This is a genomic window from Polymorphobacter multimanifer (genome assembly GCF_014205635.1).
Lineage (GTDB): Bacteria > Pseudomonadota > Alphaproteobacteria > Sphingomonadales > Sphingomonadaceae > Sandarakinorhabdus > Sandarakinorhabdus multimanifer.
In genome coordinates, this window is record NZ_JACIIV010000022.1 from 1 (window position 1) to 55,408 (window position 55,408).

The window sequence follows — 55,408 nt, forward strand, 5'->3', positions numbered from 1 at the left end:
TCGCTCACCCATCATGAGACCGTCTCCGCTCGCCTCAAGCAGAGTGAATCACGCCATCAACCATCGATCAAGCAGGGTTTTTCAACAGAATCGGGTGGTTAGCGGACTTTCCGTTTTGGCTCTTTCCCTGCTGGTTTCCAGAGCAATGCCACGAACATTGTCATCATGGCCACGGCAGCACCGCTGAGCCAAAGCAGGTGTTCTGGCGTGTCTAATCGAAGCGAGGCGAACATTAGCATGCCGCTCAAGACCGACAGCATGCCAGACAATCTATGCCGATAGGTCGTCAAGAACGGTGAGGTGAAGGCCAAATTAAACCAAAGGAAAGATGGCGCAAGAAAGGCGATCCATTCCAAGTCAATATACTCCGATCAGTGAAGAGCGTAGCACCTCGACCACGGTCCGCAAGCGGGCGAAAGCGGTCGTCGCCATTTTATGGGCTCACGACCGAAGATCGGGAAGTAACCTTCAACCAAGCTTGCGGACGTGCTCCCACACCTTGGAAATCACCACTGACCCTTCGCCCACGGCCGAGGCCACGCGCTTCACCGATCCGGCGCGCACATCGCCCACGGCAAAGATGCCGGGGCAGGAGGTGGCATAGGGGGAGGCGTCCTGTCCGCACTGCGCGCCCGTCAGCACAAAGCCATTGGCATCAAGGTCCACCAGCCCGGCAAGCCAGCCGGTGTTGGGAGCCGCCCCCACCATCACGAACAGCGCGCGCGAGTCGATGTCGGTCGTCCTGCCGGTGCTGCGGTCTATGAGCGACACGCCCTCAAGCCGCTCTCCCCCCCGCAGCGCGCCGACTTCGCTGGTATAATGAATGGTGATCGCCGGATCGGCCTCGAGCCGGCTCAGCAGATAGTCGGACATGCTTGCCGCCAGCGATGGCCCGCGCACGACCACGTGCACACAGGCCGCCGAACGGCAGAGATACATCGCCGCCTGGCCCGCACTGTTGCCGCCGCCGATGATCACCGCCTGCGTCCCCCGGCAGCGCCGCGCCTCGATCTCAGTGGCAGCATAATAGACACCCAGCCCCTCGAAATCCTCCAGCCGGTCGATCGGCAGCCGCCGATATTGCACCCCCGTCGCCACCACCACCGCACAGGCTGAAACCTTCTGGCCATTGTCGAAGGTGGCGCAAAAGCTGCCGTCCTCCTGTCGCAGCAGCGATGCCACACGGTGGGGCATCGAAAAGCGCGTGCCGAACTTCATCGCCTGGATTTCGCCGCGCCACACCAGGTCCGCACCCGAAATGCCGGTGGGAAAGCCCATGTAATTCTCGATCCGGCTCGATGTGCCCGCCTGGCCGCCGATGGCGATATCCTCGACCACCAGCGCCCGCAGCCCTTCCGCACCGGCATAGACCGCGGCGGCCACGCCCGCCGGCCCGCCACCGACAATCAGCACGTCCACCCGCTCCTGCGCGTCGAAATCGAGGTTCAGCCCGAGCAGCCGCGCCACGGCATGGGGGGAGGGGTCCGTCACCACCATGTCGCGCCCGAAAATCACCGCCGGCGCATGCGCATCGATGTTGCACGAAATCGCCGTGGCATGGGCTTCCGGGCTGCCGGGCTCGAGGCTGCGATAGGGAATGCGGTTGCGGCTGGCGAAGGCCGCCACCCGCGCCACCGCCGGGCTGATGTCCTCGCCGATCAGCCGCAGGCTGCCATCCCCGGCTTCGAGCTGCCGGCGGCGACGTGCCGCGAACACCCCGATGATGATGTCCGACATCTCCGGAATTTGCGCCATCAGCGTCAGCATCGCCGTCCGCTCGACTTCGATGACCCGGCAATCGACCGCGGCGCGCATCGGCAGCGTCCAGGCGCCACCACTCAGGAACGCGATTTCGCCCATATATTGCCCCGGCCCCAGCGTGCTCGGCAGCGCCCGCTCGCCGGTAAAGGCATCGACGACTTCGATCTCGCCTTCTTCCAGATAGACAAAGCGGTCCATCGCCTCGCCCTGCCGCGCGATCACCGTGCCCTGTGGGTAAAGCCGGCTCTGTCCGGCGCTGCGCAGCGCCTCGATATGGGAAGCTGCCAGCGGTGTCCGCTGCATCTGGCGAAGGTCGAAGCCGATGGTTTCCATCGCGTCAGATTATGGCATATCCTGATACCGCTGCCAGCCCCGCTTTCGCCAGCTCAGGCACCGATCTTGCGCGCTTGTGCCAGCGCCAGGTCGGCCAGGTTTTCCACACCCTCGGCCATCTTCCGCGCATGCGCCGAGGTGGCCGTCCCGCGCACCACGCGGCCGCGGATGCCGTGCACGATCCCCGCCAACCGGAACAGATTATAGGCGACATAGAAATCGAGATTGTCGATTCCGGCCCGCCCGGTGCGCGCGCAATAGGCCGCCACATATTCGGCCTCCGTCGGCACCCCCAGCGCATCGAGGTCGCGCCCGAGCAGCCCGGTCGTCGTCTCGGGCGGCATCCGGTAGATCATCAGATGATAGGCGAAATCGGCGAGCGGATGGCCCAGCGTGGAAAGCTCCCAGTCGAGCACCGCCAGCACTTTCGGCTCGGTCTTGTGGAAGATCATGTTGTCACAGCGATAATCGCCGTGCACCACGCTCACCTCCTCGCCCGGCGGAATATTCGCCGGCAGCCATTCGACCAGCCGGTCCATCGCCGCCACCCGGCCCGCATCGGCGTCCTCCATATATTGCCGGCTCCAGCGCCCGATCTGGCGGCTGAAATAATTGCCCGGCTTGCCATAGTCGGCGAGCCCGGCCTTCTCGACATCGATCATGTGGAGCTGCGCCAGCGTCGCGTTCATCGCGTCGAAATAGGCCGCCCGCTGCTCGCGCGGCACATCGGGAAAGCTCGTATCCCAGAAGATGCGCCCGTCGACACAGTCCATCACATAGAACCAGGTGCCGATCACGCTCTCGTCGGTGCAAAGCCCGAACGTCCGCGCCACCGGAAAACCTTGCGCATGAAGTGCTGTGATCACCCGATATTCGCGGTCCACGGCATGCGCCGAGGCGAGCAGCTGCCCCGGCGGCTTGCGGCGCAGAACATAATTCTGTCCCGGCGTCAGCAGCTTGTAGGTGGGGTTGGACTGGCCGCCCTTGAACTGCTCCACCGTCAGCGGCCCGGCAAAACCTTCCACATTGGCCGTCATCCAGCCATGCAACCGGGCAAGGTCGATCTCCTGTCCCGCGCGCACTGCAGAGGTGCCGGAAAATTGCGTCTGGCGGTCAACGGTCTCGGTCATGCCGCAACCCTAGAGCGCAGATCCCGCGCTGTCGCCTATGCTATTTGCCGATATCGGTGCGGAAGAAGCCGCCCGGCCAGTCGATCTTCGCCACTGCGGCATAGGCGCGCTCGCGCGCGGTGTTGGCGTCGCCGCCCTTGGCGCTTACGGCCAGCACCCGGCCGCCGGTGGCGATCAGAGTGCCATCGGCGCCCAGCCGCGTGCCGGCATGGAACACCACCGCCCCGGTTGCTTCCGCCGCCTCCACGCCCTCGATCGGTGTGCCGGTGCGCGGCGCCTCGGGATAGCCCTTGCTCGCCAGCACCACCGTTACCGCCGTATCGGCAGACCAGCGCGCCGGCACCTCGGCCAGCCGCCCTTGCGCGCACGCCAGCAGCAGCTCGCCCAGGTCGCAATCGAGCCGCAGCATCATCGCCTGCGTTTCAGGATCGCCGAAGCGGACATTGTATTCGATGAGCATCGGCCCGGCGCGCGTCAGCATCAGCCCGGCATAAAGCATCCCCTCGAACGGCGTGCCCGCCTCGCGCATCGCCGCCAGCGTCGGCTCGATGATCGCCTTCACCGCCCGGTCGCGCAGCGCATCGGGCAGGTCAGGGGCAGGGGTGATCGCGCCCATGCCGCCGGTATTGCCGCCCTCGTCGCCATCGAACGCCCGCTTGTGGTCGCGCGCCGTGGCCCAAACCTGCATCGATTTGCCATCGGAAAGCACGAACAGGCTCGCCTCGGTGCCCTCCATGAACTGCTCGACAACCACCGGCCCCTGGATCAGCGCCAGCGCCGCCAGCCCCTCCTCGTTCGAATCGGCAACGGTCACCCCCTTGCCCATCGCCAGCCCATCGGCCTTCACGACCACCGGAAGCGGATGCACCGCCACATAATGATGCGCCTCGGTCGCCGACGCGAACCGCCGATACGCCGCCGTCGGTATCCCGGCGCGCGTGCACAGATCCTTGGTGAAGCCCTTCGAGCCCTCCAGCCGCGCTGCCGCCTGGCTCGGCCCCACCACCGGAATTCCGGCGGCGCGCAGCGCATCGGAAACGCCGTGCACCAGCGGCCCCTCAGGCCCGATCACCACCAGCCCGAAGCCGCCCTCACGCGCGAACGCCACCACATCGGCCGGCTCCTCGATCGCCAGCTCCTCGGCACGCTCGGCCACCTGTCCGATCCCTGCATTGCCCGGCGCACACACGAGGCGCCGCACCCGCGCACTCTGCTTCAGCTTCCAGCACAGCGCATGCTCGCGCCCACCACTGCCCAACACCAGAACATCAAGATCACCAGCCATGCCCGACCCTACCGCGCCGTGTTGCAACACGAAAGGGTGCAAAGCCCCCGCCCCGGCATACCCGGGCCTTTTTCTTGCGCGCAAACTCCCCTATTCAGACGCAAATGGAGAACACCCCCGAATATTCGGTCAGCGAGCTTGCCGGCGCCCTCAAGCGCACCGTGGAGACGACCTTCGGCCTCGTCCGCGTCCGCGGCGAGCTCTCGGGCTTCAAGCGCGTCGGCTCCGGCCATTGCTACGGCGCCCTCAAGGATGCCGATGCGCTGGTCGATCTCGTCATGTTCCGCGGTGCCGCCGCCACGCTGAGTTTCCGCCCCGAAGACGGGCTGGAAGTCATCGTCACCGGCAAGCTCACCACCTATCCCGGCCGCTCCAAATACCAGATCATCGTCGATCGCATGGCCCCCGCCGGCGTCGGCGCGCTGCTCGCGCAGATCGAGGCCCGCCGCGTGAAGCTGGCGGCCGAAGGGCTTTTCGATCCAGCGCGCAAGCGCCCGCTCCCCCACATCCCGCGCGTCATCGGCATCATCACCTCGCCCACCGGTGCGGTCATCCGCGATATCCTCCACCGCCTTGCCGATCGCTTCCCCCGCCACGTCCTCGTCTGGCCCGTCGCCGTGCAGGGTGAAGCCGCCGCGTCCCAGGTCGCCGCCGCCATCCGCGGCTTCAACGCGCTCGCCCCCGGCGGTCTCATTCCCCGCCCCGATCTCATCATCGTCGCCCGCGGCGGCGGCTCGATCGAAGATCTCGGCGCGTTCAACGAAGAGATCGTCGTCCGCGCCGCAGCCGCCAGCGCCATCCCGCTCATCAGCGCCGTCGGCCACGAAACCGACACCACCCTCATCGATTACGCCTCCGATTGGCGCGCCCCCACCCCCACCGCTGCCGCCGAGCGCGCCGTCCCCGTCCGCGCCGATCTCGTCGCCCAGGTCGCCACCCTCGCCGCCCGGCTGGAGCAGGCCATGGCACGCGGCCTCGCCCAGCGCAGCGAACGCGCCCGCGCCATCGCCGCACGCCTCCCCGTCCCCCGCCGCCTCATGGAACTCCCCGCCCAGCGCCTCGACGATCTCGCCGGCCGCCTGCCGCGCGGCCTCGCCATCGCCCGCAGCCGCGCCGCCGCCCGCCTCGCCACCAGTGCCGGCGCGCTCCGCCCCGCCCTGCTCGCCAGCCGCACCCGCCGCAGCGCCGACGCGCTCGCCCGCACCAATCTCCGGCCCCGCCTCCTCACCGCGCGCGCCGAAACCGCCGCCCAGCGTCTCGCCGCCGCCGGCCGCCTCCTCGTTTCGCTCGGCCCCGAGTCGGTCCTGTCGCGCGGCTATGCGCTGGTCCTCGACAACAACGGCCAGCTCATCGGCCGGGTCGCCGCTGCCCGCAGCCAGCCCGCCCTCACCCTCCGCTTCGCCGACGGGGACCTGCCCGTACAACCCGCCTCATCACAACCAAGGCTCCTGTAGATGCTCTTCTCCTCCGGCCGCCTCGCCAAACTCAAATATCTCTCCGGCTCCTACGAAGTCGTCACCCGCGGTGATCATGTCGTCTGCGCCGTCACCGGCCAGCCCATCCCGCTCGACCGGCTCCGCTACTGGAGTTCCGAGCTGCAGGAGGCCTATCTGAGCGCCGACATCGCCTCCAACCGCTACGCCGCCGTCCGCGCCGAAGGCCGCATCTAGGTGACCCGCACGCTCTTCGCGCTCAACCCCGGCCTCGATCGCCCCGCCATCGCCGCCGCACTCCGCGCCCACGGTCGCGTCCAGGTCCGCCAGTTCCTCCACCCCGATGCCGCCGAATCGATCCACGAGGTCCTCTCGCGCGGCACCGATTGGGGCCTCGCCTGGGCCGCGACCGGCAAGAGCGGCGCCCACATCCGCGGCCCGGAGCTCCGCGCCATGACGCCCGACGCCCGCGCCCGCTTCGGCCTCGAAGCCGGCCAGTCGGCATCGAAGGGCGATTTCGGCTTTCTCTACGCGCAATATCCCATGGTCGAAGCCTATGTGCAGGGCTGGAACCCCGGCCACCCGCTCGATCTGCTCCTCGAGCACCTCAACGCCGAACCCATGCTCGGCTTCGCCCGCGACGTGTCCGGCATCGCCGAAATCATCAAGGCCGATGCCCAGGCCACCCTCTATGCCCCCGGCCATTTCCTCACCGTCCACGACGATACCGTCGTCGAGGAGGGCCGCCGCCTCGCCTATGTCCTCAGCCTCGCCAGGGATTGGCGGCCCGATTGGGGCGGCCACCTCAACTTCATCGATGACGATGGGGACACGATCGAAGGCTTCATCCCCCGCTTCAACGCGCTCAACCTGTTCACCGTGCCGATGCGCCACAATGTCGGCGCTGTGCCCCCCTTCGCCCCCGTCGGCCGCTTCAGCATCACCGGCTGGTTCCGCGACAAGTGAGTCCCCTTGCCTTCCATCCCGGCCTCGATGTCGAGGCCGCCGCACGCATGTTCGCCGCCACCGGCCATGTCCGGCTGCGCCCCGTCCTCACCGAAGCCGCCGCCCAGTCGCTCCACCTCGAAGCCCGTGGCCGGCATGATTGGAAGCAGGTTCTCAACAGCGGCAGCAAGGTCTTCGAACTCGATCGCCCCACCCGCGCATCGATGACCCCCGAGCAGGTGGCCGCCCTCGATACCGCCGTCATCGCCGGGGCCCGCGCCGGCTTCCAGTATCGCTACGAGACGCTGCGCCTCCCCGATGGCAACGCGCCCTCACCCGCCACCGACAGCCTGCTCGCCCGCCTGCCGCACTGGCTCAGCGCCCCCGAACAGCGCGCCATCCTGCAAACCATCACCGGCCACCCCGATATCGCCTTCGCCGATGGCCAGGCCACCGCCTATTCGCCGGGAGATTTCCTCACCGGCCATGATGATGCTGTCGCCGGCAAAAACCGCCGCGCGGCGTATGTCCTCGGCCTCACCCCCGTCTGGCGCGTCGAATGGGGCGGCCTGCTGCTCTTCCACGATGGTGCAGCGTTGCGCGGTGTGTCACCCGAATACAACAGTCTCGACCTGTTCGCCGTGCCCCAGCTCCACAGCGTCAGCCAGGTCACCGCCGCCGCCGCCTATCGCCGCTATGCCATCACCGGGTGGTTGCGCGCCGGAGGCGGCTGAGAGCAAGCACAGCTTGCGATCAGACTCGCCACATGCACGGCCGGGCGGGCAGCGCGTGCCCTGGCGCCCCCAAACCGCTTCGACGACAAGGACGCTGCTTTGCCGCGGCCCACTATCATCAGCCTGGCTTCAGCCCCTCAATTCACCCGCCGCACGCGCACCGCCACCTGCCCGTCCACATTGCCGAAATAGCTCCCTCCGGCGGCCTTGCGAATGGCGATCGCCATCCCCGGCTTCGGCTCGCGCACGATCATCCGCGCGTCGGTCTGCGTCCAGCGGCTGCCATCCTCCAACGAAAACCGCCAGTTGCGGTCCGGTCCCTTGCGCGCTTCGGTGATCTTCGCCTCGATCGCGTCCACCCGCACCTTCTCGTCATCGTCGCGCCCGAACAGGCTCAGGCTCGGCAGCGTCAGCCCGAAAAGCCCGCGCCGCGCCTCCTTCACCGCCTCGCGGTCCGCCACCACCACATTGCGTTCGCGCACCGCCACATCGAAGGCCGCCGCCTCGCGGTCGAAGCACGCCAGCCGCGCCGCAGCCTCGGTCAGGCTGCGGCATTGCAGCAGGCCGCGGATCGCCCGCGGCGGCGCTTCGGTGCTGCTTTCGGTGGCAGTCTGCTGGCCGGCCTGCACCGGCGCCGCCGCCAGCACGCCCAGCAGCACAAGGCTCGAAAGGCTCCACAAGCTCTTCGAATGACGCATGACTCAGTCCTTTTTCAACAGTCTTGCAACGCCAATACACTGTGGCATTTCGGTTACAACTCCGATTTAAAGCCACGCTGTGCTCTTTCAGTTGCTTTACAGCAGCCATGGCTTTCCTGCATTCCGCATTCACGCTGGAGAAAGGTAGCTGTCAGGGCTGCTGAAGATCCGGGGGAAACCTTGCCAGGCGATGTCCTATCGCCTCTTCAGATTGGGGAACAATAGTGACCAGGACCAACATCCTCGCGCAGACCGGCCGGGCTTCGCTCGCGCTCGCGCTCATCATGTCCGCCGCTCCGGCGTTCTCGCAGACCACCACTGCCGGCGGCGCCGCCGCCGACGACGAGGCCATCGTCGTCACCGGCTCGCGCATCGCGCGCCGTGATCTCGAGTCCGCTGCGCCCTTCGCCGTCATCGGCCAGGAAGAATTCCGCCTCACCGGCACCATCAACGTGGAAAATGTCATCAACGCCCTCCCGCAGGTCGTTCCCGGCATCACCGCCTTCTCCAACAACCCCGGCGGCGGCGTCGCCACCCTCAACCTGCGCGGCCTCGGCGCGGCGCGCACCATGGTGCTCGTCAACGGCCGCCGCTGGATGTTCTACTCGACCAACCAGGTCGTCGATCTGAACACCATCCCGACCTTCCTCATCGAATCGACCGACGTCGTCACTGGCGGCGCCTCGGCCGTTTACGGTTCGGATGCCATCTCGGGCGTCGTCAACTTCCGCCTCAAGAACGTCGAAGGCTTCGAGGGCAACGTCACCAACGCGATCACCGAAGCCGGTGACGGCAACCGTTTCGATGCCAACCTGGCCTTCGGTGGTTCGTTCGGCGATGGCCGCGGCAAGGCGACCGTGTTCGCCAGCTTCTCGCGCCGCAACGCCATCTTCGCCGGTGACCGTGCCTTCTCGGAGACCGCGCTCGCCGACAGCAACCCCCCGGGCGGCTTCGTGTCGGGCGGTTCCGGCGCCACCCCGCAGGGCGGTATCACCGTGCCCGGCACCAACGTCTTCCGCGATCCGAGCTTCCCCGCGCTTCCGACCGGCACGACCTGCACCACAGTGCCGACCCCGGCCGGTTGCAACGTCCTGCCGCTCGGCGTCGGCTCGTTCGGCACTGCCCTCGGTGGCACATTCCCCAATGCTGCGGGCTCGTCGCGCCCCTTCACCGCGGCCGACCTCTACAACTACGCGCCGGTCAACTATCTGATGGTGCCGCAGGAGCGTTATCTGTTCGGTGGCTATGCCGAATATGAGATCACCCCCGGCGTGACCGCCTACACCGAGCTGTCCTACGTCAACAACCGCGTCAAGGCGCAGCTCGCCGCCACCCCCGTCACCGGCACCTTCAACATTCGCCTCGCCACCGTGGCGCCGTTCCTCTCCGCGCAGGACAATGCCCTGCTCGCGCAGATCGACGCCAACGAGACGGCGATCAATGCGCGCCGTCAGGAAATCAACGCCGCCAACGCCGCGGCCGGCAGCACCGCAACCCCGCTGCCGCTCCTCTATGGCCCGACCGGCATTGCCAACGGTGCTGGCGTCATCTCGACCACGCTGCAGCGCCGCGTGACCGACATCAACGCGCGTATCAACAACGATGATTCGCAGTCCTTCCGCACCCTGTTCGGTCTGCGTGGCGACATCGGCGAGACCGGCCTCAACTACGACGCCTATTACAGCTACTCGCGCAACCGCAACTCCAACATCCAGCTCGGCAACGTCTCGCGCAGCGCCTTCCAGCGCGGCCTCGACGGTTCCGGCACCGCCATCGACATCTTCGGTGAAAACACCCTCACCCCCGCGATGGCCTCCGCGATCAGCATCACCGCGCAGAACACCACCATTTCCACCCTCGAAGTGGCTTCGGGCTCGGTTTCGGGCACGCTGTTCAACCTCGGCTTCGGTGGTGATGACATCGGCTTCGCCGTCGGCACCGAATGGCGCCGCATGGGTTCGGAGTTCATCCCCGATACGGCCCTGTCCTCGGGTGACGTCATCGGCTTCAACGCCACCAACCCCACCTCGGGCCAGTACAGCGTCAAGGAAGTCTTCGGCGAAGTTCGTCTGCCCATCGCGGCCGATCGTCCCTTCTTCTACAACCTCGAGCTGACCGGCGCCGGCCGTTACTCCGACTATTCGCTGCCGACCGTCGGTGGCGTCTGGACCTTCGCAGTCGGCGGCCAGTGGGCACCGATCCAGGACCTGATGTTCCGCGGCCAGTTCTCGCGCGCCATCCGGGCTCCCAACGTCGGTGAGCTCTTCGGCGGCGGCGGCATCGGCTTCCCTGCAGCAACCGATCCCTGCTCCACCCCGGCGGCTGCGGCTGCTGGTGCGCTCCGCAACACCTGCATCGCCACGGGCGCTCCGGCCGGCAACCTCGGCCTCGGCATCCCGTCGCAGCTGCAGCTCAACCAGCAGATCCAGAACCAGACCGGTGGCAACCCCAACCTGAACGCGGAAGAAGCCGACACCTACACCTTCGGTGCAGTGATCCGTCCCAGCTTCGTGCCGCGCTTCTCGGTCACCGTCGACTATTTCAACGTCAAGATCGGCAATGCCATCGCCACTGCCGGTGGTGGTGCCGCCAACATCCTCAACCTCTGCTACAACGTGTTCCAGGATGCCAACAACGGCTTCTGCCAGCTGGTTAGCCGCAATCCCTCGACCGGTGCACTCGATGGCAGCACCAACCCCGATGGTTCGCGCAACGTCGTGTTCGCCGGTGTGGCCAACCTGTCGTCGCTCAACACCTCGGGCATCGATCTCGGCGTCAACTATGACTTCCCGCTCAGCTTCGGCCTGGTGGGTGCGGAATCGAACATCGCCTTCTCGTTCCTCGGGACCTGGACCGAAACCAACAGCTTCACCCCGGTCATCGGACGTCCTGAGCTCGTGGAATGCGCCGGCCGCTTCGGCACCCGTTGCACCCCGCAGAGCAAGTGGAAGCACAACGCTCGCCTGAGCTGGAACGATGGTGGCCTCACCACCTCGCTGCGCTGGCGCTACCTCGGCCCGGTGGTCGAAGACAACGACACCCTGCTGCGGACTGTCGAGCGGATCGGTGCCTACAACCTGTTCGATCTGTCCTTCTCCTACCAGATGACCGACAACGTCGGCTTCAACCTCGGCGTCAACAACCTGCTCAACCGCCAGCCGCCGATCGTCGGCACCGGCCAGGAGCAGTCGAACACCTTCCCGGGTGTGTATGACGTGCTAGGTCGCGACTTCTTCATCTCGGCCAACTTCCGCTTCTAAGCGAAAGCGCCAAAGGAAAAGGGCGGTCAGCGCAAGCTGGCCGCCCTCTTCTTTTGTCCGCCGTTCAGCCCTTGCTGCCGGCAATGTCCCAGGCAAACGGCGCCCCATCCGGCCCCGCAATCACCGCCGCCTCGGCCGTCACCCCGGCCGCCGCCAGCCAGCCCAGCCGCTCCGCCAGAGCCTCGGCATCGAGCGCTGCCGCATCCATCGCCGCCAGCCGCGCCATCTCGCCCCGCGCCTGCCGCTCGATCGCTGCCACCAGCACCCCCCGATCCGGCCGGCCCAGCGCCTGCCCGATCGCCGCCGGCAGTTCCATCACGATCGATTGCTGGGCATGCGCCTGCCGCGCTGCCAGCACCGCCGCGCCCCGCACCGGGTCGTCGGCACCCCCCGCCGCCATCTCCCGCGCCAGCCCGAACATGCCTGCGGCATCCATCGCCACCATCGCCGCCAACCGCGCCCGGTTGTGCACCAGCGCCGCACTCAAAGCATGATGGCACACCAGCCGCAACACGCCGCCGCCGCGCAAAATCCGCGCCGCCTCCCGCCAGGCCGCGGCCGCGCAATATTCCAGCCCGAATTGTGCCGTCACCGCTCCGAAATGCGCTTGAGCAAACGGCAGCGCCTCCGCCGGCACCCCTCCCTGCACCCGAAATGCCCCTTCGGTGTCCCGAACCTGCGCCGAATCCACCCCCGTCAGGTCCAGGTCACTCCGCACCCGCGCCATCACCCGCAGCACCGCGCCATTGCCTGTCGCAATATCGAGCACCCGCGCCCCCGCCGGCAATCCGGCGGCAAATGCTGTCCAGCCCCCCTCGATCCGCCCCGCCAGCACCGCCGGCATCCCCGGCAGGCACGCCTGGCCATCCGCCTGTGCCCAATAAAGGCTCCAGGCCCCCTCACTCATGCGCGAGCATCGAAAGCGATCGTCATTCGCTCGCCGGACGCGAACGGCCGGGTGCCATGGAACATCGTCGAAGGGAACAGCGCCAGCTGCCCCGGCCTCGGCTCGATCAGGTGCAGCGGTGGCAATCCCAGCCCAAGTTCGGGCGGCGGCGCCCCCACCTCGAGCCACCCCTCGGTCCCGCGCGCCTCGGGCACCACCACATAAAAGGCCGAGCTCAGCACGCCTTCCGGATGCACATGCGCCACATGAAAGCCGCCATCCGCCAGCCGCACCGACCAGCTCCCTGAAAACTCCAGCGGCGCATCCCGAAACCGAAGCAGGGGATGCCGCGCATCCACCCCCGGCATACCCCTTTGATGCCCCTCGATGCCCCTGCGAATACCCTTTTCGACCTCTTTCAGGATCGGAATGTCCCTTCCGAACAGCCGCGTCCGCGTCTGCGTCCCCCCGCGCAGCGATTGCCCCACCGGATGCGCCCGGCTTCGGTGCAGCCCCCGCAGCACCTCCGCCAGCGCTGCCAGATCGATTTCGATCGCCTGCGTCCCCACCAGCCCCGGCTGCAGCGCCAGCCATTCATGCCGTGGACCATCCAACATCCGCCAGGCAATAGCCAAATAAGCCCAATGGTTTACAGCCCCAAGGTCGGCCAGCGCCAGCGGCTCCAGCAGCGCCGCCGCCGCCATCGGATCGCGCTTGCGCAGCAGATGCCGGGCATGCGCAGGCGCCAGCGCCGGATCATCCCCGACCCGCCCAAAAGCCGCATCCGCCCGCTGCAAGTCCCCCACTTCGCTCGCCAGCATCGCCTCGAAACGATCCGCCTCCGGACTTCGTCCTGCACGCGCAACCCATTGATCCAGCGTTATAATCGCATCGGCATACCGCTCCGCCCGCATCAGGCACGCCACATGCCCCGATGCCAATGGCGCATCATCCGGCATCTTCGTCCTCGCCCTCCGATACCCCGCATCGAAGTCCGCCAATTCCCCCGCTTCCGAGCGCATCCGCGCTAGCGCATCCTGCCCCGCCAACCAGCCGGGATGCGCCTCCACCGCTGCCGCCAGCAGCGGCAGCCCGCTATCTTCTCCCATCGCTTCAAGGGCTTCCGCCAATCCCAGCATCACCTCGGGGTCCGTCGGCGACACCGAAAATGCCTTGCGATAAAGCCGGAGCGCCAAGGCATCGTCCCCCGCCTGCGCCGACACCCGCGCCCGACCCTGCAACGCCTTGGCGTCCTCGGGCCGCTGCGCCAGCACCGCATCGAAGTCCGCCGCCGCCGCATCGAGCTGCCCCAGCGCGAGCATTGCCGCCCCCCCCGTCAACCGCAGCCCGGGATCGTCAGGGGACACCCGCCGCAGAGCATCGATATCCGGCAGTGCTTCGGCTGCGCGTCCTTGCTGCACCAGCAGCCCGGCCCTGTTGAGCCGGGCTGCATGAAGCGCCGGATTTGCCGCCAGTGCAGCCGTGTAATGCGCCAGTGCTCCCTCGGAATCACCGACATTTTTCAGCAGGTTGGCGAAATTATTGTTGATCTGCGCATCCCGCGGCGCAGCATTCAATGCCCGTCGAAACGCCGCCTCTGCCGCCTGCCGCTGCCCCAGTCGCGCTTCCGAAAGCGCCAGCAAATGGAGCACTGCCACATGCTCGCCCACCATCGGCAGCAGCTGCAGCAAGTCGGCGCGAGCAGCCGCATGGGCGCCGGCGCGAAACTGCGCTTCAGCCCGCGAAAACAAGGCGTTCACATCGGCCACGCCGCTTTCTACAGGCTCCGCTGCAGATAGGCCACATCAAGTGACTTGCCGAACTTGGTCCCCACATCCCGAAGCCGACCCACATCCTTGAAGCCCGCCCGGCGGTGCAGTGCCTGGCTGGCAATATTGCCTTCGGCATCACCCACCACGGCGATCATCTGCCTGAACCCCGCCTCGCGTGCTGCAGCGATCAGCGCTTGCAGAAGCATCAGCCCCAACCCGCGACCGCGCGCCGAGGCCGCCATGTATATGCTGTTCTCGCAGGTGACGGCATATGCGGGTCGGTCCCGAAACTGGCTGGCATAGGCGTAGCCCAGGATCTGCTCGTCGAGTTCCATCACCAGCCATGGCCAACCGCGCGCCTGCACACGCGCGAGCCGTGCTGCCATCTCGATATCGTCGGGAGGCTCGGTCTCGAAACTTGCTGTGCCATGAAGCACTTCAGGCGCGTAGATGGCGGAAATCGATTCCACATCCTCGCGCCGGGCGGGGCGAATGCGCATTGCTCAACCTGCGACCGCAGCGCCGTCTTCCTTCCGGAAGTCCGACGGCGGCCGCGCCTCGAGCACTTCGAGAACCCTCTCCGAAGGACGTGCAAGCACGATGCCCCTCGGTGTGATCACCACAGGCCGATTGATCAGGATCGGGTGCTCCACCATCGCGGCAAGAATGGTGGCATCATCGGCATTGTCGAGCCCCATCTCGTCCGCCGGCGTGCCCTTGGTGCGCAGGAGCGCACGGGCGCCACCCACGGCTTGAGCTGCGGCGGCCAGCGCCGCGGAGTCCGGCGGTGTGTCGAGATAATGCAGGACCTCGGGCTCGACGCCAGTTGCGCGGATCATCGCCAGCGCGTTGCGCGACGTGCCGCATTTAGGGTTGTGCCAGATCACCACACTCATCGTTTCGGCCCCGCTCATTCCGTTGCCGGCAATCTATCGGAAGGTGCGATGGCGGCAAGCGGCCTGACGTTGACTGGGCTGGCAAAAGCGCAGGATTGCGCCGCTGGACCTGGCAGCGCACAAGCGCTTCGTCAGAAGGAGACGCACATGGCCGGGCCACTTTCCGGGATCAGGATCATCGAGCTGGCGGGCATCGGACCAGCTCCCTTTGCCGGAATGATGCTTGCGGACCATGGTGCCGAGGTGATCCGCATCGAGCGGCCTGGGGCGCGGCTGGACGCGAAGGATCCGTTGCTGCGCTCGCGGCGGGTTGTTGCGCTGGATCTGAAGTCGGCCGAAGGCAAGGCGGCGGTGCTCGACCTTGCAAAGACCGCGCATGGGCTGATCGAAGGATTTCGCCCCGGCGTGATCGAGCGAATGGGGCTGGGGCCCGACGTGCTTCACGCGGCCAATCCGGCGCTGGTGGTTGGCCGGATGACCGGTTGGGGGCAGTTCGGCCCCTATTCCCAGGCGGCCGGGCACGACATCAACTATATCGCGCTTGCCGGCGCGCTTCATGGCTATGGCCGGGCGGGCGAGAAGCCGACCCCTCCGATCAACATGGTGGGGGACTTCGGCGGCGGCGGCATGATGCTGGCGTTCGGCATGGTGTCCGCGCTGCTGCATGCGCAGAAGACCGGTGAAGGTCAGGTGATCGATTGCGCAATGACCGATGGTGCCGCGACGCTGATGAGCATGATCTGGGGCTTTCGCGCCAATGGCATCTGGCGCAACGAACGCGGAGTCAATTTGCTCGATACCGGCGCGCACATGTACGACACCTATGAGACCAGCGACGGCAAATGGATCAGCATCGGCAGCCTCGAGCCCCAATTCTATGCCGAACTGCGGGTGCGGGCCGGGCTGAAGGATGATCCCGATTTCGATGCGCAGATGGACAGTCGGCAGTGGCCGGTGTTGAAGGCGAAGCTGACGGCGCTGTTCCTCACGAAGACCCGCGATGAATGGTGCGCGCTGATGGAGATGACCGATGTGTGCTTTGCCCCGGTGCTGAGCATGGCGGAGGCGCCCCGGCATCCGCACAATGCAGCGCGGCAGACCTTCATCGAGGTTGATGGCGTGATGCAACCGGCGCCCGCCCCCCGCTATTCCAGAACCGTCACCGATTTGCCGTTCATGACGACGAAGTGGGACGATCAACTCAAGGGGTCGGGGGGCTGAGCCCCCAGCCGCCGGAGGCCTGCTTGCTCGCACCCTACGCCACCCGCCCCGAACGCGGCCGTCGCCATGACGAGCCCGGCAGTGCCACGCGTGGACCGTTCCAGCGCGACCGGGACCGGATCATCCACAGCACGGCGTTCCGGCGGTTGCGCTACAAGACGCAGGTGTTCGTGGCGCCCGATGGCGACCATTTCCGAGTGCGGCTGACGCACAGCCTTGAAGTGGCACAGATCGCGCGGACGCTGGCGCGGGCGCTTAGGCTCGACGAGGATCTGACCGAGGCACTGGCGCTGGCGCATGACCTGGGGCATCCGCCTTTCGGACACAGCGGCGAGGACGCGCTTGAGGCGGTGATGGCTCCCTGGGGCGGGTTCGACCACAATGCGCAGACAGTCAGAATCGTGACCCGGCTCGAGTGCCGTTACCCCGGCTGGGATGGCCTCAACCTGTGCTGGGAAACGCTGGAGGGGCTGGCGAAGCACAATGGCCCGATTTATCTGCCCGGCTGGGCGATGGCGGCGGCGGATGCGGATTGGCCGCTCGATCTTTCGAGCCATGCCGGGCTGGAAGCGCAAGTGGCGGCGATCGCCGACGACATTGCCTATGACAATCACGATCTCGACGATGGTATCCGCGCCGGGTTGTTCAGTGTCGACGAGGTGGCCGAGGCGGTTCCGTTCACGGCGGACACGCTGGCGGCGGTGCGGACGCGCTGGCCGGGGGTGGCGGCGCGGCGGCGGCTGGTGCCCGAAGTGGTGCGCGCGCAGATCGGCCGGATGACCGACGATCTGCTGGAGGAGACACGGCGGCGGCTCACGGATCTGGCGCCGGCAAATGCCTCGGATGTGCGCGCTGCTGGGCGCACGCTGGTGGGTCTGACGCCGAACATGGCAGCGCAGACACGGGTGTTGAAGGATTTTCTGCGGTCGCGAATGTACCGGCACCCGCGGGTGGTGGCACTGCGTGATCCGTCGCAGGAAGTGGTGGCCGATGTCTTCCGGGCGCTGCACGCCAACCCCGAAGCACTTCCGCAGGACTGGCAGGCAGCGATGCCTGCCGATGAGCCGGCACGGGCGCGGCATGTCGGCGATTTCGTGGCGGGGATGACCGACCGTTTCGCCCTGCGCGTCTATGAGCGACTGGTGGGACCATCGCCGTTGCCCGAGGATGTGTTATTGTAGCGCCATGGAAAACTGGATCATCCCGCAAGACTGGGCGCATTTCACCCCGCAAGATCATATTGTGTGGGACACGCTCTACGCCCGGCAATCGGCGCTTCTGCCCGGCCGTGCGGCAGCGGCCTTCATCGACGGTTTGGAGCGGCTGGAACTGAGCCGCGGCGGCATTCCCGAATTCGGCGCCCTTTCGGAGCGGCTGCATGCGCAGACCGGATGGCGGGTGGTGGCGGTGCCTGGGCTGGTGCCCGACGATGTTTTCTTCCGGATGCTGGCGGCCCGGATATTTCCGGCGGGCAACTTCATCCGCCGGCCCGACCAGCTCGATTATCTCGAAGCGCCCGATGTGTTCCATGATGTGTTCGGCCATGTGCCGCTGCTGTCGGACCCGGTCTTTGCCGATTACATGCAGGCGTATGGCGAGGGCGGGCTAAGGGCGCTGGAACTCGGTGCGCTGCCCGCATTGGCGCGGCTCTACTGGTATACGGTGGAGTTCGGTCTGGTCCGCGAGGCCGGTGGCCTGCGCATCTATGGTGCCGGCATCGTCTCTTCGGCAGGCGAAAGCCGGTTCGCGCTTGAGAGCGAGAGCCCCAACCGGATCGGCTTCGATCTCGAGCGTCTGCTGCGCACACGCTACAAGATCGATGAGTTCCAGGCCGTATATTTCGTCATCGAAAGCTTCGAGCAGCTCCTGCGTGCGACGCTCGATACCGACTTTGCGCCGCTCTATGCTCGGGTCGGCACGCTGGCTGAACTTGCGCCGGCCGATGTGCTGGCGAGTGACCGGCTTTTCACCCGCGGCGCTCAGGCGAGTGCCAGCAAGTCCCTGGCGGAAAGCCCGAGCTGATCGATCCGCGCCTGCACCCGCGGCCATTCCTGCTGCAGGAAGTGCTCGCGTTCGCTGGCGAGAAGCTTGTCGGCCGCACCTGCGGCGGCAAACAGGCCGACCCCCTTTTTGGCGACGACAAGCCCGGCGGACTGAAGCTCCTGATAGGCCTTGGCGACGGTGAGCGGATTGACCTTGGCGCTGGCCGCCAACGCGCGCACCGATGGCAGCAGCGCGCCGTCGCCGTCGGCAAGAATCCGGCCGACGATCCGGTCCCTTATCTGGAGATAGATGGGTTTGTCACCGGTCAGCATCGCTGTTGTATCCGCCTCCCACACTCGTCCGTCAACTCTGCAATGTCGCCGCATGGCTTGTGCGCTTCATGCAGCAGCGTTAACCGACGAGGATGAGCGAAGCGGCGATCGAGATCAGCGGGCTGGAAAAGACCTATGCCGGCGGCAAGGTGGCGCTGCATGGCATCGACCTGACTATTCCGCGCGGCAGCATCTTCGGGCTGCTCGGGCCGAACGGTGCCGGCAAATCGACGACGATCAACATCCTGGCCGGGCTGGTGAACAAGACCGGGGGCAAGGCGCGCATCTGGGGCTTCGACATCGATGAGCACGGTCGCAATGCCAAGCGGTCGATCGGGGTGGTGCCGCAGGAGATCATCTTCGACGCCTTCTTCACGCCTTTCGAGACGCTCGAACTGCAGGCCGGCCTGTTCGGCATCGCCAAGGCACAGCGGCGCACAATGGAGCTGCTTCGCGCGGTGCGGCTGGAGGACAAGGCGCACGCTTATTCGCGCACGCTTTCCGGCGGCATGAAGCGGCGGCTGCTGGTGGCCAAGGCGCTGGTGCACAATCCGCCAGTGCTGGTGCTCGATGAGCCGACGGCCGGGGTTGATATCGAGCTGCGTGCGCTGCTGTGGGAGTATGTTCGCGAGTTGAACGCCGGCGGCACCACGGTGGTGCTGACCACCCATTATCTCGAAGAGGCCGAGGCGTTGTGTGATCGCATCGCCATCATCAACCATGGCCGGGTGGTCGCCAATGCCGACACACGGTCGTTGCTGGCCGATGCCGGGGACAAGGTGCTTGTCGTCACACTGGCAGACGAGCTTGCGGCCGTGCCGGTGGGGGTGCCGTGCAAGGCCGCGATCGACAGCAGTGGGCGCGTTCTCACCCTCACCTACGACAAGCGCAGCCAGAACGCCGGGCAGATACTGGCGCACATCACCGCCGCCGGTCTGCAGGTGGTCGATGTGTCGACGCAGGATGCCGACCTCGAGGATGTATTCCTCAAGCTGACAGCGAGTGCCTGAGACATGACCCGCCGGGCGCCGCATGATCCCCATGCCCATGATGTCATCGTCATCGGTTCGGGTGCGGCCGGGCTGACGGCGGCGCTTAACCTGGCGCAGCACTTGAAGGTAGCGGTGCTGGCCAAGGGCGATCTCGATGCCGGCAGCACGGCATGGGCGCAGGGCGGCATTGCCGCGGTGCTCGAAGCCGGGGACACGTATGAAAGCCATATCGAGGATACGATGGTGGCCGGCGCCGGGCTCAACCACCGTGCCACGGTGGAATATGTGGTGGAGAAGGCGGCCGCCGCCATCGATCGGCTGGCGGACCTTGGCGTGCCCTTCAACGAAGGCGGCGATGGCACCAACCGCTGGCACCTGACCCGCGAGGGCGGGCACAGCCACCGGCGGATCGTGCATGTCGATGATGCCACCGGCTGGGCAGTGCAGCAGGCGCTGCACCATGCAGCGGCCCATCACCCCAACATCACGCTGGTGCCGGGCATGGTGGCACTCGACCTGATCACCGAGCGGCATGTCGAGGGGGAGCGCTTCGCCGCGCGCCGCTGCCACGGCGTTTATGCCTTCGACACCGAAGCCCGGCAGGTGCGGCGCTTTGTTGCGCGTGCGGTGGTGATGGCGACGGGGGGGGCAAGCCGGGTCTACCAGTACAGCACCAACCCCGATGGCTCGACGGGCGATGGCATCGCCATGGCTTGGCGCGCCGGTTGCCGGGTTTCGAACATGGAATTCAACCAGTTCCACCCGACGTGCCTTTACCATCCGCAGGTCAAGAACTTCCTGGTGTCCGAAGCATTGCGCGGCGAGGGCGGCCGGCTGATGCTTCCGAGCGGCGAGCGCTTCATGGAGCGGCATGACAAGCGGCTCGAGCTCGCACCCCGCGATGTGGTGGCGCGTGCCATCGATGCCGAGATGAAACGGCTGGGGCTGAGCCATGTGCTTCTCGACATGAGCCACCTCGATCCGGATTTCGTGCGCGGCCATTTTCCGATGATTCATGGTCGGCTGCTCGACCTGGGAATCGATTGCACCATCCAGCCGATCCCGGTGGTGCCGGCGGCGCATTACAGTTGTGGCGGCGTGCTCGTCGATCTTGCGGGGCGCACCGACCTGCCGGGGCTTTGGGCCGCTGGTGAGGTGACGCAATCGGGGTTGCACGGCGCCAACCGGTTGGCGTCTAACTCGTTGCTCGAATGCCTGGTGTTCGGCCAGGCGGCCGCGGACGACATCATTGCCGGCTGGCAAGACCGTGCGCCGCAGCCGGAGATCAGGCCTTGGGATGAGAGCCGGGTTACCTCGTCGGACGAGGAAGTGGTGGTGGCGCACAACTGGGCCGAGCTTCGGCGCTTCATGTGGGATTATGTCGGCATCGTGCGCACCGACAAGCGGCTCGAGCGGGCCAGCCACCGGGTAAAGCTGCTTCGCAAGGAAGTGCAGGATTATTATGGACATTTCCGGGTGACGCCCGACCTTATCGAGCTGCGCAACCTGGTGACGGTGGCGGATCTCATCGTCCGCTCGGCGCGGCAGCGGCGGGAAAGCCGCGGGCTGCACTTCACCACTGATTATCCGGCAACGCTGAACGAAGCGCGGGATACAGTGCTCGACCCGGTGCTGGTGCGCAGCTGAGGCCGGGGATGACCCGCCGGCTTGCCATCCGCATCCTGGCCGGGTTCGGCGGCGTGGCGCTGCTGCTGCTTGTCATTCTGGCAGCGTTTCCCTGGGATCGATTGCGCGGTCCATTGGAACGGCAGCTGTCCGAAGATTTTGCGCGGCCGGTTCGTATCGGCAGCATGGAGCGGGTGGACAGCTTCTCCCTTTCGCCGAGGTTGCTGGTGCGGGATGTTCGCGTACCGCAGGCGGATTGGGCCGGCCCGGGCGATCTCGCCCGCATTCGCGAGCTCGAGATCGGATTTCGGTTGCTGCCGATGCTTCTTGGTCGCTTGCAGGCCACGAGTGTGAGCATAGCCGGGGCCCGGCTCGACTTTGTCCGCGATGCCGAGGGGCGCGAGAGCTGGTCGACTGGCGAGGGTGGCGATGGCACCGACCTGTCGTTCATCGAGCGGCTGGAAGTTTCCGACTCCTTGATCCGCTACCGCGACGCCAAGCAGGACCGGGCATTCACGGCCACATTGACCGCAACCAGCGAGCGCGGGATCGACCTTGCCGGCAGCGGCACTATCCGCGGTGCCCCCGTCCGGATCGTGGCGCATGGTGATCCGCTGCCGATGGGTGGCGCTGTCGCTCCCTGGCCGTTCCACGCCGAGATCGAGGGCGAGGCGATCGACATGCGGCTGGTCGGCACCATGGACCGACCGCTCGATGTCGACCATTTCTCCGCCACCATGACGGGCCGCGGGGACGACCTGAAGCGGCTCGACGCGATCATCGAGGCCGGGCTGCCCGGCACCCAGGAGGTCAGGATGAAAGCCGATGTGCGACGTGACTTTCCGGACTGGACGATCATGGGGCTGGTCGGCAGCATCGGGAGATCGGAACTGGCCGGCGAGGCGGTGATCCGCAAGCGGGGCGAGCGCTCGATCATCGAGGGGCGGATCGAGGCGGCGCAGCTCGATTTCGATGACCTGGCGTCGGATGAGGGACTGCGGCGGGCAGCGGAAAAGCGCGAGCGCGTCGGCCCGCGGTTGATCCCCGACACTGCCATAGACCTCAAACGGTTGGCGCGAACCGACATCATGCTGGATTTCTCGGTGAAGCGCCTGCTTTGGCCCGGGCCGTCGCCGCTGCAGACGATGCAGGGGCGGTTCGTGCTCGACCGCAGCCGAATCGTGGTGAAGCCGCTGACGATCGGGCTTGCGGAGGGTCGCATGAACGGTGAAGCGGTGATCGACCAGCGGGGGCCAAGTGGGCTGGCGCCGGAGCCGATGCTCACGCTTGCCATCGATCTCGATCGTGCCAGCCTTTTCGAGTTCGCGCCCGATGCGGGGGTGGATGGCCGGTTGGCGGCGCGGCTTCGTCTCGCCGGGCCGGGCGGGACGGTGCGCGAGGCCATTGGCCGCTCGACGGGGACGGTGACCATCTTCGCCCGGGATGGCGAGCTGCCCGACCGGACGGCGTCGTTGCTCGGGCAGGACATCGGACGTGGGATCACCGGAAGCAGGGAGAAGCAGGCAGTGCTCAACTGCATGATTTTGCACATGGATGTGACCGATGGCGACGGGAGGATGCGCCCGATGGTGATCGACACCTCGCGGGCGGTCAGCCGCTTCAGCGGACGTGTGGGCCTTGCGGATGAGCGGCTTGGCCTGACGATGATGGGGGCGCCCAAGCAGAACAGCGTGCTTCGGCTCGATGCGCCGGTCCGCATATCCGGAACGATCAAGGATCCGGATGTGCAGCTTCCCGAGAAAGCACGGTCGGCGGGCAATGTGCTGCGGATGCTCGGCAGGGCGATCACCGGGGACCAGGCGCCGCTGGCCACCTCGATCGATTGCGCGAACGAGATGGCCAGTCGGGGCTTCGATTTCTAGGAGCGGACAGCGACCATCGTCGGGCGGCGGCGGCGCATCGCGGCCCCCACCAGGCCGAAACCGCCGATCAGCATGGCCCAACTGGCGGGCTCGGGCACGGCGCCGGCGGTGATGCCGGTAAGGCCGGTTATGCCGACATTGCCGATGAAGCTGCCGGTGCCGGTCGTCTGGCTCACCTGGTAAAAGCCGTCGTTGACCGAGAAGAAGCCGTTGCCGCTCACCCCCGAGATGTCGAAGGCGACCCGGTCCTGCACCCCGAAGCTGACGCCGAGCGGGCCGAAGGCTTCGCCGGCGAGATTGGTATTGGTGTAAGTGCCGGCATTGGCGTTGGTCGAGCGCACCAGGCCGCCGCTGAAGGCGTCGAGGCCGTAGAGCGTGGTGGTCGTGGCGCCGACGACGTTGTTGGTATAGGCGGCGGCGACGAGATCGAAGGCGGAACTGCCGTTGAGGGTGAGCGCGCCATCCACGATCGTGCCGGCCGGCGGGCCGACGAGGGTCGGATCATTGGGGTTGATGCGCAGGTTCTGGTTGGCGTCGCTGACGAAGCGCAGCCGATCGACGGTCGGGTTGAAATCGGTTCCGAAGTTGGTGCCCGAAAGCGGCACGGTGAGGGTGCCGACCGAAGTTGCGGTGTAGTTGCCGCCGCTTGGATCACGAGTGATGGCGTAGAGGCTGCCGCTGGTGCCAACGCTGTAGAGGGTGCGGTTGGTTGCGCGCAGATCCAGGCCGGTCAGCCTGTCACCATCGGTAACGCCGGAAATCGAGCCGGACGAGAGAATGGTGTCGGGCGCTGCAGAATTGAAGGTGACGATGTTGTTGTCGGTCGTCAGGCCGAAAAAGCGTTCTGCCTGGGCCTGTGATGTCGCGAAGGTCGCCGCGAGCACAAAAGCTCCCATTTTCAAGTGATTACGCATGTCCATCTCCCATTATGGTTAACATGCCCCCACTCAGGAACGGTTCAGAGACCAATAGGGATGCACCCCTCCTGAAATTAATCAGGTATTTACCGCACAGCTCCCAGTTCGCGCACATCGGTGAGCCGGCCGGTGATGGCAGCTGCGGCGGCCATGGCAGGGGAGACGAGATGGGTGCGGGCGCCCACACCCTGGCGTCCGACGAAATTGCGGTTGCTGGTGGAGGCGCAGCGCTCGCCGGCTGGAACCTGGTCGGGGTTCATGCCGAGGCACATCGAGCAGCCGGGCTCGCGCCATTCGAAGCCGGCTTCGATGAAAACCCGGTCGAGCCCCTCGGCCTCGGCCTGGCGCTTGACCAGCCCCGAGCCGGGCACCACCAGCGCCTGGCGGACGCCTGCGGCGACCTTGCGGCCGCGCGCCACTTCGGCCGCCACGCGCAGATCCTCGATGCGGCTGTTGGTGCAGCTGCCGATGAAGATGTTCTCCACCGCGACATCTTCCATGCGGGTGCCGGCGGTGAGCCCCATGTAATCGAGCGCCTTCGCGGCGGCGGCGCGCTTGCCGGGGTCGGCGAAGCTGTCGGGGGCGGGAACGCTGCCGGTGATCGGCACCACATCCTCGGGGCTGGTGCCCCAGGTGACGAGCGGGGCGATGGCGCTGCCGTCGATCTCTATGACGCGGTCGTAGGTGGCGCCTTCGTCGGTGCGCAGCGTCTGCCAATAGGCGATGGCGGCTTCGAGTTCCGCTCCTTCGGGAGCGCGGGGGCGGCCGCGGACATAGTCGAAGGTCTTGGCGTCGGGTGCCACCAGCCCGGCGCGGGCACCGGCTTCGATCGCCATGTTGCAGACGGTCATCCTGCCTTCCATGCTCAGGGCTTCGATGACGGGACCCGTGTATTCAAGAACATAGCCGGTGCCGCCGCCGGTGCCGAGCGCGCCGATGACGGCCATCGCCACATCCTTGGCGGAGATGGAGAAGCCCAGCGTGCCGGTGACGCGGACTTCCATCGCTTTCGAGCGGCGCAGGAGCAGCGTTTGCGTGGCGAAGACATGCTCGACTTCGGAGGTGCCGATGCCGAAGGCGAGGGCTCCGAAGGCGCCGTGCGTGGCGGTATGGCTGTCGCCGCAGACGATCGTCAGGCCGGGCAGGGTGAAACCCTGCTCGGGGCCGATGACATGGACGATGCCCTGTTCGGGGGCATTGATGCCGATGAGTTCGACGCCGAAATCGGCGCAGTTGGTGGTGAGGGCATCGAGCTGGGCGCGCGACATCGGATCGAGGATCGGCTCGGCGCGACTGGTTGTGGGGACATTGTGATCGGGCACCGCGAGGGTGAGATCGGGACGCCGCAGGCGCCGGCCGGCCATGCGCAAGCCCTCGAAGGCCTGGGGGGTGGTGACCTCGTGGATGAGGTGGCGATCGATGTAGATCAGCGCGGTGCCATCATCGAGGGTGGCGACGACATGATCGTCCCAGATTTTTGCGTAGAGGGTGCGGGGGGCGGTGCTCATGCTGTGGCGCTTGCCGCATTGGCGCAGCGGAATCCAGCCCTGCTTTGGCCGGGTCTCCGCTGCGCGGAAACAGTGTCAGGCAAACTGGACGAAGTTGACAAGATTGACTCGAAACGCGGTTTTTTTGGCAAACACGGGGGAGGAGGGCAGTTTGCGGGGGTTGGTTTCGTGTGGATTGAGGCGACGGGCATCGGAACATGATGACCGATTTCGTCTGTGTAGGACAGGGGCGGTTGGGCTGTTGGTCCTTGGGCCCCGGGCCCCCGGCCTTCGCCGGGGCAGGCAAGCCCTGGGCGGCGGAGGTGGCTGGATTTGGGCGCGCGGCGGGACGTGCGCGGGACGTTGCCGGTTGTTTCGGGGTGAATCGGGTCAGTTTGCGGCGGCGAGCACGGCTTCGACGCTGGGGCGGACGCGGCTGTCCTCTTCCATCAGCCGCGCCTTGATGATGCCGTCGCGGCCGATGACGAAGATCGCGGGGCGGGCGACGCCGACGGCGCGGCTGCCGGCGGTGAATTGCGGATCACGCAACTGCCAAGCGTCGATGACGCGCGAACGGATGTCGGAGAGCAGCGGCCATTTGATGTTGCGCTCCTCGGCCAGCTTGTTGAGGAACGCCGGGGGATCGTAGCTCAGTGCCACAAGATTATATCCCCTGGCGGCCAGTGGTGCTGCGGCTTGTGCGTTGAGCTCGCCGAGCTGGGCCTTGGAATAGGGGCTCCAGCTGGCCGACTGGAAGAATACCAGCACGGTGCCGGCGCTGCCCTGCAGGCTTTGCAGCGTTTGCGGCCGGCCACGCGAATCATGGACATCAAGCGGCGGGGCTTTTTCGCCGACCGCCGGGATGGCGGCGGCGGGGGCCGTGATGAGCGCGGCGGCGATGGCGAGTGTGCGGAGCATTCAGTTTTCCTGGGCCAGGCGCGTGCCGGCTATGTCTCATCAATATCGAGCAAAGGCAGTTGCTGCGCCACCCCTGGCGGGGGTTTGATGCCGAGGTGCGACCATGCGGGGCCATTGAGGACGCGGCCGCGCGCGGTGCGGGCGACGAGCCCCTGCTGGATAAGGAAAGGCTCGACGACCTCTTCGAGCGTGTCGCGGGCTTCGCTGAGACCTGCTGCGAGCGTCTCGATGCCGACCGGCCCGCCGCGATAGAGATCGGCGATCATGATGAGATAGCGCCGGTCCATCGAATCGAGGCCGAGTGCATCGACTTCGAGGCGGTTGAGCGCGCGGTCGGCAGCGCGGGCATCGACGGTGACGGTGCCATCGGCGTGGACGAAATCGCGGACCCGGCGGAGCAGCCGGCCGGCGATGCGCGGGGTGCCGCGGGCGCGGCCGGCGATTTCGCGTGCCCCTTCGGGGGTGAGATTGAGGGCGAGGAGCGTGGCGGCGCGGGCGATGACGCGCTCGAGTTCGGCGACGGTGTAGAAGTTGAGGCGCAGCGGAATGCCGAAGCGATCGCGCAAGGGGGTGGTGAGCAGCCCGGCGCGCGTGGTGGCGCCGACGAGGGTGAAGGCCGGCAGGTCGATGCGCACCGAGCGCGCCGAGGGGCCTTCGCCGATCATGATGTCGAGCACCCGGTCTTCCATCGCCGGATAGAGGATCTCCTCGACGGCGGGTGCAAGGCGGTGGATCTCGTCGATGAACAGCACGTCGTGATTGTCGAGATTGGTGAGGATGGCGGCGAGATCGCCGGCCTTGGCGATGACCGGGCCCGAGGTGGCGCGAAAACCCACGCCGAGCTCGCGCGCGACGATCTGGGCGAGGGTGGTCTTGCCGAGGCCGGGGGGGCCGTGAAGGAGGACATGGTCCATCGGCTCGCCGCGGGCGCGGGCGGCGGCGACGAAGACACCGAGATTGGCGCGCAGCTGCTCCTGGCCGACGAATTCGGCGAGGGTTTTGGGGCGAAGTGCTGCGTCGATATCGTCGGGCTTGCGGATGGGATCGAGCGGGCTGTTCATTTGGCGGTCTTGCGCAGGGCGAGGCGGAGGAGGGCGCTGACGTCGGCGGCGTCACCGAGTTCGGCCTGGGCTTCGGCGACGGCGCGGCTGGCTTCCATCGGGCGGAAGCCGAGGCCGGCGAGGGCGGTGAGGGCATCGGCGACGGCGCTGTTGCCGGCGACGATGATGGGGGCCGCACCGCCGAGTGCGACGGCGCCGAACTTGCCCTTCAGTTCGTTGGCGATGCGGCTGGCGAGTTTGGGGCCGACGCCATTGGCGCGGGCAATGCTGGCGGTATCGGCACTGGCGATGGCGTGGGCGAGTTCGCTCGGGCCGAGCACGCCGAGGATGGCGAGGGCGACGCGGCCGCCGACGCCCTGCACGCCGGTGAGCAGGCGGAAACTGTCGCGTTCGGCGAGGCTGAGGAAGCCGAAGAGCTGGATGGCATCTTCGCGGACCTGGGTTTCGATGTGGAGGGTGACGGAGGTGCCGGGGGTGAGGCCGCCCAGCGTTTTGGCACTGGCGCTGACGAGGTAGCCCACACCGTTCACATCGATGACCGCGGCTTCGGCGGCGACCGAATCGAGCAGGCCCTTGAGCTTTGCGATCATGGCTTCTGGCTCATTGGGGCCGGCCGCGCAGATGGGCGTGGGCGATGGCGACGGCCAGCGCATCGGCGGCGTCGGCACCCGTGACCTTGATGCCGGGGAGGAGGCGCTCGACCATCGCCTGGACCTGCGCCTTTTCGGCCGCACCCGTGCCGGTGAGCGCCTTTTTGACGAGCCGGGTGGAATATTCATGGACCGGCAGGCCGGCGCGGCCGGCGGCGAGCAGCACGACCCCGCGTGCCTGGCCGAGCTTGAGGGTGGATTGCGGATTGGCGTTGACGAAGACTTCTTCCACGGCTGCCTCTGTTGCCCCATGCGCGGCGATGACGGCCACCAGGCCATCGTAGAGGGCGACGAGGCGTTCTGCCAGCGGGGCTGCAGCGGCGGTTTTCACCGTGCCATGGGCGATGTGGCGGAGGCGGTTGCCGCTGGCCTCGATGATGCCCCAGCCGGTGGCGGCGAGGCCGGGGTCGAGGCCGATGATCAGCCTCATGGGTTGGGAGAGACGGGGACCTCGCGGCGTGCCAGCGTGACGAAGCTTTCGCTGCGCAGCTTCCAGCCCGTCGGCGTGGGCACCCAGACGGCGAGATATTCGCCGACCAGCTGGTCTTCATCGCCATCGGGGGTGAGACTGCGGCCGAGCCAGGTGCCGCGCTCCATGGCGCGTTCGCGGCGCTCGGCGATGGTGATGACCTCGGGGGTGCGCTCGAAGGTGATGAAGGCGGGGTTCTTGAAGGCGCGCACGAAATAGGCGGTCATCGCGGGGCCGCTGTCGATCAGTTCGCCGCCGCTGCCGGCCAGCCCCTTGTAGCCGGGGCCGAACAACGCGCTGATGGTGGCGGCGTCCCGGTTCAGGATGGCGGCGTTGTAGCTGGCGCGGGCGGTGCGGATTTCGGCGACGTCATCGGCCGTGGCGGGGGTTGCTGCCAGCAGCGTGAGTGCAGTGAGCAGCGACCTCACAGTGCCTCGAGAACATCGTCGGGGACGTCGTAATTGCCCCAGACGGTCTGCACGTCATCGTCTTCCTCGAGCGCGTCGATGAGCTTGAGGAGCTGGCCGGCGTCGTCGGCACCCACGGTGACCATGGTGCCGGGCTTCCAGGCGAGCTTGATGCCTTCGGCGTCCCCGAGCACGGCTTCGAGCGCCTTGGCGACTTCGTGCATGCCATCGATCGCGGTCCAGATTTCGTGGCCGTCCTCGCTCGACTGCACATCCTCGGCACCGGCTTCGAGGGCGGCTTCGAAGACCTTTTCGGCGCCGCCGGTTGTGGCGGGGTAGGAGATGAGGCCAAGCCGCTCGAAGCCATGGCTCACCGAGCCCGAGGCGCCGAGGTTGCCGCCGCCCCGCGACACGATGGTGCGGACGTTGGTGGCGGTGCGGTTGCGATTGTCGGTGAGGGTTTCGATGATGAGGCTGACGCCGCCGGGGCCGAAGCCTTCGTAGCGGATTTCCTCATAGGATTCGCCCTCGGTGCCTTCGGCCTTCTTGATGGCGCGCTCGATATTGTCCTTGGGCATGCCGCCGGCGCGCGCGGCGAGCACGGCGGCGCGCAGCCGGGCGTTCATCGCCGGATCGGGAAGCCCCATCTTGGCGGCGACGGTGATCTCGCGGCTGAGCTTGGAGAAGAGAGCGGAGCGCTTCTTGTCCTGCGCACCCTTGCGATGCATGATGTTCTTGAATTTGGAATGGCCTGCCATGGTATCCGTGCTGGTTGTTGCGTTTCCCAGCCGCCTCCTACGCCAAGCCTGCCGGTTGGGGAAGCATTGTGGAACCCGAGATCGATCCTGCTCCTGATGCAGCACCCGGGCACGACCAGTATGTGACGCTCGAATATGACTTTCTGAAGCATCTCACGTCGCTGAGCTTGATCGCCATTGGAGGGGCGTTGACCTTCGCCGGCTCGATCTTTGCAGAGGCTCCCGACAAGACCCGGCTCTGGCTTGCGATTGCCGTTTTCATTGCCTCGGGCACACTTGGCTTCACAGGCCAGCACACTTTGCTCAAGCAGCAGCGATTGCGGCGACCGTTGGGGCGCAGCGTATCCTTCTGTCGGGAAGTCGGCATGGGGCTGTTCGGGCTCGGTGCCGGCACTTTGGTGGCCTTTGCCTATGGCGCTTTGGGCGCGCCGACGCTGCTTCCCGATTTTGGCGCGGCTACTCCAGCCGCACTGCCGTCCCCGACAGGGCGACCATGATCATCGATTCATTGGCACCGAGCGTGGTGTAATCGAGATCGACGCCGACGATGGCATTGGCGCCGCGGGATTCGGCTTCGGCGACCATTTCGGCAGTGGCCTGATCGCGGCCCGTGCGGAGGGCCTGCTCATAGCTGCCGGCGCGGCCGCCGACGATGTCGCGGATGCCGGCAAAGAAATCGCGGAAGATGTTGGCGCCCATGATCGCCTCCCCGGCGACGACGCCGAGATGCTCGACGATGCGGCGGCCTTCGATGGTGTGGGTGGTGCTGATGATCATCTCATGCCTCTCCTACAGCATTGGCAAGCATGACGCCGCAGAGATGGGCGCGATACTCGGGACCGGCATGGATGTCGGTGTTGAGATCGGCGGAATCAAGGACCAGGCCTTTGATAGCGGCGGGTGAGAAGTCGTTTTTCAGCGCGGCTTCGGCTTGTGGCCAGCGGAACACGCCCGGGCCGGCGCCGATGATGCCGACGCGGACCTCGCCATCGGCGAAGCGGGCGACGAACACGCCGACGATGGCATAGCGCGAGGCGGGGTGGCGGAACTTGGCGTATGCCGCGCGCTCGGGGATGCGGAAGCCGATGCGGGTGATGATCTCGCCGTCTTCAAGGGCAGTGGCGAACATGCCCTGGAAGTAATCGTCGGCGCTGTGGGAGGCGCGGTCGGTTTCGATGACTGCGTCCATGGCGACGGCCATGGCGGGATAATCGGCGGCGGGATCGTTGTTGGCCAGCACGCCGCCGATGGTGCCGCGGTTGCGGACCATGGGATCCCCGATGAGGAGGGCGGCGCGGGCGAGGCCGGGGATGGTGGACTGGACAGTTGCATCATCGGCGACGGCGGCGTGGGTGGTGAGGGCGCCGATCCAGAGGCGATCGGCCTCGTGGTGCACGCCGGTGATGCCGGGCAGGGCGCTCAAGTCGATGAGGGTGTCGGGCATGCGCAGCCGGCTCTTCATGGCGGGCAGCAGGGTGTGGCCGCCGGCGAGATAGGCGGCTTCGCCGCCGCTCGCGAAAGCCGCGGCGGCTTCGGCGAGCGTTGTCGGGCGGGAGAGGGCGAAATCACGCATCGACCGTCTCCCCCATGGCGCGGGCACCGGTGACGATGGCCTTGACGATGTTGATGTAGCCCGTGCAGCGGCAGAGATTGCCTTCGAGATCGTGGGTAACCTGCTCCGCGGTGACCTGGGTGCCGTGGCGGCGGACGATTTCGAGGCCGGCCATCACCATGCCAGGGGTGCAGAAGCCGCACTGCAGGCCGTGCTCGGCCTTGAAGGCTGCTTGCATGGGATGGAGCATGTCCCCATCGGCCAGCCCTTCGATGGTGGTGACTTGCGTGCCGACGGCCTGCGCTGCGAGCAGGGTGCAGCTTTTGACAACCTTGCCGTCCAGCAGCACGTTGCAGGCGCCGCACTGGCTGGTGTCGCAGCCGATGTGGGTGCCGGTGAGGCCTAGCTCGTCGCGGAGCATGTCCACGAGCAGCGTGGCGGCGGGCACGTCGGCGCTTCGCTCGGTGCCGTTTATCGTCAAGCCGATTTCCATGGCGTCTCTCCTATCCGCGTGCGGCGAACATCGCTTTCATGCCTGCCGTCTGTTCTGCCACGGCGCGGGCGCCGATGTCGCTGGCCTTGGCGCGTGTCCACCATGCCGCCAAGCCGGGGGTGGCGTCGAGCAGCTTTGCGGTGCCGAGCCCGGCATCGAGCGCATCGAGGAAGTAGAACAGCGGGATGAGGGCGGCATCGGCCTGACTGAAGCTGTCTCCGATCGCGAATTCATCGTCATTGCCACGGAAATGCTCGATATAGCCGAGCGCTCCCGCAACGCCGGCCATGGCGGCGGGGACGCCTTCGGGCTTGTCCCGCGCGGTGAACAGGCCGCCGAGATGGGGGACCATATAGACATCGGCGAGGCGCACGAGCAGCCGGGTGCGGGCCTGCGCCTGGGGGTCGGCGGGGAGGAGGGCGGGGCCGGGGAGGACAGCATCGAGATAGTCGGTGATCGGCTGGCTTTCGGGCAGCGCGAAATGGCCATGGACGAGGAGCGGCATCTTGCCCGTGGGGGTGAGCGCCAGATACTCCTCGCATTTGATGCCGCCGGGAAACTGGTCGACCGCGATATCATGGCCCTTGGCGCGCGCCGCCAGTACCGGGCGCATGACGAAGGGCGACAGCAGGCCGCCGTAGAGCTTGAGATCGTCGACCAATTTCCGTCCGCCTCAGTCCGCAAGGCCGAGTGCGGCCTTGTATGTTTCCAGCAAGGCTTCCGCCTCGGCGCGAGCGTTGGCATCCATCGCGCGCAGCCGGACGATGGACTTCATCGTCTTGGTGTCGAAGCCGGTGCCCTTGGCTTCAGCATAGACATCCTTGATCTGATCGGCGACTGCCTTCTTCTCTTCCTCGAGGGTTTCCACCCGCTCGATGAATTGCCGCAACTGCGCTGCCGACACGTTTTTGTTCACGCCCATTCCTTCCACGGATTCGGATAAGCGCCTGTGCTAGCCTGCCGCCGCATAAAGGCAAGGGTGCCGGGGTCAGTGCGCGTTCTTCGCCACGCTCTCCGCCATGCGGGACAGCTGATCGGGGGTGGCTTCGCCCTGGTGATGGGCCTTCCACTCGGCCTGGCTCATGCCGTAGACGGCTTCGCGGGCGGCGGCCTTTTCCAGCTCATGGCCCTGCTCGGTGGCGGCTTCGTGGAGCCAATCGCCGAGGCAATTGCGGCAGAAGCCGCCGATGCCCATCAGATCGACATTCTGGACATCGGTGCGGTGGCGGAGATGCGCCACCAGCCGGCGGAAAGCGGCGGCCTGCAGCCGGTCGCGGGTTGGTTCGTCGTCGAAAATTGCCGTCATGATCGTGTCTCCCATGGTCAGCCGCGGCGCATCGCCTTAGGCTGGATGCATGACAGCACATCTCCAGCCAAGAGCCCGCCGGGTCAAGATTCTCGCCACCCTCGGGCCGGCGTCGAACAGCCTCGAGGTCATCATGGCGCTGATCGCGGCGGGTGCCGATGCGTTTCGGGTCAACATGAGCCATGGCGCGCACGCCGACCATGCGGCGCGGATCGCCACGGTACGCGAGGCGGAAAAGGCATCGGGCCGGCCGGTGGCGATCCTTGCCGATCTGCAGGGGCCCAAGCTCAGGGTGGGACGCTTTGCCGGCGGCAGCGCACAGCTCGAGGCGGGGCAGGCGTTCCGGCTCGATGCGGATGCAACGCCCGGCGACGCGACGCGGGTGCAGCTTCCGCACAAGGAGCTGTTTGCGGCGCTGAAGCCCGGTGCGCGGCTGCTGGTGGACGATGGCCGGCTGGTGCTGCGGGTGATGGCGGTGGCGCCCGAGACGATCGACACGCGGGTAGAAGTGGCGGGGCGCATCTCCGACATGAAAGGGGTGAATGTGCCCGATGTGGTGGTGCCGCTGCCCGCCCTGACGGCCAAGGACCGGGCCGACCTGGGCTTTGCGCTCGACCAGAATGTCGACTGGATCGGCCTCAGCTTCGTGCAGCGGCCCGAGGATGTGGCGGAGGCGCGGGCGCTGATCGGCGGGCGGGCGGCGCTTCTCGCCAAGATCGAGAAGCCGGCTGCACTCGAGCGGCTGGCGGAGATTCTCGAGCTGGCCGATGCGGTGATGGTGGCGCGCGGGGACCTGGGCGTGGAGCTGCCGCCCGAGCGGGTGCCGCCGGCGCAGAAGGCGATCGTGGCGGCGGCGCGCCAGTGCGGGAAGCCGGTGGTGGTGGCGACGCAGATGCTCGAATCGATGATCGATGCGCCCACGCCGACGCGTGCCGAAGTCTCGGATGTGGCGACCGCCATTTATGACGGAGCGGATGCGGTGATGCTGTCGGCCGAATCGGCGGTGGGGAAATATCCACTGGCGGCGGTGGCGATGATGGACGCGATCGCGCGGTCGGTGGAGGGCGATGCGAGCTACCAGGCGCGGGTGAACTTCACCGAGATCAGCGCCGGCAGCAGCACGGCCTCGGCGATCAGCCATGCCGCAGCGACCATCGCGGTCGATATCGGGGCGGCGGCGATCGTGTGCTTCACCATCACCGGCAGCACCGCACTTCGGGCGGCGCGCGAGCGGGCGCCGGTGCCGATCCTGTGCCTGACGCCGCGGGCCAGCACGGCGCGGCGGATGGCGCTCGCCTGGGGTGTGCACAGCGTGACGACGCGCGATGTGGCGAGCTTCGAGGAGATGGTGGCGAAATCCCGCCGGATGGCGTTGCGCACGCATCTGGCGCGCGCCGGCCAGCCGCTGGTGCTGATTGCGGGCGTGCCGTTCAGCACGCCGGGCAGCACCAATGTGGTGCATGTGGTGCGGCTGACGGGGGATGAGCTGAAGGACCGCTGAGGGGGTTCTCGAACCGGGAACCGGACGGGGTCAAAGCTGGTTGGCCGGGCAATACAGGTCGATCGGGATTGGTTTATGCAGCCTGACAAGGTGTTCATTTCGGCTCATGCGCGAGATTTCCACCGATTGTCGCAATGGTGGACCCAGCTGCTGGGCCGCCGTTGGGATCGTGAACCGATGCCGAACTGCCATGAGTGGGACTTGACCCGGAATGTCTTGTTCCAGGTGCTGGACGGCGGGGACAGGGCGCCGGCCGTAGTGACGATGCACGTGCTCGACATCGACGCCGAGATCGCTCGTCTGGCGGCTCTGGGGTTCCAGATCCCCGACCCGGTCGCGGTCGAGGGCTTTGCCACCCTCCGTTACTGTCGCTTCGAAGATATCGAAGGCAATGAGGTCGGCTTGCTCGACGGCGAGTGAGCCACCGTCGATCCCGCTGCAGTGGACGCTCGGACGCTATGCGGCTTGACGTGCCAGCAGGCCCTCGGCTTCGAGTCGGGCCCGCAGGCGGGCGGCGCCGGTGAAGTGGTGGCCGGGGAAGCCGGCGGCGGTGCCGGCGCGGACGTTTTCGATGCGATCATCGACGAAGAGGCCTTCGCCGGGTGCCAGGCCGAAGCGGCGCAGTGCCAGCGCGTAGATCTCGGGCTCGGGCTTGAAGAGCTGCTCGGCGCCCGAGACGACGATATCGCGGAAGCGGTCGAAGATCGGCGCGGTGGGGCGGAACATGGCCCAGAATTCGGCCGAGAAGTTAGTGATGGCAAAAAGCGGCACGCCTGCGGCGTCGAGCTCGGCGACGAGTTCGTGCATGCCCTGCACTGGCCCGGTGATGGTTTCGAGCCAGCGCGGGCCATAGGCGGCGATGTTGGCGGCTTCTCCGGGGAACTTCGCCTGCAGCTCGGGGATGGTTTCGGCGACCGGGCGGCCGCGATCATGCTGGAAGTGCCAGTCCGGGGTGACGACATGGGCGAGGAACCAGTCGCGGTGCGCGCGGTCCGGAATCAGCTTTGCGTAGAGAGCGCCGATGTCCCAGCCATAAAGGACGTGGCCGACATCGAACACGACAGCGCGGACCGAAGCTGCGTGGCTTCGATCCGCTTGATCCTGCATGACGGTGTTCAGTGGCTGCGATGAGCCCCGAATTCAGCCCTGGCGGGCCTTGAAGCGGCGATTGGTCTTGTTGATCACATAGGTACGCCCGTGCCGACGCACCACCTGGCAATCGCGGTGGCGGTTCTTGAGCGACTTAAGAGAGTTCCGGACTTTCATGACATCTCTTCTTTGCAGGCAAATTCGGTTGGCGTGATGCGAGCGAGGCGCGTAGACAATGGGGCCAGCAGAGTCAACCGAAACGAGTTCCCATGCGTCATGTACCGCTTGTCCTCACCGCCGCCCTGTTCGCACTTGCGGGCTGCGCCACCCGCGCGCCGGTGGCCGATGTCACGCGCTTTCACCTTGGCCAGCCAATTCCCGGCGACAGCGTCGCGGTGGTAAGCGCCGAGACCGGGCTTGAGGCCGATGCGACGCGCGATGCGATTGCCGGCGAGCTGGCGCGGCTGGGCTTCCGGCCGACGACAGGCAATACCACCGCCTATGTGGCGACGTGGAAGGCCGAGCAGTCGGCGGTGGAAGGGCCGCCCAAGCCGCCGCGCTTCAGCATCGGGCTGGGCGGCGGCGGTTTCAGCGGCGGGCGCGGTGGCGGCGGCATCGGGGTCGGTGGCGGCGTCAACCTGCCGGTGGGCAGCAGCCGGCCGGGGGACACGCAGCTCAACACGCTGTTGCAGGTGGAGATGAAGCGCCGGTCCGACAATTCGGTGGTGTGGGAGGGGCGGGCATCGCGCGCCTCGCTCGCCAAGGACGGTAACCCGGTGCCGGGGCTGGTGCGGGCGATGTTCGCCAATTTCCCCGGGCCTTCGGGGCAAATGGTGCAGGCGCCTGCCAAATGATCGCCGTTTCGGCGGCGTTCGATTCGGGCAATATCGAGGTCGTTCGCTGCGAAGCGCCGGATGACATCGTGCTGCGCATCGCCAGGGACGCGCATTCGGACTTTTTCCAGTGGTTCCACTTCCGGCTTTCGGGCGCGCGGGGCGAGGCGTGCACGGTGCGGATCATCGGGCTGGAGGCGAGCGCCTATCCGGGGGGCTGGCCGGGGTATGAAGCCGTCACCAGCCATGACCGTGCGACCTGGGTGCGCAGCCCGAGCCGCTATGATGCGGCGGCGGACGGGGGCACGCTGACGATCGAAGTGACGCCGCTGCACGACCATGTGTGGCTGGCGTATTTCGCGCCCTACAGCATGGAGCGGCACCATGAGCTGGTGGCGCGGATGATGGTGCTGCCCGGCGTGCAGGCGCGGGTGCTCGGGGCGAGCCTGGAGGGGCAGCCGATCGATTGCCTGACGATCGGCGAGGGGCCGCGGCAGGTATGGCTTTATGCGCGGCAGCACCCCGGCGAGAGCATGGCGGAATGGTGGATGGAGGGTGCGCTGGAGATGCTCACCGACCCGGCCGATGAGGTGGCGGCGGCGCTGCGGGCGGGGGCGACGATCCACTGCATTCCCAACATGAACCCCGATGGCAGCTGCCGTGGGCACCTTCGCACCAATGCGGCCGGGGTGAACCTCAACCGCGAATGGGCCGGGCCGACGGCGGAGCGCAGCCCGGAAGTGCTGGCGGCGCTGGCGGCGATGACGGCGACGGGGGTGGATTTCGCAATTGACGTGCATGGCGACGAGGCGATCCCGCAGGTGTTCATCGCTGGATTCGAGGGAATCCCTGGCATCACCGAGCGGCAGCTGGGGCTGCTGGGGCGCTACAAGGAGACGCTGGCGCGGGCGACGCCCGATTTCCAGACGCGGATCGGCTATCCGCCGGCGGCGGCCGGGCGCGCCAATCTGACGATGAGCACCAACCAGCTTGCCGAGCGCTTCGGCTGCCTGGCGATGACGCTGGAGATGCCGTTCAAGGACCACGACGACAATGCGGACAGCCGCGCCGGCTGGTCGCCGGAGCGGAGCAAGGGGCTGGCGCGGTCGTGCCTGGCGGTGCTGGCGGAGATGCTGCCCGATCTGCGCTGAGGGTCAGCCAGTCTTGCGGGCGTGGGTGAGCGAAACGGTGGTTTCCGCTTCGCCGCGGGCGATCATGACCATCAGCGACCTGGCCTCGTCGGCGCTGGTGCCGGCCAGCGTCATGCCGTCCGGCGTGGCCGCCTCGGTCTTGAAGTCGATGCCGTTGCGTTTGGCCGATGCGCGGTGGAAGGCGACGACCTCGGTGATGGGGGCGGTGGTGGTGTAGCTGAGCAGGCCGCCTGCGGCGCCGGAGTCGTTGGTCTTCATGTTCATGATCGGGGTGGCGCCCTGATACATTTCGACGAAATCGGGGAGGTCGCTGATATCGACAAGGCCGGTGGCGGAGCCGGCCATGGCGCTGGCGACGTTGCCGGCATTGCGGGCATCGCGTGCTGCTTCAGCGCTGGCTTCGGGGGCGGCGCCGCTGTCCGAACAGGCGGCGAGGAGCATGGCGAGGGTGAGCAGGGGGGCGGTGATGGGGCGCATGCGGGCGGTCTCCGGTGGATGGGTGGAGCAGATACGGACTATTGTGCCGTCCAGCCGCCATCGATGACAAGGCCGCTGCCGACCATGTAGCGGGCATCGTCGCTGGCGAGGAACGCAATGGCGGCGGCGATGTCTTCCGGGGTGCCGGGGTGGCCGACAGGGGCCATCTGGCCGACGGCCTGGCCGCTGATGCCGTTGCCATCGGCGCCGGCGCCCAATTTGGGCCAGAAGGCCGAATCGATGATGCCGGGGTGGACGCTGTTGACGCGCACGCCGTCGCGAGCGGCGGCGCATTCGAGGGCGACCGACTTGGTGAGCAGGGTGACGGCCCCCTTGGTGGCGCTGTAGGCGGCCATGTTGCCGGCACCGACATGGCCGACGATCGAGGACAGGTTGATGATGCTGCCGCCCGAGGGGGTGTTGGCGCGCAGCACCGGCAAGCAGTGCTTGATCCCGAGGAACACGCCGGTGACGTTGATCGCGAGCTGGCGGTTCCAGTCTTCGAGGGTCATTTCGGTGATGGAGCCGCGCAGGCCGATGCCGGCGTTGTTGACGAGGATATCGAGGCGGCCGAACAGGGTGACGACCTTGGTGGCGAGCTCGGCCCAGCGATCTTCCTCGGTGACGTCCTGGCCGCGGAACTGGACCGTGCCGCCGGCGGCTTCGATCAGGTCGGCGGTGGCGCGGCCGCCGGGGGCGTCGACATCGGTGATGAACAGCGAGGCCCCCTCGGCGGCGAGGCGAAGGGCGGTGGCGCGGCCGATGCCGCTGCCTGCTCCCGTGACCCAGGCGACTTTTCCGGCAAGTCGTTGGTCGGACATGTGGTTTCTCCCCTTACCAGCCTTCGCTGCGTTTTTTTACCAGCCTTCGCTGCCGGGAATTCCCTTGAAGGGGCCGGCGACATGGCTTGTTATCCAGCCACCATAAAAGCCGCCGGGCTGCGGCACCACCCTCTCGCCATCGACAGTACATTCGGTGAAGGGCGCTGCGTAGAAGGCGACATGGCCGAGGATGCCGGCGAAGGCCGGGGTGGGCTTGTCGTAGCACCAGGCGACGAGGGGGAAGCGATCGCCGGCTACAGCCACGTCGAAATAGCGCGCCTGACCTTTCCATTCGCAGATCGACCGACGCTGGGCGGGGCGGAGCGCCTGCGGGGCGATGGAGTGGACGGGGAAATAATAGCTCGGCGGGTGGCTGGTTTCGAGCGTCTCCAGCCCCTCGGTGGTTTCCGCGAGCAGCTTGCCCTTGTGGACGATGCGCAGGTGCCGCCGGCTGGGGCGCATGATCGCGGGGCGGGGATAATCCCAGACACTTTCCTGTGTCCCCGTGGCGGCATCGGGCAACGGCCACCCGCTCATGCGATGAGTACCGTGACGGCACCCCATGCGGCGGCGATGAGCAGGAAGAGGGTGGGGAAGAAGCTGAGGCCGAAGCCGGGACCGCGCTTGGCGGGATCGGCGTAGTAGAGTTTTGCGTAGAGGATGCGGCCCAGCGACCAGGTGAAGCCCAGCAGTGCCGTGATGAGATCGCCGAGCACCGGGGCTGCGAGGATGATGGCGGGGAGGAACATGATGAGCTGCTCGAGCGTGTTCATCTGCACGCGGAAGCGCTTGTCGAATTCAGGGTGGCCGGTGCTCATGGGTGCTGGAACGTTCCAGGTCGCGCGGGCGCGGCCGACGTTGATGGCGAGGCCGAAGAAGACGAACAGGGCGACGACGATAGCGAGCGTGGTGAGCGGAAAGGCAGTCATGAATATCCCCCGGTGAGTGCAGCGAAGGTTTGCGCGTTTGGCGGCGGCCCGGCAAGGTGGCATGCAAGGAAAGCAATGACGATGGTCCATGGAGTTTTCGAGCTGTTCAAGATCGGGGTGGGGCCGAGTTCGAGCCACACCATGGGGCCGATGCTGGCGGCGAGCCGGTTCGTGGGCTCGCTTGGGGACCTGGCGGGGGTGCGAGCGGTGCGCGCCGAGCTGTTCGGATCGCTGGCGCTGACCGGCAAGGGGCATGCGACCGACTCCGCAGTGATGCTGGGGCTGGAGGGTTGCACGCCGGCGACGATCGACCCCGATGACGCGGCGGCGCGGCTGGTGCGGGTGCGTGCGGACGGCATGCTGCGGCTGGGGGATGTGCAGCCGGTGGCATTCGACGAAGCGGCCGACCTGCGGTTTTTGCAGAAGGAGCGGCTGCCGTTCCATTCGAACGGGATGCGCTTTTCGGCGTTCGGGGCGGATGGTGAAGCGTTGGCGACGTCGGTGTTCTATTCGGTTGGCGGCGGGGCGATCGTGGCCGAGGACGAGGTGGCGGGGAATGCGCCGCCGGAAAGCCTTGGCGATGTGCCCTTCCCGTTCCATTCGGGCGCCGACCTGCTGGCGCGGGGCCGCGCGAGCGGATTGAGCATAGCGGCGATGATGCGCGCCAATGAGCTGGCGGCGGCCGATGAAACGACGCTGGGCGACGGGCTGGCGGCGATAAGGGCGGCGATGAGTGCGTGCATCGACCGTGGCATCGGGCAGGGCGGCATATTGCCGGGCGGGTTGAATGTGCGGCGCCGGGCACCCGGCATCCATGCGCAGCTGGTGGCGCGTGCCGAGCGGGCGCATTCGGACCCGCTGGGGGTGATCGACTGGATAAACCTCTGGGCGCTGGCGGTGAACGAGGAGAATGCCGCCGGCGGGCGCGTGGTGACCGCGCCGACCAATGGGGCCGCGGGAATCGTGCCGGCGGTGCTGCGCTATTACGAGCGGTGCGTGCCCGGTGCCACGCAAGCGGGCGAGGAGGATTTTCTGCTCACCGCTGCCGCGATCGGCAGCCTGTTCAAGGCGAATGCCTCGATTTCGGGTGCGGAGGTCGGGTGCCAGGGCGAGGTGGGGGTCGCGTGCTCGATGGCGGCGGCGGGGCTGACGGCGGCCCTTGGCGGCACCAACATGCAGATCGAGAATGCCGCCGAGATCGGCATGGAGCATAATCTGGGGCTGACCTGCGATCCGGTGGGCGGGCTGGTGCAGGTGCCGTGCATCGAGCGCAATGCGGTGGGGGCGATCAAGGCCATCGAAGCAGCGCGACTGGCGCTGCTCGGGGACGGCGAGCACCGGGTGAGCCTCGACGAAGTGATCGAGACGATGCGGCGCACGGGTGCGGACATGAGCCACAAATACAAGGAGACGGCACTCGGCGGCCTTGCGGTGAATGTGGTGGCGTGCTGATATTGCAGTGCAAAAATCGGGACATCATGCGGGGAGCATGATTTGGGGGATTTTCGATGATCAGGACTGTTTTGCTCGCCGGTGTGGCGCTGTTTGCAACGGCTGCGAGCGCGCAGGAGGCGCCGTTGCTGCCGGTGAAGGCCGATGTGGCGGGGGGCAAGATCCTAGTCACGCTGCCGGCGCCGGGGCCGGATGGCACGATGGGGCGGTTCATCCATGCGACGATGCTGCGATCGGGGATGGGCACCGCCGATATCCGCGTCGACCGCGGGATGCAGGGCTCGGACGAACTGCTGGCGTTCCGCCGCGTGGGGCGCAAGATTGCGGTGGTTTACGAGAACCCGCGCTTCCGCGCCGGGGGCGGCACCGCAGCCGAGACGGCAGGGGTGAGCAACAGCTTTGCGGTTTCGACGCTGGCGCTGCTCGATCCGGTCGAGACGCTCGCCGATGGGAGGGTGACGGTGGACCTGGCTGGGCTGCTGGCGAAGGACACGGCCAATCTGGCGGCACGGCTCAATGCCAGCACCGCCGAGGGTCGCGGCGACGGGGTGGCGGTTTCGCGGCGGGGGTTCAAGCTCGTGGAGGCGCTGTCGACCGCCGATCCGGCGTCGGTGAAGGTGTTTCCGACCAATATCGAAGTGGACAGCTGGCTGACCTTCTCGCCGGAGAATCCCGGCCGGGAAGTGATGCAGACTGTGCCCGATCCGCGCAGCGTGACGGTGCAGGTGCACCACAGCATCATCAAGCTGCCCGAGCCGGGTTTCGTGACGCGCAGCTTCGACATTCGCTCGGCGGCGAACGGCATGCAGGTGTTCGACTTCAACCAGCCGCTGGGGCGCGATGTGGTGATGGGGCTGGCGGTGCGCTTCCGGCTGGAAAAGACCGACCCGACCGCGGCGCGCAGCCCGGTGAAGAAGCCGATCATCTTCTATATCGACAGTGCCGCCCCCGAGCCGGTGCGCTCGGCGCTTCGTGATGGCGTGGGCTGGTGGTCCCAGGCGTTCGATGCCGCCGGCTTCATCGGTGGGTTTCGGGCCGAGATTCTTCCGCAAGGCATCGATCCGCTCGATGCGCGCTACAATATCGTGACCTGGGGGAGCCGGCTGACGCGCAGCTGGTCCTATGGCCAGACCATCAGCGATCCGCGCACCGGCGAGATCATCAAGGGCTCGGTGGTGCTGGGAGCACTGCGGGTGCGGCAGGATGTGAACATCTTCGAATCGATGGTGGGGGCCGCCGCGACGGGGAAGGGCCGGCCGAACGATCCGGCCGCGGCCGCACTTTCGCGCATCCGCCAGCTCGGCGCGCATGAAGTGGGCCATGCGATCGGCTTCATGCACAATTTCGCCGGATCGACGCAGGGCGACACGTCGGTGATGGACTATCCGATGCCCTATATCGCGCTGAAGGACGGGAAGATCGACATCAGCCGGCCCTATGGGGTGGGCATTGGAAGCTGGGACAAGTTCACGGTCGACTGGCTTTATGGCGATCCCGCGCCCGGGCAGGACCCCGATGCCCATGCCGCGACCAAGATGGCGGCGAGCGTGAAGGCGGGGGCGCGCTTTTTGACCGATATCGATGGCCGGGCGGGGGATTCGCCCACGCCATGGTCCAACATGTGGGACAATGGGCCCGAGCCGGCGGCGGAGCTGCGGCGGTTGCTCGAGGTGCGCAAGGTGGGGCTGGCGAATTTCGGCGAGGCGGCGATCCTGCCGGGCGTGCCGATGGCCGAGCTGCGGCGGCGCTTCGTGCTGGTGTGGCTGCTGCACCGCTACCAGGTGGAGGCTGCAGGCAAGCTGGTGGGCGGCGTGGACTATAAATATACCGTGGCGGGTGATGGCGAGCCGCTGCCCGCACCCGTGCCGGCGGCGATGCAGGCGGCGGCCCTCGATGCGCTTTTCGCGAGCCTCGATCCGGCGGCGCTGACGGTGCCGGACCGGCTGGTGATGCTGCTTTCGGCCGGGGTGAACGGGCGCGGGAATCCGCAGTTCAGCCAGGAAGTGTTCCAGAATGCCGGGGGGGCGGTGTTCGACCCGCTGGTGGCGGCCGATGTGGGGGCGCAGGCGGTGCTGGAAAGCCTGTTGGCGCCGACACGGCTGACACGGCTCAATGAGCAGAACCGCCGCGATTCCGGCTTGCCGGGGGCGGGTGTGGTGATCGACCGGCTGATAGCCGGACCGGTGGAGGGCTCGCGTGATGCAGTGGCGCGGCGCGTAGGCTATCGGACGATCGTGACGCTGGCGCGGACGATGCGCGACCCGTCGACCTCGCCCGATGTGGCGGCGCTGATCGAGGACCGGCTGGCGTTGCTCGGGGGGCGGCTGGCCAGGGCTGGTGGCAGCGGCGAGGGGCCAGCCTGGTCCCGCTCGATGGCGCGGCTGCTGTCCGACCCCGAGCGGCTGGAGCGCGACATCGCCAAGCTGCTGCGCGCACCAGATGTGCCGCCGGGTATGCCGATCGGCGGGATGTCCACCGATGGGGCGTATGAGCGCGACTTCATGGACGATCTTTGAGGGGCCTCAGCCGAGTGATCTTTCCATGCGGTCGAAGCCGGCGAGGACCTTGGGGCTGACGCCGGCGCTGACCTTGCTGCCGATGATGGCAGCGGCGAAGCCGGCGATGACGCCGGGGACGATCTCGTAGAGGAAGGCCGAGGGGGCCTGGCCCTGGATGGTGAAGGGCAGATAGAGCCAGCCGAGCACGGTGGCGGCACCGGCGACCATGCCGGCCAGCGCACCGCTGCGGGTGAGGCCCTTCCAGTGCAGGCTGAGCAGAACCACCGGGCCGAAGGCAGCGCCGAAGCCGGCCCAGGCATTGCCGACGAGGCCGAGGATGGTGGACGAGCGGTCGAGTGCCAGGATGCCGGCGACCATGGCGACCGCCAGCGTGGCAAGACGGCCGACAAGCACGAGCTCGGACTGGCTCGCGGCGGGGCGGAGGAATGTCTTGTAGAGATCTTCGGTGAGCGAGCTCGACGAGACGAGGAGCTGGCTGGAGATCGTGCTCATGATCGCGGCGAGGATGGCAGCGAGGAGGAAGCCGGCGAGATAGGGATTGAACAGCGCCTGGGCGAGGACAATGAAGATCGTCTCCGGGTCGGCGAGGGTGCGGCCCTGGGCGGAGATCCAGCCGGTGCCGGCGAGGCCGATGAAGACGGCGCCGATGACGCTGAGGATCATCCAGCCCATGCCGATGCGGCGCACGGTCGGCATGTCCTTGACCGAACGCACCGCCATGAAGCGGACGATGATGTGCGGCTGGCCGAAATAGCCGAGGCCCCAGGCAAGGCTGGAGATGATTCCCAGCGTGGTGGCGCCGGAGAGCCAGCTGAAATGTTCGGGCTGGACCGCGGTGATGGCGGCGGATGTGGGGGTCCAGCCGCCGAGGACCCAGACGGTCATCGCCGGGACGGCGAGCAGCGCCACGAACATGATCATGCCCTGCACGAAATCGGTGAGACTGACGGCGAGGAAGCCGCCGAACAGCGTGTAGGCGAGGACGACGCCGGCGGTGATGACCAGCCCCAGCCGGTAATCATAGCCGAAGCTGGCTTCGAAGAGCTTGCCGCCCGCGACCATGCCGGCCGAGGTGTAGAGGGTGAAGAACACGACGATGACGAGGGCGGAGACGACGCGGAGCGCGCGGCTGCGATCCTCGAAGCGCTTTTCGAGAAAATCCGGGATGGTGAGGGCGTCGTCCGCCTGTTCGGTGTAGACGCGAAGGCGTGGTGCCACGAGGCGATAATTGGCCCATGCGCCGATGACGAGGCCGACGATGATCCAGGCGGCGTCGAGGCCGGCGAGATAGACCGCACCGGGGACGCCGAGGAGCAGCCATCCCGACATGTCGGAAGCGCCGGCGGACAGGGCAGCGACCGCGGGGCTGAGCTGGCGGCCGCCGAGCATGAACTCGGAGACGTTGCTGGTGGACGTGCGCCACGCATAGACGCCGATGCCGAGCATGAGCAGGAGATAGCCGGCAAGGGCGATGGCGGTTTCGACGGTCATGCTTGGCCCTGGCTGGAGAGTGCGGCCGCATTTCAGGCTGCGGGACCTGCCGTGGTGATGTGCGGTGCGTGAAGGCTTATTCAGGCGGCGGTGGTGATCGTCAAGGACTGGTGCGCGAACCGGTGTGCGCCCTGCGCGCGCAGGGGGCTCGAAGTGTGACTGTTTTGCCATAGCAGACGGTATTTCGTTGCGCCGCATCATAACATTGCCGCGCGAATGTTGCTCACCGCACAAAAATGCCTAGGCTGATGGTACTATCCTAGCTTGCTAGTACACTTTTCATTTGTTTCTACATCAGGGGGTTTGCCATGGTTATCAGCTCGCGCGCGGCGTTTCGATCGGCAGTTTCTGCCTTTGCGCTGCTTTCCGTGCCAGGGTTGCTGCCGACCGCGGCGCAGGCGCAGGAAGTGGCGGCTGCTGTCGATGTCGATGACGAGACCGCGATCGTGGTGACTGGTTCGCGGTTGCGGCGTGATCCGAATGCGACGGCGCCGCTGCCGATCAGCACGCTGACCAGCGATGACTTCCGCAATGCCGGCAACACCGACGTGACGGCAACGCTGCGTCAGATCCCGGCGCTGCTGTCTTCGTCCACAGTTGCTGATTCGATCGAGCGGGGGCCCGTCAATGGAGGCGCTGGACAAGCGACGCTGAACCTTCGGCAGCTCGGCGCCAACCGCACGCTCGTGGTTGTCGACGGCTGGCGGCATGTCTCGGGTGTGCAGGGTACGCAGACGGTCGACGTTTCGACGATTCCCAATGCACTGATCGAGCGGGTGGAAGTGCTGACGGGTGGCGCGTCGGCAATCTATGGGGCCGATGCGGTGACGGGCGTGGTCAACTATGTGCTGAAGAGGGATTTCGAGGGGCTGGCGATCGATGCGCAGTCGGGAATTTCTTCGCGTGGCGATGGCCAGAGCTATCGGATCGAGGGCACGCTCGGCAAGAATTTCGCCGGCGGTCGCGGCAATGTCACGCTGTCGCTTGGATATACCAACGACGCCGAGGTGTTGTTCAGCGACCGCGAGTTCACGCGTGACAATGGCCGGGGCAACAACTCGACCACCTATGGCAATCCGCTCAAGCGGTTCCAGCGGGGTGAGATCAATCCTTCGACGATGCCCAACTTTGCGGCGCGCTTTCGGCTCGGTGGCCCTGGCGGGGCGGCTACCCGCTTCCCCTTCGGCGCGGTCATCCCGACCGCCGAGCAGGTCGCGACGCTGTTTCCGGGCGGCATCACTGCCGCCGAGAGGGCCCTGGTCGACCGCGCGGAAGCAGCGCCGCTGTTCGCGATCGGTGCCGATCCGCGCTTCGCCATCTCGTCGGGCGCGGGCCTGATCTTCCGCGGTGACTTCGGCTTCTTCAATGCCGATGTGAACGGGAACGGCATTTCGGATTGCAACGAGAGCTATATCGGCCGCACCGGCTTCGGCGGTGGCGGCTGCTACATCTCGCAGGCCGATGGCAGCGTGAAGGTCTTCGAGGACGGGATCATCTCGACCGGCTCGAACCAGTTCGGCGGCGATGGCGCGGTCGAGCGCACCAATACCAGCTCGCTGACGCCGGGTTCCGAGCGCATCAACGGCAATCTGCGCGCCAGCTTCGAGGCAGCGCCCGAAGCACGGTTGTGGTTCGATGCCAAATATGCGCGCAACAACTCGACCATCCGCAACAACTACAACACCTTCTATGACAGCCTGCTGATCTTTCCCGACAATCCCTTCATTCCGGCTGCGCTTCAGAGCCAGGCGAATGTGGGCGGCGGGCTGCGCATCAGTCGCGATTTTCTCGATCTAGGGCCGGGCATCACCACTGCCAACCGCGATACCTACCGCATCGTCGGCGGGGTGGACGGCGATCTGACGCCGCATCTGCGCTACGAGTTCGTCGCGAACTATGGCCGCACCGACAACAGCACCACCTTCTCCAACTCGGTGCGCTATGACCGGCTGTTCGCCGCGATCGACGTGATCCGTCACCCGGTCACCGGCCAGCCGGTCTGCCGGTCCGACTTCGATCCGACGCCGCACCCCGGCTCGGAGATCTTTCCGGTGATCGCGCCGGGCTTCTTCACCTTCCGTCCCGGGGACGGTTCATGCCGCCCGGGGAACATCCTGCGCGGCGAGCAATCGCTCAGCCAGGCGGCGGTGGACTTCATCACCACGCCGACGACGACGCGGGCGCGGCTCGAGCAGACGGTGATCACCGGCCTGCTGTCGGGTGACACGGGCGGCTTCTTCAACCTGCCCGGTGGGGCTGTCGGCTTCGTGGCCGGCTTCGAATATCGCAAGGAGAAGTCGCAGACGACCTTCGACGACCTGCGTCTCGGCCTTCTGCCGGCAGGCTCGCCAGCCGGGGCGCAAGGGACGTTCATCGGTGACATCGAGCCGCAGAATCAGGCGCTGATCTTCGATCCTTCAAACCGGACGCGCAATGCCGGCGGGTCGTTCGACGTCAAGGAAGTGTTCGGCGAGATCAACCTGCCGCTCCTGCGGGATACGCCGTTCTTCCACGAACTGACGGTGGGTGGCGCCGGGCGCTATGCCAATTACTCGACGGTGGGTGACACCTTCACCTGGAACGTCAACGGCACCTGGGCGCCGATCCGCGATATCCGCTTCCGCGGCACCTATGCCCGTGCAATCCGGGCGCCGAACATCGCCGAGCTGTTCGATCCGGAGCAGGGTGCAACCTTCCGGCCGTCCGACCCCTGCAATCAGACGCAGCTTGATTCGCTGGTCCGCGGCAACAGCCCGGTGGCCGCCAACCGTGTTGCCAACTGCCGCGCCGATGGCATTCCCGTGGGCTATGAGGACCCGCTGACGGCGCGCTTCGGCGGGGTGTCGGGCGGCAACGTCAACCTGACCGAGGAGCGGGCGACGACCTGGACGGTGGGTGCCGTGGTGCAGCCGCGCTTCCTGCCGGGGCTGACGCTGAGCGGCGATTACTACTCGATCCGCATCGACGATGCGATCCAGGCGGTGACCGCGCAAAACATCGTCAACACCTGCTACGACCTTGCCACCTTCCCGAACAGCTTCTGCCAGCTGTTCACGCGCAACCGCACTCCGGCATCGGCGACGTTCCTCGGCTTCAACTTCCTGCGGCAGACGCAGATCAACTTTGCGCGGCTCGATACTTCGGGCGTCGATTTCTCGGCCGATTACCGCTTTGCTGTCGGTCAGAACAATATCGCGCTGCGGGTTGCGGGCAACTGGACCGAGAAGCTCGACCGGTTCTTCGATCCGGTCGACCAGGATCTGGTGAACCCCGGCTTGCGTGAACTGGGTGTGCCGGAATGGTCGGGCTTCGGCTCGGTCAGCTACAACCGTGGTCCGTTCTCGATGACCTATGGCGTGCAGTTCGTGCAATCGACGGCTGCGGCATCGGTGATCGAGATCGAGCGCATCGATGAAGAATTCGGGCCGGCGGGCTTTGCGCCGGATTACTGGATCCACACCGTCAGCTTCAACTTCGACGCCACGCGGGAGCTGTCGTTCTACGGCGGTGTCAACAACCTGACCAACGCGGTCCCGTACATTTCGAGCTCGGCCTATCCGGTATCGGGTGTGGGGCGGTTCTTCTTCCTGGGTGCGCGCGTGCGGCTCTGACGCACCCTGTTGGCTGACAAGATGGGCGGCTCCTGCAAAGGGGCCGCCCTTCCTGCTTCAGAGATGGATGCGCTGCCCGGTGAGGGCCAGCGGGGCGGGGCGGTGGCTGGTGAGGATGAGGCCGGTGCCGGTGGCATCGAGCCACATCCCGAGGCGGCGGACCAACTCGGCCTCGCTGGTGGCGTCCAGGCCCTCGGTGGGCTCGTCGAGGAGGAGCCAGGGGCGGCGGGCGAGGAGGGCGCGGGCCAGCGACAGGCGCTTGCGCTGGCCGCCGGAGAATTGCCCTGCACCTTCGCCGAGCCAGTGATCGAGGCCGCCTGTGAGAGCGCGGACATCGTCGGCGAGGCAGGCGGTCTCAAGCGCGTCCCACAGGGCGGCATCATCGAGACCGGGGGCGGCGAGGCGAAGATTGTCGGCGACCGAGCCGGCGATGAGCACCGGCGACTGGGGGGCGCAGGCGAAGCGGGCACCGAGCGTGGCAAAGGCGATTTCCGCCACTGGCACGCCGCCGAGCTGCAGCGATTGCGGGGCATCGGCGCGCCAGCCGGCAAGCGATTCCAGAATGCGGGTCTTGCCGCTCCCCGAGGCGCCGGTGAGGGCGAGGCGGCCGCCGGGGAGGAGCTGGTGGCCGGCGATGGTGAGGGCCTCCCCGACTGGCGCCGGGGCGGGGAGGACGGTATCGGCGCCGAGACCGGTGAGCCGGTCCCTGGCGGCTGCAAGGGCTGCATCCTTGCCGCGGGCGCGGATGAAGGCGCCCTGGACTTCGGCACCGCCGGCGGCAGCAAGGGCTGCGAGCGCTGCGAGGGGGGCGCTGGCACCGCCAAGGGCTGCGGCGGCGGCGACGAGGGCGGCGAGCACCGGCCCGGCGGCGACGAGGACGCCGGCGAGCCAGGCCTCGCCGCGGACCATGCGCGCACGGGCTGCGTCCATGGCGGCGGCTTCGGCGATGACGGCGCTGCTGACAGGGTCGGCGAGGCCATAGACGGCGATTTCGGCGCCCGCAGCGAGCTGGTCGGTGACGAGCGCTTTCAGCGCCGAGGCGCGTGCCTGGGCTTCTGCAGCCGGGCCGTCGACCATGCGGGTGGCGACGCGGCCGGCGAGGCGGGGCAGGGCGAGGAGGCCGGTGGCGAGGAGGAGGGCGGGGGCAGGGCCGGCGAGCAGGGCGAGCAGCACGGCGAGGACACCGCCGGCGATGGCGGCGGGGCGTGCGGGGCTGCGGATGATGGCGTCTTCGAGCGCATCGACATCTTGCGTGAGGCGAGCGACGCCATCGCCGAGCATCAGGTCCCGCGTGGCACGCGGATCGCGGCTGGCAAGCTGGCCGAAGAGCTGCACCCGGACGGTGGCGAGGGCCCCCAGGGCGGCTTCGTGGCTCCAGAGGCGCTCGAAATAGCGGCCGCCGGTGCGGACCACCGCGGCGAGGCGGATGGTGGCGGAGGGGAGGAGGTAGTTGAAGGCGGCGACGCTGCCGAGGAGCCCGGCGAGGGCGGCGCCGGTGAGGAACCAGCCGGCGACGCCGAGCAGCGCCACGCCGGCGAGGGCGGCAGCGGCGGCGACAAGGCCGGCGCGGCGGAGTGCGGGCGTGTGCGCGGCGGCATCGAGCACCTGCTGCATCGCGTCGGCGGGGCGGGGAGTGAGGGCGGTCATGCGAGATCGAGCCGGGAATCGGCGGCGGCGGCAAGTGCTGGATCATGGGTGGCGACAACGACGGCGTGGGTGGAGGCGAGGCGGCGCAGCGTGGCGATGATGGCGTCGGCGGTGGTTGCATCGAGATCGGCGGTGGGCTCGTCGAGCAGCAGCAGCGGGCGGCCGCTCGCCAGCGCACGGGCGAGGCCGAGGCGGCGGCGCTCGCCGCCCGACAGGCCCGAGCCGGCGGCATCGAGCGGAGCTTCGTCGCCGCCGCGGGCGGCGAGCAGCGGGGCAAGGCCCGAGGCTTCGAGGGCGTGTGCGATGGTGGCGGGGTTTCCGCCGCCGAGCGCCACATTGTCGGCGATGCTGCCGGCCATGACGAGCGGGCGCTGGCCGGCCCAGGCGGCAGCGGTGGCAGTGCCGGCGGTCCAGTCGAGGGTGCCGGCGTGGAGGGGTTGCAGCCCGGCCAGCGCGGCGAGCAGGCTGGACTTGCCGCAGCCGCTGGGGCCGGTGATGGCGATGAGGCCGGTGGCGGGGACGGCGAGGCTGACCGGGCCGACCGCGACCTTGCCATCATAGGCGACCGCGACGCCGGCAAGGGTGACGCCGGTGAACACGGTGCTGCGCGGCGGGGACGCTGCGGGAGCTGGCAGCTCGATATCGAGGGCGAGCGAAGCAGCTTCGCCGGTCTGGCGGTCGTGATAGGCGGCGGCGAGGCGGCGCATGGGAAGGTAGAATTCGGGGGCGAGGGCGAGGGCGAAGAAGGCGGCGGTGAGGCCGAGATTTTCGGGGGCGGGGAAGGGCAGCAGGCCGAGGAGGCTGAAGCCGCAATAAAGGGCGACGATGGCGACCGACAGGGCGGCAAGGAATTCGAGGATGCCGCTCGAAATGAAGGCGATGCGGAGCAGCGCCAGTGTGCGATCCGCGACTTCGGTGCTCGCCTGGCCGAGGTGGCTGGCGATGCGGGCCTCGGCGCCGAAGCTGCGGATTTCGGCAAGCGCACGCAGCCGGTCCGCGAACAGGCCGCCGAGCCGGCCGATGGCGGTGAGCTGGCGATCGGCGGCGGCGCGAGCGGCTCCGCCGGCGATGATCATGCCGATGGTGAAGGGGATGAGGGTGAGCAGCAGGATGCCGGCCGCGACCGGGCTGGCGATGGCGACCGCACCTGCAACGAGCAGTGGTGCGATGCGCGCAGCGCGGGCGAGCGGCTGGTAGCGGGCGGCGAGGCCCTCGATGGCCTCGATCTGGTCGACGGCGCGTGCCGCATCCTCGCCGGCCATGCGGGCACGGGCATGGGCGGTGGCGAAGAGCAGCGGCAGGTGGCGCGCGCGCAGCCGTGCCTTGAGATCGATGGCGGCGGCCATGCCGGCTTCCGCCGCGCGCGCCTGGGCCGCGGCGCGCACGAGGCCGGAGACGAGCATTGCTGCAAGGCCGCCGAGCACCGGCACGAGGCCGCCCCAGCAGCCTATGGTGAAAGCCAGCCCGGCGGCGAATAGGAAGGCGCCGGCGAGATCGGCGAGCCACCAGAGCGAGGCGCGGCGCAACGCCGCAGAACGCGGTGCGAAGGAACCGGAGGGGGTTGTGGCAGCGGCGGTCACTTGGCGCTCCGCAGGATTGGGTGTACTCGGGAGGCCACTAGAGCAGATGGCCGGGCTTCCTCTTGACGAGGCCCTTTCGCATCTGACCCGGGGGCCTTGATGATCGACTTCGCCGTTGTGGACATGTCGCGGCTGCAGTTTGCGCTCACCGCAATGTACCATTTCCTGTTCGTGCCGCTCACGCTCGGCTTGTCGTTCATGCTGGTCATCATGGAAAGCATTTATGTGATGACCGACAAGGCCGTGTGGCGCGATGCCACGCGGTTCTGGGGCAAGCTGTTCGGCATCAACTTCGTGGTCGGCGTGGCGACCGGCATCACGATGGAATTCCAGTTCGGCACCAACTGGGCGTATTTCAGCCATGCGGTGGGCGATGTGTTCGGAGCACCACTGGCGATCGAGGGGCTGATGGCGTTCTTCCTCGAGGCGACCTTCGTGGGGCTGATGTTCTTCGGCTGGGACAAGCTTTCTAAGCTCGGACACCTGGGGGTGACCTTCATGGTTGCGATCGGCACCAACTTCTCCGCGCTGTGGATCCTGATCGCCAATGGCTGGATGCAGAATCCGGTGGGCAGCCGCTTCAACCCCGAGACGATGCGGATGGAGATTACCTCCATCGCCGATGTGCTTCTCAACCCCGTGGCCCAGGCCAAGTTCGTTCATACCGTTTCTGCCGGCTATGTCACGGGGGCGGTGTTCGTGCTGGCGATTTCGGCCTGGTATCTGCTGAAGGGCAGGCATGTGGCGGTGGCGCGGCGCAGCTTCACCGTGGCGGCGTCGTTCGGGCTGGCGGCCGCACTTTCGGTCGTCGTGCTGGGGGATGAGTCGGGCTATGCGCTGACCGACAACCAGCGGATGAAGCTCGCGAGCCTCGAGGCGATGTGGGACACGCAGCCGGCGCCGGCGAGCCTGACGCTGTTCGGCATTCCCGATGTGGAGGCGCGCGAGACGCATTTCGAGGTGAGCGTGCCGTGGGTGCTGGGGATCATCGCCACCCACAGCTTCGACAAGCCGGTGCGCGGGATCAACGACATGGTGGCGACCGCTGCCGAGCGGATCAGGAGCGGCATCTTTGCCTATGATGCGGTTGAGCGGCTGAAGATCGACCGCAACGACATGGCGGCGCGCGAACGCTTCGAGCTTCACAAGGCCGATTATGGCTATGCGCTGCTCTTGAAGCGCTTCATCCCCGACCCGCGACTGGCGACGGGGGAGGACATCTACAAGGCGGCGATGAGCACGGTGCCCAATGTGCCGGCGATGTTCTGGTTCTTCCGGATCATGGCGGGGCTGGGGTTCTTCTTCATCGGCTTCTTCGCCCTCGCCTTCTGGCGGGCCTCGCGCCACAATTTCGAGACCGGGCCGTTCATGAAGGCGGCGGTGCTGATTTTGCCATTGCCGTTCATCGCGATCCAGACCGGCTGGCTGCTTGCCGAGATCGGCCGCCAGCCCTGGGTTGTGGAGGGATCGCTGCCGACCTTCCTCGCCGCCTCCAGCCTGACGATCGGGCAGATCTGGACGACGATCATCGGCTTCACGCTTCTTTATGGCACGCTGGCGGTGATCATGGTGCGGCTGATGCTGAGCACCATCGCGCATGGGCCGGAACGGTCGGCGCCGCAGCGCGGCGATCTGCCCGAACTGGTGCCGGTGGGTGGCCGGAGTGCCGGCGGCATCATTCCCTTGCCGGCGGAGTAGCACCGATGTTGCCGATGTTCTTCGAATACGAGACGCTGCGGCTCATCTGGTGGCTGCTGATCGGCGTGCTGCTGATCGGCTTTGCGCTCACCGACGGCTTCGACCTGGGGGTGGGGGCGCTGCTGCCGTTCATCGCGCGCACCGACGAGGAGCGGCGGCTGGTGATCAATTCGATCGGCGCGACCTGGGAGGGCAACCAGGTGTGGTTCATCCTCGGCGGCGGGGCGATCTTCGCGGCCTGGCCGTTTGTGTATGCGATCAGCTTTTCCGGGCTGTATCTGGCGATGTTCGTGGTGCTGTGTGCCCTGATCCTGCGGCCGGTGGGGTTCAAGTACCGCTCGAAGCACAAGGACCCGAAATGGCGCGCGCGCTGGGATTGGGCGCTGTTCATCGGTGGCTTTGTGCCGGCCCTGGTGTTCGGGGTGGCGGTGGGGAATGTGCTTGCCGGGGTGCCGTTCACGCTCGACAGCGATCTGCGGTCGCGCTGGGAGGGGGGCTTGCTGGACCTGTTCACGCCGCTGCCGCTGGTGGCGGGGCTGCTTTCGGTGGCGATGCTGGTGCTGCACGGGGCGGGATGGCTGAGCATCAAGATCGAGCAGGGGCCGGTGCTGGTGCGGGCGCGGCGCTGGGGGCAGGGGGCGGCGATTGCGGCGATCGCACTGTTTGCAGTGGGCGGGCTGATGCTGGCCTATGGCGATTATGGCTTCCGGCTGGTCGGCACGCCCGACACCAACGGGCCATCGAATCCGCTCTTTACCGGGGCGGAGGCGGCACCGGGGGCGTGGCTGGAGAATTACGGGCGCTATCCCTGGATGCTGGCGGCGCCGGTGATGGGCTTTGCCGGGCCGCTGGTGGCGCTTCTCGGCATCGTGCGGCGGGCCGACCTGCCGGTGTTCCTGGGGTCGTCGCTGGCGGTGATCGGCACGATCGGCACAGCGGGGCTTTCGATGTTTCCGTTCATGCTGCCGAGCTCGGTGCAGCCGGCGGCGAGCCTGACGGTGTGGAATGCCTCGTCGAGTGCCATGACGCTGTGGATCATGCTGATCGTGACCGCGATCTTCCTGCCGCTGGTGCTGCTCTATACCGCCTGGGTTTTCCGCGTCCTGTTCGGGCGGATCACCACCGAGCAGGTGCGCAACAACCCCGATTTTTATTGAGGTCAGCCCATGTGGTATTTCACCTGGATTCTCGGCCTCGGGCTTGCAGTGGTGTTCGGCATCGTCAACGGGCTTTGGCATGAATATCATGCCGACGATGAGCTGGATGAGGATCTGCCCGGGCAGGACTGATTGACTCGGCCATGCGCCCGGCCCCAGTGGAGCGAAAAATCCGGGGGTGGGACACGATATGGCCGAGGTTAGTGCGAGTGCAGCGCCCACCGACAAGGGAGCGCGCTGGCTGCTGATTGCGCTGCTGTTTGC

At 67.1% G+C, this 55,408-nt stretch carries 56 protein-coding genes (1 of these 56 cut by a window edge); 23 read left to right on the forward strand and 33 right to left on the reverse strand.

What is annotated here, in order from left to right; genetic code table 11:
- Positions 1-98: 98 nt before the first annotated feature.
- From FHS79_RS14000 to purD, 4 genes are all read right to left on the reverse strand, one after another.
- On the reverse strand, positions 99-356 hold the full coding sequence (locus tag FHS79_RS14000; RefSeq protein ID WP_184201362.1) for a hypothetical protein: 258 nt from the start codon (positions 354-356) through the stop codon (positions 99-101).
- Between the two features lie 112 nt (positions 357-468).
- A complete protein-coding gene (locus tag FHS79_RS14005; protein WP_184201365.1) occupies positions 469-2,094 on the reverse strand; it encodes an FAD-dependent oxidoreductase in 1,626 nt (541 codons plus the stop codon).
- A gap of 53 nt (positions 2,095-2,147) precedes the next feature.
- Positions 2,148-3,224, reverse strand: a complete 1,077-nt coding sequence (locus tag FHS79_RS14010; protein ID WP_184201368.1) for a phosphotransferase family protein — start codon at positions 3,222-3,224, stop codon at positions 2,148-2,150.
- 40 nt (positions 3,225-3,264) lie between these two features.
- Positions 3,265-4,509, reverse strand: coding sequence for a phosphoribosylamine--glycine ligase (gene purD / locus FHS79_RS14015; protein WP_184201371.1), 1,245 nt, complete (start codon positions 4,507-4,509; stop codon positions 3,265-3,267).
- Positions 4,510-4,613: 104 nt separating this feature from the next.
- Here purD and xseA point away from each other — a divergent pair, with 104 nt between their 5' ends.
- From xseA to FHS79_RS14035, 4 genes are read left to right on the forward strand one after another with little or no spacing between them, the layout of a single operon-like run.
- Entirely contained in the window at positions 4,614-5,963 is a 1,350-nt protein-coding gene (gene xseA, locus FHS79_RS14020) for an exodeoxyribonuclease VII large subunit (protein WP_184201374.1), read from the forward strand.
- Positions 5,964-6,179 carry a DUF2093 domain-containing protein gene (locus FHS79_RS14025; RefSeq protein WP_184201377.1) on the forward strand — a complete coding sequence of 72 codons (216 nt, stop codon included), beginning with the start codon at positions 5,964-5,966 and terminating at the stop codon, positions 6,177-6,179.
- Positions 6,180-6,908: a 2OG-Fe(II) oxygenase family protein gene (locus FHS79_RS19355; protein ID WP_184201380.1), complete on the forward strand. Its 729-nt coding sequence runs from the start codon at positions 6,180-6,182 to the stop codon at positions 6,906-6,908. It begins immediately after the preceding gene.
- Entirely contained in the window at positions 6,905-7,621 is a 717-nt protein-coding gene (locus tag FHS79_RS14035) for a 2OG-Fe(II) oxygenase (protein ID WP_341534464.1), read from the forward strand. Before FHS79_RS19355 ends, FHS79_RS14035 begins: the two co-directional genes overlap by 4 nt.
- 137 nt (positions 7,622-7,758) lie before the next feature.
- Here FHS79_RS14035 and FHS79_RS14040 read toward each other — a convergent pair whose 3' ends face one another.
- Positions 7,759-8,319 (reverse strand): hypothetical protein, encoded by a 561-nt coding sequence (locus FHS79_RS14040; RefSeq protein WP_184201383.1) that lies wholly within the window; start codon positions 8,317-8,319, stop codon positions 7,759-7,761.
- 224 nt (positions 8,320-8,543) lie between these two features.
- On the opposite strand from FHS79_RS14040, the gene FHS79_RS14045 reads away from it, so the two are divergent.
- Positions 8,544-11,579, forward strand: a complete 3,036-nt coding sequence (locus FHS79_RS14045) for a TonB-dependent receptor domain-containing protein (RefSeq protein WP_184201385.1) — start codon at positions 8,544-8,546, stop codon at positions 11,577-11,579.
- Positions 11,580-11,643: 64 nt separating this feature from the next.
- Here FHS79_RS14045 and FHS79_RS14050 read toward each other — a convergent pair whose 3' ends face one another.
- From FHS79_RS14050 to arsC, 4 genes are read right to left on the reverse strand one after another with little or no spacing between them, the layout of a single operon-like run.
- Positions 11,644-12,486 carry a methyltransferase domain-containing protein gene (locus FHS79_RS14050; protein WP_184201388.1) on the reverse strand — a complete coding sequence of 281 codons (843 nt, stop codon included), beginning with the start codon at positions 12,484-12,486 and terminating at the stop codon, positions 11,644-11,646.
- Positions 12,483-14,234, reverse strand: coding sequence for a putative 2OG-Fe(II) oxygenase (locus tag FHS79_RS14055; RefSeq protein ID WP_184201391.1), 1,752 nt, complete (start codon positions 14,232-14,234; stop codon positions 12,483-12,485). Before FHS79_RS14055 ends, FHS79_RS14050 begins: the two co-directional genes overlap by 4 nt.
- A gap of 8 nt (positions 14,235-14,242) precedes the next feature.
- Positions 14,243-14,737 (reverse strand): GNAT family N-acetyltransferase, encoded by a 495-nt coding sequence (locus tag FHS79_RS14060; protein WP_184201394.1) that lies wholly within the window; start codon positions 14,735-14,737, stop codon positions 14,243-14,245.
- 3 nt (positions 14,738-14,740) lie between these two features.
- A complete protein-coding gene (arsC, locus tag FHS79_RS14065; RefSeq protein WP_207792364.1) occupies positions 14,741-15,151 on the reverse strand; it encodes an arsenate reductase (glutaredoxin) in 411 nt (136 codons plus the stop codon).
- Positions 15,152-15,280: 129 nt separating this feature from the next.
- Here arsC and FHS79_RS14070 point away from each other — a divergent pair, with 129 nt between their 5' ends.
- The 3 genes from FHS79_RS14070 to phhA are packed head-to-tail and all read left to right on the forward strand — an operon-like array spanning position 15,281 to position 18,376.
- Positions 15,281-16,354, forward strand: a complete 1,074-nt coding sequence (locus tag FHS79_RS14070) for a CaiB/BaiF CoA transferase family protein (protein ID WP_184201397.1) — start codon at positions 15,281-15,283, stop codon at positions 16,352-16,354.
- 23 nt (positions 16,355-16,377) lie between these two features.
- The gene (locus tag FHS79_RS14075; protein ID WP_184201400.1) at positions 16,378-17,535 is read left to right on the forward strand and encodes a deoxyguanosinetriphosphate triphosphohydrolase; all 1,158 of its coding nucleotides are present in this window, start codon (positions 16,378-16,380) and stop codon (positions 17,533-17,535) included.
- A gap of 4 nt (positions 17,536-17,539) precedes the next feature.
- Positions 17,540-18,376 carry a phenylalanine 4-monooxygenase gene (gene phhA / locus FHS79_RS14080; RefSeq protein WP_243452902.1) on the forward strand — a complete coding sequence of 279 codons (837 nt, stop codon included), beginning with the start codon at positions 17,540-17,542 and terminating at the stop codon, positions 18,374-18,376.
- On the opposite strand, the gene FHS79_RS14085 is transcribed toward phhA, so the two are convergent.
- The gene (locus FHS79_RS14085; RefSeq protein ID WP_184201406.1) at positions 18,334-18,669 is read right to left on the reverse strand and encodes a GntR family transcriptional regulator; all 336 of its coding nucleotides are present in this window, start codon (positions 18,667-18,669) and stop codon (positions 18,334-18,336) included. The two genes, phhA and FHS79_RS14085, sit on opposite strands and share 43 nt — an antisense overlap.
- 92 nt (positions 18,670-18,761) lie before the next feature.
- On the opposite strand from FHS79_RS14085, the gene FHS79_RS14090 reads away from it, so the two are divergent.
- From FHS79_RS14090 to FHS79_RS14100, 3 genes are read left to right on the forward strand one after another with little or no spacing between them, the layout of a single operon-like run.
- On the forward strand, positions 18,762-19,679 hold the full coding sequence (locus tag FHS79_RS14090; protein ID WP_184201409.1) for an ABC transporter ATP-binding protein: 918 nt from the start codon (positions 18,762-18,764) through the stop codon (positions 19,677-19,679).
- 3 nt (positions 19,680-19,682) lie between these two features.
- Entirely contained in the window at positions 19,683-21,308 is a 1,626-nt protein-coding gene (gene nadB / locus FHS79_RS14095) for an L-aspartate oxidase (RefSeq protein WP_184201412.1), read from the forward strand.
- An 8-nt stretch (positions 21,309-21,316) separates the two neighbouring features.
- Positions 21,317-23,170, forward strand: a complete 1,854-nt coding sequence (locus tag FHS79_RS14100; protein ID WP_184201415.1) for an AsmA family protein — start codon at positions 21,317-21,319, stop codon at positions 23,168-23,170.
- On the opposite strand, the gene FHS79_RS14105 is transcribed toward FHS79_RS14100, so the two are convergent.
- The 8 genes from FHS79_RS14105 to FHS79_RS14140 form a co-directional block, all read right to left on the reverse strand.
- The gene (locus tag FHS79_RS14105; RefSeq protein WP_424022269.1) at positions 23,167-24,090 is read right to left on the reverse strand and encodes a DUF4394 domain-containing protein; all 924 of its coding nucleotides are present in this window, start codon (positions 24,088-24,090) and stop codon (positions 23,167-23,169) included. The two genes, FHS79_RS14100 and FHS79_RS14105, sit on opposite strands and share 4 nt — an antisense overlap.
- An 83-nt stretch (positions 24,091-24,173) precedes the next feature.
- On the reverse strand, positions 24,174-25,595 hold the full coding sequence (leuC, locus tag FHS79_RS14110; RefSeq protein WP_184201421.1) for a 3-isopropylmalate dehydratase large subunit: 1,422 nt from the start codon (positions 25,593-25,595) through the stop codon (positions 24,174-24,176).
- A gap of 369 nt (positions 25,596-25,964) precedes the next feature.
- On the reverse strand, positions 25,965-26,492 hold the full coding sequence (locus tag FHS79_RS14115; RefSeq protein WP_184201424.1) for a peroxiredoxin family protein: 528 nt from the start codon (positions 26,490-26,492) through the stop codon (positions 25,965-25,967).
- Between the two features lie 29 nt (positions 26,493-26,521).
- On the reverse strand, positions 26,522-27,553 hold the full coding sequence (ruvB, locus tag FHS79_RS14120; RefSeq protein ID WP_184201427.1) for a Holliday junction branch migration DNA helicase RuvB: 1,032 nt from the start codon (positions 27,551-27,553) through the stop codon (positions 26,522-26,524).
- Positions 27,550-28,143, reverse strand: coding sequence for a Holliday junction branch migration protein RuvA (gene ruvA / locus FHS79_RS14125; RefSeq protein WP_184201430.1), 594 nt, complete (start codon positions 28,141-28,143; stop codon positions 27,550-27,552). Before ruvA ends, ruvB begins: the two co-directional genes overlap by 4 nt.
- A gap of 10 nt (positions 28,144-28,153) precedes the next feature.
- Positions 28,154-28,633 (reverse strand): crossover junction endodeoxyribonuclease RuvC, encoded by a 480-nt coding sequence (ruvC, locus tag FHS79_RS14130; protein ID WP_184201433.1) that lies wholly within the window; start codon positions 28,631-28,633, stop codon positions 28,154-28,156.
- Positions 28,630-29,100 (reverse strand): DUF4440 domain-containing protein, encoded by a 471-nt coding sequence (locus FHS79_RS14135; RefSeq protein ID WP_184201436.1) that lies wholly within the window; start codon positions 29,098-29,100, stop codon positions 28,630-28,632. Before FHS79_RS14135 ends, ruvC begins: the two co-directional genes overlap by 4 nt.
- Positions 29,097-29,837 (reverse strand): YebC/PmpR family DNA-binding transcriptional regulator, encoded by a 741-nt coding sequence (locus tag FHS79_RS14140; protein ID WP_184201439.1) that lies wholly within the window; start codon positions 29,835-29,837, stop codon positions 29,097-29,099. The genes FHS79_RS14135 and FHS79_RS14140 overlap by 4 nt, the downstream gene beginning before the upstream one ends.
- Positions 29,838-29,905: 68 nt before the next feature.
- On the opposite strand from FHS79_RS14140, the gene FHS79_RS14145 reads away from it, so the two are divergent.
- Positions 29,906-30,334, forward strand: coding sequence for a hypothetical protein (locus FHS79_RS14145; RefSeq protein WP_184201443.1), 429 nt, complete (start codon positions 29,906-29,908; stop codon positions 30,332-30,334).
- On the opposite strand, the gene FHS79_RS14150 is transcribed toward FHS79_RS14145, so the two are convergent.
- From FHS79_RS14150 to FHS79_RS14175, 6 genes are all read right to left on the reverse strand, one after another.
- Positions 30,294-30,614, reverse strand: a complete 321-nt coding sequence (locus FHS79_RS14150; RefSeq protein WP_184201446.1) for a heavy metal-binding domain-containing protein — start codon at positions 30,612-30,614, stop codon at positions 30,294-30,296. The genes FHS79_RS14145 and FHS79_RS14150 overlap by 41 nt on opposite strands.
- A gap of 1 nt (position 30,615) precedes the next feature.
- Complete coding sequence (locus tag FHS79_RS14155; RefSeq protein ID WP_184201449.1) at positions 30,616-31,410, reverse strand: FAD binding domain-containing protein; 795 nt, start codon at positions 31,408-31,410, stop codon at positions 30,616-30,618.
- Positions 31,403-31,882, reverse strand: a complete 480-nt coding sequence (locus FHS79_RS14160) for a (2Fe-2S)-binding protein (protein WP_184201452.1) — start codon at positions 31,880-31,882, stop codon at positions 31,403-31,405. The genes FHS79_RS14155 and FHS79_RS14160 overlap by 8 nt, the downstream gene beginning before the upstream one ends.
- Before the next feature lie 10 nt (positions 31,883-31,892).
- Positions 31,893-32,543, reverse strand: a complete 651-nt coding sequence (locus FHS79_RS14165) for a glutathione S-transferase family protein (protein ID WP_184201455.1) — start codon at positions 32,541-32,543, stop codon at positions 31,893-31,895.
- A 12-nt stretch (positions 32,544-32,555) separates the two neighbouring features.
- Positions 32,556-32,798: a DUF2312 domain-containing protein gene (locus FHS79_RS14170; RefSeq protein ID WP_243453604.1), complete on the reverse strand. Its 243-nt coding sequence runs from the start codon at positions 32,796-32,798 to the stop codon at positions 32,556-32,558.
- A 72-nt stretch (positions 32,799-32,870) separates the two neighbouring features.
- Positions 32,871-33,203: a DUF1244 domain-containing protein gene (locus FHS79_RS14175; RefSeq protein WP_243452903.1), complete on the reverse strand. Its 333-nt coding sequence runs from the start codon at positions 33,201-33,203 to the stop codon at positions 32,871-32,873.
- A gap of 34 nt (positions 33,204-33,237) precedes the next feature.
- Between FHS79_RS14175 and pyk the strand changes: the two genes are divergently transcribed.
- A complete protein-coding gene (gene pyk / locus FHS79_RS14180) occupies positions 33,238-34,689 on the forward strand; it encodes a pyruvate kinase (protein ID WP_184201464.1) in 1,452 nt (483 codons plus the stop codon).
- 75 nt (positions 34,690-34,764) lie between these two features.
- On the forward strand, positions 34,765-35,109 hold the full coding sequence (locus FHS79_RS14185; protein WP_184201466.1) for a VOC family protein: 345 nt from the start codon (positions 34,765-34,767) through the stop codon (positions 35,107-35,109).
- A gap of 36 nt (positions 35,110-35,145) precedes the next feature.
- On the opposite strand, the gene FHS79_RS14190 is transcribed toward FHS79_RS14185, so the two are convergent.
- Both FHS79_RS14190 and ykgO read right to left on the reverse strand, forming a co-directional pair.
- Positions 35,146-35,796, reverse strand: coding sequence for an HAD family hydrolase (locus tag FHS79_RS14190; RefSeq protein WP_184201469.1), 651 nt, complete (start codon positions 35,794-35,796; stop codon positions 35,146-35,148).
- A 33-nt stretch (positions 35,797-35,829) separates the two neighbouring features.
- Positions 35,830-35,955, reverse strand: coding sequence for a type B 50S ribosomal protein L36 (gene ykgO / locus FHS79_RS14195; protein ID WP_152578011.1), 126 nt, complete (start codon positions 35,953-35,955; stop codon positions 35,830-35,832).
- 92 nt (positions 35,956-36,047) lie between these two features.
- Between ykgO and FHS79_RS14200 the strand changes: the two genes are divergently transcribed.
- Positions 36,048-36,632 carry a DUF4136 domain-containing protein gene (locus FHS79_RS14200; RefSeq protein WP_184201471.1) on the forward strand — a complete coding sequence of 195 codons (585 nt, stop codon included), beginning with the start codon at positions 36,048-36,050 and terminating at the stop codon, positions 36,630-36,632.
- On the forward strand, positions 36,629-37,762 hold the full coding sequence (locus FHS79_RS14205; RefSeq protein WP_184201474.1) for a M14 family metallopeptidase: 1,134 nt from the start codon (positions 36,629-36,631) through the stop codon (positions 37,760-37,762). The genes FHS79_RS14200 and FHS79_RS14205 overlap by 4 nt, the downstream gene beginning before the upstream one ends.
- A gap of 3 nt (positions 37,763-37,765) precedes the next feature.
- On the opposite strand, the gene FHS79_RS14210 is transcribed toward FHS79_RS14205, so the two are convergent.
- From FHS79_RS14210 to FHS79_RS14225, 4 genes are read right to left on the reverse strand one after another with little or no spacing between them, the layout of a single operon-like run.
- Entirely contained in the window at positions 37,766-38,239 is a 474-nt protein-coding gene (locus FHS79_RS14210; RefSeq protein ID WP_184201477.1) for a hypothetical protein, read from the reverse strand.
- A 38-nt stretch (positions 38,240-38,277) separates the two neighbouring features.
- Positions 38,278-39,060 (reverse strand): SDR family NAD(P)-dependent oxidoreductase, encoded by a 783-nt coding sequence (locus FHS79_RS14215; RefSeq protein ID WP_184201480.1) that lies wholly within the window; start codon positions 39,058-39,060, stop codon positions 38,278-38,280.
- 36 nt (positions 39,061-39,096) lie between these two features.
- Positions 39,097-39,597 carry a DUF427 domain-containing protein gene (locus FHS79_RS14220; RefSeq protein ID WP_184201482.1) on the reverse strand — a complete coding sequence of 167 codons (501 nt, stop codon included), beginning with the start codon at positions 39,595-39,597 and terminating at the stop codon, positions 39,097-39,099.
- The gene (locus FHS79_RS14225) at positions 39,594-39,989 is read right to left on the reverse strand and encodes an MAPEG family protein (protein WP_184201485.1); all 396 of its coding nucleotides are present in this window, start codon (positions 39,987-39,989) and stop codon (positions 39,594-39,596) included. Before FHS79_RS14225 ends, FHS79_RS14220 begins: the two co-directional genes overlap by 4 nt.
- Positions 39,990-40,070: 81 nt before the next feature.
- Between FHS79_RS14225 and FHS79_RS14230 the strand changes: the two genes are divergently transcribed.
- Together FHS79_RS14230 and FHS79_RS14235 are read left to right on the forward strand one after the other, a co-directional pair.
- The gene (locus tag FHS79_RS14230; protein ID WP_184201539.1) at positions 40,071-41,441 is read left to right on the forward strand and encodes an L-serine ammonia-lyase; all 1,371 of its coding nucleotides are present in this window, start codon (positions 40,071-40,073) and stop codon (positions 41,439-41,441) included.
- 56 nt (positions 41,442-41,497) lie between these two features.
- The gene (locus tag FHS79_RS14235) at positions 41,498-43,957 is read left to right on the forward strand and encodes a zinc-dependent metalloprotease (RefSeq protein ID WP_184201487.1); all 2,460 of its coding nucleotides are present in this window, start codon (positions 41,498-41,500) and stop codon (positions 43,955-43,957) included.
- A gap of 6 nt (positions 43,958-43,963) precedes the next feature.
- Here the strand turns inward: FHS79_RS14235 and putP are convergent, their stop codons facing one another.
- The gene (gene putP, locus FHS79_RS14240; protein WP_184201490.1) at positions 43,964-45,451 is read right to left on the reverse strand and encodes a sodium/proline symporter PutP; all 1,488 of its coding nucleotides are present in this window, start codon (positions 45,449-45,451) and stop codon (positions 43,964-43,966) included.
- Between the two features lie 308 nt (positions 45,452-45,759).
- Between putP and FHS79_RS14245 the strand changes: the two genes are divergently transcribed.
- Positions 45,760-49,062, forward strand: coding sequence for a TonB-dependent receptor domain-containing protein (locus tag FHS79_RS14245; RefSeq protein WP_184201493.1), 3,303 nt, complete (start codon positions 45,760-45,762; stop codon positions 49,060-49,062).
- 57 nt (positions 49,063-49,119) lie between these two features.
- Here FHS79_RS14245 and FHS79_RS14250 read toward each other — a convergent pair whose 3' ends face one another.
- On the reverse strand, positions 49,120-50,709 hold the full coding sequence (locus tag FHS79_RS14250) for an ATP-binding cassette domain-containing protein (RefSeq protein ID WP_243452904.1): 1,590 nt from the start codon (positions 50,707-50,709) through the stop codon (positions 49,120-49,122).
- Complete coding sequence (locus FHS79_RS14255) at positions 50,706-52,289, reverse strand: ATP-binding cassette domain-containing protein (protein ID WP_341534465.1); 1,584 nt, start codon at positions 52,287-52,289, stop codon at positions 50,706-50,708. The genes FHS79_RS14250 and FHS79_RS14255 overlap by 4 nt, the downstream gene beginning before the upstream one ends.
- Positions 52,290-52,391: 102 nt before the next feature.
- On the opposite strand from FHS79_RS14255, the gene FHS79_RS14260 reads away from it, so the two are divergent.
- The 4 genes in view from FHS79_RS14260 to FHS79_RS14275 are tightly spaced (at most 58 nt apart) and all read left to right on the forward strand, a layout consistent with a single transcriptional unit that may run on beyond the window.
- Positions 52,392-53,987, forward strand: coding sequence for a cytochrome ubiquinol oxidase subunit I (locus FHS79_RS14260; protein WP_207793849.1), 1,596 nt, complete (start codon positions 52,392-52,394; stop codon positions 53,985-53,987).
- A 14-nt stretch (positions 53,988-54,001) separates the two neighbouring features.
- On the forward strand, positions 54,002-55,144 hold the full coding sequence (gene cydB, locus FHS79_RS14265) for a cytochrome d ubiquinol oxidase subunit II (RefSeq protein WP_373289747.1): 1,143 nt from the start codon (positions 54,002-54,004) through the stop codon (positions 55,142-55,144).
- 9 nt (positions 55,145-55,153) lie between these two features.
- Positions 55,154-55,276 (forward strand): cytochrome bd-I oxidase subunit CydX, encoded by a 123-nt coding sequence (gene cydX / locus FHS79_RS14270; RefSeq protein ID WP_184201501.1) that lies wholly within the window; start codon positions 55,154-55,156, stop codon positions 55,274-55,276.
- Positions 55,277-55,334: 58 nt separating this feature from the next.
- Positions 55,335-55,408 carry the 5' portion of an MFS transporter gene (locus FHS79_RS14275; RefSeq protein ID WP_184201504.1) on the forward strand. 1,168 nt of this gene lie beyond the right edge of the window, so the window shows 74 of its 1,242 coding nt (coding positions 1-74); it begins with the start codon at positions 55,335-55,337; the stop codon falls past the right edge of the window.

What these genes read in the sequence shown, in the direction of transcription:
- FHS79_RS14005 (WP_184201365.1), bottom strand. Translation starts at nt 2,094, where the DNA reads ATGGAAACCATCGGCTTCGACCTTCGCCAGATGCAGCGGACACCGCTG.
- FHS79_RS14185 (WP_184201466.1), top strand. Translation starts at nt 34,765, where the DNA reads ATGCAGCCTGACAAGGTGTTCATTTCGGCTCATGCGCGAGATTTCCAC.
- pyk (WP_184201464.1), top strand. Translation starts at nt 33,238, where the DNA reads ATGACAGCACATCTCCAGCCAAGAGCCCGCCGGGTCAAGATTCTCGCC.
- arsC (WP_207792364.1), bottom strand. Translation starts at nt 15,151, where the DNA reads ATGAGCGGGGCCGAAACGATGAGTGTGGTGATCTGGCACAACCCTAAA.
- FHS79_RS14210 (WP_184201477.1), bottom strand. Translation starts at nt 38,239, where the DNA reads ATGCGCCCCATCACCGCCCCCCTGCTCACCCTCGCCATGCTCCTCGCC.
- FHS79_RS14070 (WP_184201397.1), top strand. Translation starts at nt 15,281, where the DNA reads ATGGCCGGGCCACTTTCCGGGATCAGGATCATCGAGCTGGCGGGCATC.
- xseA (WP_184201374.1), top strand. Translation starts at nt 4,614, where the DNA reads ATGGAGAACACCCCCGAATATTCGGTCAGCGAGCTTGCCGGCGCCCTC.
- FHS79_RS14040 (WP_184201383.1), bottom strand. Translation starts at nt 8,319, where the DNA reads ATGCGTCATTCGAAGAGCTTGTGGAGCCTTTCGAGCCTTGTGCTGCTG.
- FHS79_RS14155 (WP_184201449.1), bottom strand. Translation starts at nt 31,410, where the DNA reads ATGCGTGATTTCGCCCTCTCCCGCCCGACAACGCTCGCCGAAGCCGCC.
- FHS79_RS14230 (WP_184201539.1), top strand. Translation starts at nt 40,071, where the DNA reads ATGGTCCATGGAGTTTTCGAGCTGTTCAAGATCGGGGTGGGGCCGAGT.
- ruvB (WP_184201427.1), bottom strand. Translation starts at nt 27,553, where the DNA reads ATGAACAGCCCGCTCGATCCCATCCGCAAGCCCGACGATATCGACGCA.
- FHS79_RS14215 (WP_184201480.1), bottom strand. Translation starts at nt 39,060, where the DNA reads ATGTCCGACCAACGACTTGCCGGAAAAGTCGCCTGGGTCACGGGAGCA.
- FHS79_RS14105 (WP_424022269.1), bottom strand. Translation starts at nt 24,090, where the DNA reads ATGGACATGCGTAATCACTTGAAAATGGGAGCTTTTGTGCTCGCGGCG.
- nadB (WP_184201412.1), top strand. Translation starts at nt 19,683, where the DNA reads ATGACCCGCCGGGCGCCGCATGATCCCCATGCCCATGATGTCATCGTC.
- FHS79_RS14245 (WP_184201493.1), top strand. Translation starts at nt 45,760, where the DNA reads ATGGTTATCAGCTCGCGCGCGGCGTTTCGATCGGCAGTTTCTGCCTTT.
- cydB (WP_373289747.1), top strand. Translation starts at nt 54,002, where the DNA reads ATGTTCTTCGAATACGAGACGCTGCGGCTCATCTGGTGGCTGCTGATC.
- phhA (WP_243452902.1), top strand. Translation starts at nt 17,540, where the DNA reads ATGGAAAACTGGATCATCCCGCAAGACTGGGCGCATTTCACCCCGCAA.
- FHS79_RS14225 (WP_184201485.1), bottom strand. Translation starts at nt 39,989, where the DNA reads ATGACTGCCTTTCCGCTCACCACGCTCGCTATCGTCGTCGCCCTGTTC.
- FHS79_RS14250 (WP_243452904.1), bottom strand. Translation starts at nt 50,709, where the DNA reads ATGACCGCCCTCACTCCCCGCCCCGCCGACGCGATGCAGCAGGTGCTC.
- FHS79_RS14050 (WP_184201388.1), bottom strand. Translation starts at nt 12,486, where the DNA reads ATGAGTGAGGGGGCCTGGAGCCTTTATTGGGCACAGGCGGATGGCCAG.
- FHS79_RS14085 (WP_184201406.1), bottom strand. Translation starts at nt 18,669, where the DNA reads ATGCTGACCGGTGACAAACCCATCTATCTCCAGATAAGGGACCGGATC.
- FHS79_RS14090 (WP_184201409.1), top strand. Translation starts at nt 18,762, where the DNA reads ATGAGCGAAGCGGCGATCGAGATCAGCGGGCTGGAAAAGACCTATGCC.
- FHS79_RS14100 (WP_184201415.1), top strand. Translation starts at nt 21,317, where the DNA reads ATGACCCGCCGGCTTGCCATCCGCATCCTGGCCGGGTTCGGCGGCGTG.
- putP (WP_184201490.1), bottom strand. Translation starts at nt 45,451, where the DNA reads ATGACCGTCGAAACCGCCATCGCCCTTGCCGGCTATCTCCTGCTCATG.
- FHS79_RS14060 (WP_184201394.1), bottom strand. Translation starts at nt 14,737, where the DNA reads ATGCGCATTCGCCCCGCCCGGCGCGAGGATGTGGAATCGATTTCCGCC.
- FHS79_RS14160 (WP_184201452.1), bottom strand. Translation starts at nt 31,882, where the DNA reads ATGGAAATCGGCTTGACGATAAACGGCACCGAGCGAAGCGCCGACGTG.
- FHS79_RS14190 (WP_184201469.1), bottom strand. Translation starts at nt 35,796, where the DNA reads ATGCAGGATCAAGCGGATCGAAGCCACGCAGCTTCGGTCCGCGCTGTC.
- FHS79_RS14220 (WP_184201482.1), bottom strand. Translation starts at nt 39,597, where the DNA reads ATGAGCGGGTGGCCGTTGCCCGATGCCGCCACGGGGACACAGGAAAGT.
- FHS79_RS14205 (WP_184201474.1), top strand. Translation starts at nt 36,629, where the DNA reads ATGATCGCCGTTTCGGCGGCGTTCGATTCGGGCAATATCGAGGTCGTT.
- FHS79_RS14200 (WP_184201471.1), top strand. Translation starts at nt 36,048, where the DNA reads ATGCGTCATGTACCGCTTGTCCTCACCGCCGCCCTGTTCGCACTTGCG.
- FHS79_RS14115 (WP_184201424.1), bottom strand. Translation starts at nt 26,492, where the DNA reads ATGCTCCGCACACTCGCCATCGCCGCCGCGCTCATCACGGCCCCCGCC.
- FHS79_RS14175 (WP_243452903.1), bottom strand. Translation starts at nt 33,203, where the DNA reads ATGGGAGACACGATCATGACGGCAATTTTCGACGACGAACCAACCCGC.
- FHS79_RS14140 (WP_184201439.1), bottom strand. Translation starts at nt 29,837, where the DNA reads ATGGCAGGCCATTCCAAATTCAAGAACATCATGCATCGCAAGGGTGCG.
- FHS79_RS14235 (WP_184201487.1), top strand. Translation starts at nt 41,498, where the DNA reads ATGATCAGGACTGTTTTGCTCGCCGGTGTGGCGCTGTTTGCAACGGCT.
- FHS79_RS14025 (WP_184201377.1), top strand. Translation starts at nt 5,964, where the DNA reads ATGCTCTTCTCCTCCGGCCGCCTCGCCAAACTCAAATATCTCTCCGGC.
- ruvA (WP_184201430.1), bottom strand. Translation starts at nt 28,143, where the DNA reads ATGATCGCAAAGCTCAAGGGCCTGCTCGATTCGGTCGCCGCCGAAGCC.
- FHS79_RS14010 (WP_184201368.1), bottom strand. Translation starts at nt 3,224, where the DNA reads ATGACCGAGACCGTTGACCGCCAGACGCAATTTTCCGGCACCTCTGCA.
- cydX (WP_184201501.1), top strand. Translation starts at nt 55,154, where the DNA reads ATGTGGTATTTCACCTGGATTCTCGGCCTCGGGCTTGCAGTGGTGTTC.
- leuC (WP_184201421.1), bottom strand. Translation starts at nt 25,595, where the DNA reads ATGAGCACCGCCCCCCGCACCCTCTACGCAAAAATCTGGGACGATCAT.
- purD (WP_184201371.1), bottom strand. Translation starts at nt 4,509, where the DNA reads ATGGCTGGTGATCTTGATGTTCTGGTGTTGGGCAGTGGTGGGCGCGAG.
- ykgO (WP_152578011.1), bottom strand. Translation starts at nt 35,955, where the DNA reads ATGAAAGTCCGGAACTCTCTTAAGTCGCTCAAGAACCGCCACCGCGAT.
- FHS79_RS14150 (WP_184201446.1), bottom strand. Translation starts at nt 30,614, where the DNA reads ATGATCATCAGCACCACCCACACCATCGAAGGCCGCCGCATCGTCGAG.
- ruvC (WP_184201433.1), bottom strand. Translation starts at nt 28,633, where the DNA reads ATGAGGCTGATCATCGGCCTCGACCCCGGCCTCGCCGCCACCGGCTGG.